This is a genomic window from Oceanococcus sp. HetDA_MAG_MS8 (genome assembly GCA_019192445.1).
In the GTDB taxonomy this organism is placed as follows: Bacteria; Pseudomonadota; Gammaproteobacteria; order Nevskiales; family Oceanococcaceae; genus MS8.
In genome coordinates, this window is the sequence record JAHCMK010000007.1 from 111,243 (window position 1) to 160,918 (window position 49,676).

Below are 49,676 nucleotides of genomic sequence, written 5' to 3' on the forward strand. Positions count from 1 at the left end.
GCTGACGAGACGGAGTGCGCTCTCCGCGACGGGTTGATTCCAAGCGAGAATCTGGTCTTCGGCCTCAAACCAGTCCAGTGTCAGTCCACTGCTGCGTAGAATTTCAAACAGCATGGGTTTGGGTATGTAAGCCATGCTCCAATGGGGGAACATGCGTTTCGCCACGGGTTCGGAGTACACCACGCGAAGATCCGAATGACGATCATCCTGAGTAATGCCGCCTAGGAGTCGCATCACCCGCATCTCGCTACCCTCTAAGGCCTGCAGAAAATAGCTAGGCCCAAACGACAGCACTCCGGTGATGGCTTCGTCGCGGTTTCGTTTCTGGGCAACATCAAGAATGTCGTGGACGTCAACTAGGCTGAGGTCTGCTCGTGGCTTGCTGACATAGACAAGCCGGATAAGCGGGTGGCCCATATGCTCCATGTCGAACTCCGCAATGCTTAGGCGACCGTGTCGGCCGCTCATTGAGAACGGTCATAGCATGTACGCTCCGAGGCTAAACCGCGCTGCGTTAAGGAAGTGTGAGCTTCAGCAGCGCCGCCAGGGTGGGATTACGGAGTGGAGCTTGACTACTGGTTTCGGTAGTAGTCCATCAGAATTTGGGCCACTTCGGGGCGTGAGAACTCTGGCGGAGGCGCAATGCCCTGGCCCAGCATTTCCCGGACCTTTGTTCCCGAAAGCAGGACGAAGTCCTCTTTGCTGTGGTCAGGAGCGTCGCGCATCATCACCACTTTATTGAGCTTCTTGGACCAAGCCGTGTGGTCGGCCCGATAAATCTCGATCGCCAGCGCGCCGGCCGGAACCTGTTGATCGAAGATAGTTTGAGCGTCGAAGGCACCGTAATAGTCGCCGACTCCGGCATGGTCGCGGCCCACGATGAGGTGAGTGCAACCGGCGTTTTGGCGGAAGACGGCATGCAGCACGGCTTCGCGCGGGCCTGCGTAGAGCATGTCAAAGCCATAGCCGGAGATCATCACCGTGTTGGCGGGAAAATAGCAGTCCACCATCTTGCGAATGCAGGCATCGCGGACTTCGGCGGGAATATCGCCGGGCTTGAGTTTGCCCAGCAGCATGTGCACCAAGATGCCGTCGGCTTTGAGGTCGGTGTGCGCCATACGGCACAGCTCTTCATGAGCTCGGTGCATGGGGTTGCGGGTTTGAAACGCCACCACGCGCTCCCAGCCGCGCTGAGCGAATTCGGCCCGAATTTCGTAGGCCGTTTGGAAGGTTTGGGGAAACTCCTCCGGGAAGTAGCTAAAGTTGAGAACGTCGATGGGACCACTGACAACAGTGGAGCCCAAGCTGCGGAAGGTGGCAACGCCAGGGTGCTCTGCGTCATCGGTATTGAAGACGGCGCGCACGATGCTTTCCCGCTCGTCCTCGCTGAGGTGTTCAACCGCAGATACTGTTTGCACCGCAATAATAGGGTGGCCTTCAACATTGGGGTCGCGCAGAGCGACGCGTTGCCCGGCCTCAAAGCTCAAGTCTTCCGTACTCAGGTTGAGTACCGGAACCGGCCAAAACAAGCCATCCGGCATGTGCATGGTTTCGCTCACGGCCAGGGCTTCGGCTTTATTCATATAGCCGCTGAGCGGGTTGAAGTAACCTGCACCCAGCATGACGGCGTTGGCCGCCGCAGCCGAATTCAGCAGTAGGCTGGGCAGAGATTCCGCCTCGGCAGCCATTGCTGCACGGTGGGCTTCATCCTGGATGTAGCGGGGCTGAAGGGTTGCAGTGCCGTGCGGTGCAATCATGGGGGCATACTTGTGATTCAAAACCGAAATAACTGTAGCGTGTTAAATGATGCGCTGCAGCGAAACTGCGACCAATGGCTGCGTCCGGTCCATCTCGCAATGACCCAGCTTGAACTTCTGGCACAGTCTTGCGGCCCATCCCGCTGTGGCTTGGCGCAGCCTGTTAAAATTCTGCGCTTTTGAGCTGACCATGGCGCGCTTTCCCGAAATCAAGCCCGCAGCGTTTTCTGCTGGGCAGTACGAGCCCGACATCCTGCAGTGGTGGGAGGAGCAGGGCATATTCCAGCGTCAGCTCCAGCTACGCGCCGACGCGCCTACCTTCAGCTTTTACGAAGGTCCGCCAACGGCGAATGGTCGTCCCGGTGTGCACCATGTTCTGGCGCGCACCATCAAGGACACCTTCTGCCGCTACAAGGCTATGTGCGGCTACCGCGTCGAGCGCAAGGCCGGCTGGGATACGCATGGCTTGCCGGTCGAGATCGAGGTGGAAAAAACCCTGGGTCTGAAGAACCGCGCCGAGATTGAGGCCTACGGCATCGAGGCCTACAACCAGGCCTGCCGCGAGAGCGTGAATAAGTACACCTCGTTGTGGAACGACCTCACCCGGCGTACCGGCTATTGGGTGGATCTGGACAACCCCTATGTCACCTACGAGAACAACTACATCGAGTCGGTGTGGTGGTTGCTCAAACGACTAGCCGACAAGGACTTGCTGTACCGCGGGCACAAGATTCACTGGTACAGCCCCGGCACCGGCACCGTACTCAGCTCGCATGAGGTCTCCCTGGGCTACAAGGAAGTGGATGACCCTTCGGTTACCGTGCGCTTCCCGCTGGCGGATGCGGAGGGCGTGTTCTTCCTGGCCTGGACCACCACGCCCTGGACGCTGCCATCCAACCTGCTGCTGGCCGTGGGCGCCAGCCTGGATTATGTGCGCGTGCAATGTGGTGAGGAGCAGCTGATTCTGGCGGCCGCCCTGGCGCCGCAGGTGCTCAAGGACCGCGACTACACCGTGCTGGCCGAGCTCAAGGGCAGTGACCTCATCGGTATGCGATACCAGCCGGTCTTCGATCACTTTGCTGATCATCCCGGCGCTTTCCGGGTGGTCGGGGCGGATTACGTCACCACCGAGGACGGTACGGGCATTGTGCATACCGCACCCGCCTTTGGTGCCGACGATTACGCCACTGCCCAGCGTGAGCAGGTGGAGATGGTCAACCCCGTGGGCCGGGATGGGCACTTCTTGCCCGAGGTGCCCTTGGTTGGCGGACTGTGGTTCAAAGAAGCCGATTCGGTGATCTGTCGCGACCTCAAAGAGCGCGGTCTGCTGTTCGCGCGTGAGCAATATCGCCACAACTACCCGCATGACTGGCGCAAGGGCACGCCGCTGATGTCCTACCCGGTGGAGAGCTGGTTTGTGCGCACCACCGCCTTTAAAGATCGGCTGGTGGAGCTCAATGCCAGCATCAACTGGCAGCCTGAGCATGTAGGCCGGGGGCGCTTCGGGGAATGGCTGTCCAACAATGTGGACTGGGCCTTGTCGCGGCATCGCTTCTGGGGCACACCGCTACCGATCTGGGTGAATGACCAAAACCCCGAAGACTATGTGGTGATTGGCTCGGTGGCCGAGCTCAAGAATAAGGTGCCCGCCGAGCAGTGGCCGGGGGAAGAGCTGGATCTGCACCGGCCTGGCGTTGACAACCTGCATTGGCCAGCGGCCGATGGTGGCACTTACCGCCGTGTGCCGGAGATCATCGACGTCTGGTTTGATTCCGGTGCCATGCCCTTCGCCCAATGGCATTACCCCTTCGAGAACAAGGCCGAGTTCGAGCGCGCATTCCCGGCCGACTTCATCGCCGAAGGTCTGGACCAAACCCGGGGCTGGTTCTACACCCTGCATGCCATTGCCACCCTGGTGATGGATTCGGTGGCGTATCGCAACGTGGTGGTCAACGGCCTGCTGCTGGACGCCAAGGGCGAGAAGATGTCCAAGTCCAAGGGCAACACCGTCGATCCCTTCGAGGCCGTGGATGAGCATGGCGCCGACGGCTTGCGCTGGTACTTGATGGCGGCCTCGCCACCCTGGGAGAACGTCAAGTACGACAATGCCGGCGTGCTAGAAACCCGGCGCAAGCTCTTCCTGACCCTGGCCAACGTCTACGGCTTCTTCGCCACCTACGCCAACATCGACGGCCTGGATCCCAGCCAGGATGCGCCGCCAATCAATGAGCGACCGGAGCTGGACCGCTGGCTGCTGTCCCGGCTGCACAGCACCATCGCGGTGTGTCGCGAAGCCCTGGATGCCTACAATCCCACCCGGGCGGCCAGAGCCATCGAAACCCTGGTGGATGATCTGTCTAATTGGTACATCCGCCGCTCGCGGCCCGTGTTCTGGGCGGGTAAAAAAGACACCGGCGTGGCCGATGGCGACAAGCGCGCCGCCTACGCCACCACCTACGAGGTGCTGCTCAGCGTCTCCCGGCTGATGGCCCCCATCGCGCCCTTCTTTGCCGACTGGTTGCATCAGGCTTTGCTGCGCTCGCAGGAGCCCGAGTCCTCCGTGCACCTGGCGGACTATCCTCAGGCCGAATCCGATCTGATCGATGCGGCTCTGGAAACGCGCATCGATCTGGCGCGTCGCGTCGTCTCCACCGCCCTGCAGCTACGCAATACGCACAAGATCAATGTGCGTCAGCCGCTGTCTCGCGTGATTGTGGTCACCGAGGCCAGCGTGCGCGAAGCCGATCTGGCTCTGGTGCGCAGCCAGATCTGCGAAGAAGTGAATGTGGATACGCTGGAAACGGTGGAGGCCGGAGCGGGCATCGTCACCCGCAGTGCCAAGGCCAACTTCCGCTTGCTGGGCAAGCGGGCTGGCAAGCAAATGAAGGCCGTCGCCGCCGCGATTGCCGCGCTGGATGACGCCCAACTGCAAAGCTACAGCGAGCAGGGCCGTCTAGAATTGACTCTGAGCGACGGCAGCGAGTTCGCGCTGGAAGAGGGCGATCTGCTGATTGAGTCTCAAGGCCTGGAGGGTTGGGCCGTGGCGCGCGAAGCCGGCGTGACCGTAGCGCTGGACACGGCCCTGACGCCCGAACTGCTGGCCCGTGGCTACGCCCGGGAGCTGATCAACCGCATTCAGAACGAGCGCAAACGGCGTGACCTAGATGTGACCGCGCGCATCAGCGTGCAGTACCGCGCCGCAGAGGCCCTGGCTGAGGCCATTCAGACGCATGCTGAACTCATCGCCAAGGAGACTCTGGCGCTGAGTCTGACTGCTACCTCTACCGACCTCGGCGAGGCCGCCATCGCAACCGACATCGGCGGCCACGACCTGCAATTCACCCTGGATATTGCCTCCGCATGAGTATCGTTACCCGCTTCCCACCCAGTCCTACGGGTTATCTGCATCTCGGCGGTGCACGCACCGCCCTGTACAACTGGCTGTACGCACGCCAGCACGGGGGCAAGTTCATCCTGCGTATCGAAGATACCGACCGTGAGCGCAGCACCCCCGAGGCCGTGCAGGCCATCCTGGATGGTATGGCCTGGTTGGGTCTGGACTATGACGAAGGGCCGTATTACCAGACCCAGCGCTTTGATCGCTACAAAGCGGTGGTTCAACAATTACTGGAGGCCGGCCAGGCCTACGTTTGCGATTGCCCGCCGGAGCGCCTAGAACAGGTGCGCGCCGAGCAGATGGAAAAAGGCGGCAAGCCCCGCTACGACGGCCACTGCCGCCACCGTGATCTGGAGCCAGGGCCGGGGCGAGTAGTGCGCTTCAAGACGCCCCTGGAAGGCGTCATCGGCTGGGAGGATTTGGTCAAAGGCCCCTTGAGCGTGGCCAACAGCGAACTCGATGATCTGATTATTGCCCGCAGTGACGGCACCCCCACCTACAACCTCTGCGTGGTGGTGGATGATCTGGATATGGGCATGACCCACATCCTGCGCGGCGATGACCATGTGAACAACACGCCCCGGCAGTTGCATATCCTGCATGCCCTGGGTGGGGAAGAGCCACGCTACGGCCATATCCCCATGATTTTGGGGCCCGATGGCAAGCGCTTGTCCAAGCGGCATGGGGCTGTATCCGTGATGCAATATCGGGACGCTGGCTATCTGCCGCAGGCCATGCGTAACTACCTGGCCCGGCTGGGCTGGTCGCATGGTGATGAAGAAATCTTCTCCGACGCGGCGCTGATTGAGGCCTTCAGTCTGGGAAATGTGCAGCGGTCTCCAGCGCGCTTCGATATGGACAAATTGGGCTGGGTGAATCAGCACTGGCTGCAGAACACCTCCCAAGAAGAGATGGATGCGGCGCTGAGCGATCTGGCCCAGCGCGAGCAGTTGCGCTGGCAGTCCGGGCCACTGGCCACAGCAGCCGTGGAGTTGCTGGGGTCGCGCTGCAAGACCTTGCGCGAATTGCTGCAACAGGCCCAGTTCCTGTTCGAGGCTCCCACCAGCTATAACGACAAGGACTGGCAGAAGCAGGTTCGCCCTGAGGTGACGCCGCGAGTGCTTGGCGCCTTCATGCAGAACCTGCGCAGTCTGGAGCAGTGGACCAGCGAGAGTCTGCAGGGTGCAGCCAAAGACACCGTGGCGCAGTGCGAAGTGGGCTTTGCCAAGTTGGGCATGCCGGCGCGCCTGGCGTTGGCTGGTCAGGCGCAAGCGCCAGCCCTGGATGGCATTTTGCTGGCTCTGGGGCTGGAGGAGTCCTGTCGTCGGCTTCAGACCCTAGTGGACCGCATTGGTGGCGAGAGTCCGGTCTGAGCCAGCCGTGGAGCGGCTTAGCAATGATTCGGGGTCAAAACACGGGTCGGGCAAGCAGCTAATTTTGAGGCCCAACAGCTCCGAATGGAGCATGCGGGGACACTCATGGTGATAGAGGAATACGGGATGAAAACGGGGCAGGAAGAGATCACTCGCAGCGCAAACCGCGGGCACCGGTCGAGCCGGATGCTGGGCCGGATTCTGGTCTTGGCTGCCATCGTTGCGGTTGCACCGGCCTGGGCGGCGCAGCAGGATCTGCGCGCCGCAGCGCTAGAGCTGCGCGGCCAATGGTGTCAAGGACATTTGCTGCGCGGACGGACCCAGGCGGGGGCCCAGGTGCAGCTCAACGGCAAAGCTCTGCGGCTGAGCCCGCAGGGAGAATTCGTGTTCGGGTTTTCCCGCGACGAGGACAGCCCGCAGAGTCTGGAAGTCCGCCTGCCCGATGGCGGGGTGTGGACGCGCGCTGGGACGCCTTGCAAGCGCGACTACGACATTCAGCGCATTGATGGCTTGCCACCCTCCAAAGTCACTCCCGACGCCAAGGCGTTGGAGCGGATTCGAGCCGAAGCCGCCGAAACTCGGGCCGCGCGCGATACCGACACCGCCATGACCGCCGTATTCAGTGACTTTATCTGGCCATCCACCGGCATTATTTCCGGCGTCTACGGTTCGCAGCGCATTCTCAACGGCCAGCCGCGCCGTCCGCATTTCGGGGTGGATGTGGCCGCGCCCACCGGCACCGAAGTTGTGGCCCCCGCCGCTGGGGTGGTGCGAATGGCCCATCCGGATATGTATTTCTCCGGGGGGACCTTGATCATCGATCACGGTCACGGCGTTACCTCGTCCTTTCTGCACCTGTCCAAGATTCATGTCGAGGTGGGGGAATCGGTGGAGCAGGGCCAGCGCATTGCCGACATCGGCGCAACCGGTCGGGTGACCGGCCCGCACCTGGACTGGAGGATGAACTGGCACAGCGTGCGCGTGGATCCACAGCCTCTGGTGGGGCCGATGCCGGACGCACCCTGACATGATGCCGGGGTTGGTCAGCGACTTAGCCGGGCGGCCATTGCAGGTCGCGCCCACCGATCAGGTGCAGGTGCAAATGGAATACCGTTTGCCCGGCACCTTCACCGTTGTTGATGACCACCCTAAACGCATCGGCGTAGCCCAGCTCGGCGGCGATCTTGGGGGCGATTTTGAGCAAGTGTCCCAGTACCGGCGTGTCGTCGTCGCTGGCTTCGGCCAACATCGGGATGGGTTTGCGGGGCACCAGCAACACATGCATCGGAGCTTGGGGGTTGATATCGCGGAAGGCCACGCAGTGATCGTCGCGATAAACGATATCTGCCGGGATCTCAGCTGCAATAATTTTTTCGAACAAGGTTTGGCTCATCAATGCACTCCTGATCAATCAGCGAGGAGCATAACGCGAGGCGCGGGAGAAGATTTGTTATGAGTCGCTTGCGCGATCTGCTGTATTGGTTTGACCAGGATGATCGGCATAAAGCCTGGCGCTTGGCAGCCTTGGCTTTGCTAGTGCTGGGCTCGGGTTTGGGTTTGCGCGACCCCTGGCCACCGGGTGAGCCTGAGCTGGCGCTGATGATGCGTGATATGGCGTTGAGCGGGGAGTGGCTGATCCCGTTTCGCGCAGGACTACCCTTTAGCGAACATCCGCCTCTGGTGATATGGCTGGGCGCCTCTATTTATTCCCTCAGCGGCAGCTTGCGCCTGGCGGTGTTGCTGCCTAGCTTGCTTGCGGCCTTCGGCATGCTGTGGCTGGTCTACGACTTAGGCCGGCGTATATGGGGCCTGCGCGTCGGGCGTTTGGCTGCGATCACACTACTGTGTACCTTCCAGTTCACCTTGCAGGCTCACCGCGGGCAAGTGGATATGGTTTATGCCTTCTTCATTTGCTTAGGCCTGTACACCTTGCTGCGTTATTTACTGCTGGAAAATAGCCCGCGCTGGCTGGTCAGTAGTGGTGCAGCGATGGGTTTTGCCACGCTCAGTAATGGTGCCGGCTACGTGGTCCTGGCGCTGTTGGTGCCTTGGTGGTGGATGCGTCGCCGGGATTGGGAAGAGCTGCCAGCACGACCGGGTACAGCTTTGCTGTGGCCCTTGCTTGGCGGTTTTGCGGGTGTGCTCCTAGCCTGGGTATTGCCAGCCCTGGCCTTTGTCAGTGGTGCTGATGATCCAGCTTTGGATCGCTTTCGTGCGGCATTGCCCATGAGCCTGTTAGGGGGGTGGGATTTATTCCTGAGTGAGCCTCCAAGACCCCTGTGGTACTTGCCCCTACAAACCTTAATGCTCTGGCTGCCGCTCAGCCTGCTGTTGCCCTGGTTAATGCCCATTTGGCGTCAGCGCTTGCGAGTGGAGGACCCGCGCACCGGCCTATTGCTGGGCTATGTCTTCGCCCTGCTGCTGTTTTATATGTTTCTACCCGGCAGGCATGGGGTGCAGGTTCTACCGGCTTTGCCGGCCATGGCACTGTTAGTCGGAGCCAATATTGGTGGGACTTGGTGGCGCCCCAGTGTGCAATGGCTGAGTCGCGGCACCCTGATAGTTGTGGGGGTGATCCTGACTGGCTTTGCCACTCAGGCGGTGCTGAACCCAGACTGGTTTGGTGTGCGTTTGCCACCAGATACCCCTCTAGGCTTGGTGGTTTTTGTCGGTGGGCTTGGTGTCTTAGCTTTGGTGCTGGCGGTGGTTTTCAACCTACGCAGTCGGCACCAAGCTTTGGCTCTGCCGGTTTTTATTGGTTTGTCGTGGATGCTGGTGGGCTGGGGTTTGTACCCCTGGTTGAACGATGTACGCACGCCCAATTCCCTGATGTTGGTCGCGGATACTCAGCTCGAGGATTGGGCAGGCAACAAGCCCGCTCGTTGGGGCATGCTGGACTGGCGGGCCCAATTTGTACTGGCCAGTCGATATCCCATACAACCCTTAACGGCCGACGCCGTGCACCAGTTTTGCGTGGCGGCTGGTGCGGAGCAACGGGCGATCCTCGGGCCCGTGGAGCTTCTACGGATGCAGCCAGGGCTACGGCCTTTGCAGGAGCTGGGCATTCGACATCGCGCGCATTGGGCTATGGCCAATTGCCCGGCGGCTGAAGGCCCTTCAGTCTGAATTGCGGTGCCGGTAATGCCGGTGTGCAGCAGTACGGACCAGAAGTAGCCGCTACCGAAGGTATTTCTTCGCGAAGAGTTCCTCGTCAGGCTGAAAAAAAGAGTTTCTTGCGTTTTAGCGGGAGGATGGATTTGGGCTGCCGACCGCAGCGCGGGAGCGTCTGCCGGCAGAGCTAAGCGCCTGTGTCCTCCGCGCCGCTGCGCGGTTCCCTCCGGGTCGCGCCGTTATGGGGGGCGTCTCGACGCAACGTCCTGTTGCGGCGAGACTCAATCCGGCGTCCTGCCGGATTGTCCCCCGGCACTCTGCGCCCCTGCGGCGCTCCCCCTCAATCAGGCGCTTAACTGTGCCGCCAGCCGCTTTCGAGCCTTGCCACGCACTGAGGGGGTGGCAGTCGATGTGGGGTTCGGGGCCGGGGCGCGTTGAGCCGTTGGGGCCGCATTCAGGAGGAGCGCCGCAGGCACCTGGAGCGACTGTGGTCAATCGGCCATGGACGGCCGATTGAGGCTTGCCGCGACAGGACGTCGCGTCAAGCTGGCCACACAAAGCGTAGGGTGCCGGAGGGAACCGCGCAGCGGCGCGGGGGACAGCGGCCCCAACGGACCGACCCGCATCGGCGGGCGCCACGGTTAACCAGACTCATTAGCAAAAAAAAACCGCAGGACCAGGCATCCTGCGGTTGTGCGGTTTGGACCCGTGCCTCAGTCAAGCATGGGCCGACGTGATTGCTTCTAGCGAGCGCGCGATAGACGGGCTAGGTTATTCGGATTGAAGTACTCGTCTTCAAAATCGGCAATCGCAATGGGTGGGTCTTCATTGCTCATATCCATGGTGAGGTAACGGCCACCTTGCAGGTCATATACTGTCCCCAGTACCGGCATCACTGCGAGAAGGTCGTAGGCCATCGCCCAATGAGCCTCTTGGAAGCGCCACAGAGAATCACGTTTGTCGTAGATATCCACCAGAGCAATCGACCAGGAGTCTTCGTCTACGTAGAACACGCGCTTTTTGTAGATATGGCTGGTCCCATCTTTGAGTTCGGCTTCCACCACCCACACCCGATGAATCTCGTAGCGCGCTAGGTTTTGGTCAATATGGCCGGGCTTGACGATGTCCTCGTATTTGAGGTCGCCAGAGTTCAGGCCATAGCTGTTGTAGGGGATAACCATCTCTTTTTGGCCGACCAGCTTGAAGGTGTAACGGTCGGTAGCGCCATTGAAGGCGTCGAGCTGGTCGTTGGTGCGCAGCCCATCAGCGCCTGTTCCAGGGTTGTCATAAGCCACATTAGGCGCACGTCGTGTACGGCGTTGCCCAGGGTTGTACAGCCAAGCCCGACGCGGCTCTTTGATTTGGTCGATGGTCTCATGCACCAACAAAATGCCACCGGCCTGGCGAGCTGGCGCTAGGGTCTTCTGTAGGAAATAGGTGGAGACATTGGCCAAGTCATCAAGGCTGATATCTGGATAGCTCCAGCCAAACTTCACGTCTTCTTTGAGCTTGAACAAAGCAAAGCTGCCGTTTTGCTGGACGGCGGCTTGGTTGTTATAGCGCACGATGGAACGCCCGCGAAAGCGCAGCTTGTGGTTCCAAATGACTTCTTTACCGGAACTGGGGATGGGGAAGGGGATGCCGGTTACGGCGCCTTCCAAGGATTCGCCATCATTCTTTAAGGACGCTTGAGCGGCGTTCTTTTTGGTGGCCGCATAAATATAGTCCGGTGCGGCGGCGCTACGGCGGGTTTTATAGACAGGAATGGTGTAAGACCCTTGTTCCAGCAATGCCTTTTGCCCGGCGCTGAGCATGTTGGCATAGTCACCCATGTTGTCTTTGCTAATGACAAATTGCGGCTTGTCAGCCGCGAAGGGATCTTTATAGCGAGTCCCCTCTGGGCGGTCTTTTTTCGCGATACCGCCATCCCAAGCGGGTATGGCACCACCATTGCCGGCCATGATTCCACCCATCGGGGTGAGCTCGGTGCCGAGCTTGCCGGGGTCGGCGGCATTGGTCGCGAAGCTAAGGCTGCTGAGCAGCGCAGCGGTCGCTAGAGTCGGAGTTAGACGTATCATTGTTTGGTCTCCAGGCGAGTGTTTACGGGGGTTTTTGCTGAATAATCGCATAGCCCTTGGCGGGCTCGCATTAGCCGTCATGGTCTCTGTAGCGTTTAAGCAGGTCGCCGTAAGCGTCAATCCGCCGATCACGGAGGAATGGCCATATACGGCGCACGGATTCTGCGCGGCGCAAATCTAAGTCTGCCATCAAGGTGCAGCTTTCATCGGTTGGGGCCTGAGCTAGCCATTCACCTTGGGGGCCGCAAATAAAACTCGATCCCCAAAACTGAGCGCCAGCGGTGTGCCCGCTAGGGTCTAATTCGTGCCCAATGCGGTTGCAACTGAGCAGCGGCAAACCGTTGGCGATGGCATGCCCGCGCTGCACCGTCAGCCAGGCTTCACGCTGACGAGCTTGCTCCTCAGCGCTGTCATCAGGGTCCCAGCCGATGGCGGTGGGGTAGATCAGAATCTCGGCGCCGGCTAAGGCCATGAGGCGCGCGGCTTCTGGGTACCACTGATCCCAACACACCAGTACACCCAGACGACCTATAGCAGTATCAATGGGTTCGAAACCCAGGTCGCCGGGGGTGAAATAGAACTTTTCGTAATAACCCGGATCATCGGGGATGTGCATTTTCCGGTATTTGCCCGCCAAACTGCCGTCCGCATCCAAGACGACGGCTGTGTTGTGCGACAAACCCGCTGCGCGACGCTCGAATAACGAGGCAACGATGACGCAGTTGCACTCTTCGGCGACGGCGCTCAGTGCCTGGGTGGAGGGGCCTGGTATGGGCTCCGCAAGATCATGTAAGTCGGGATCTTCCACCTGGCAAAAATAAGGCGTGTTGTGCAGTTCTTGCAGGACCACGAGCTGCGCACCCTGGGCCGCAGCGCTACGAATGGCCTCGATGTGAGCCTGAAGATTTTGCTCCGGGTGAGCACTGCATGCGCTTTGCACGGCAGCCACGCGAATAGTTTTGGGTTTATTCATGCGCAAGCGGGATATTCATGGTGGCGCAGTGCAGGCCGCCATATTGTTCGACCAGAGCACTGCAATCAACGCCTTCGACCCGATGCTGGGGGCACAAGTTGCGTAGCAGCTCCAGCGCAGCGGAATCCGCGGGGTCGCTATACTGCGGAACCAGCAAAAAATCATTAATAAACAGGAAGTTAGAATAACTGCTGGGCAAACCTGTCGGTGCCCGCGTATGCGCTTGCTGTGTATGCGGCAGAGCATGCAGCTCATAAGCTTGGCCGTTGGCTTGCTGCCACTGTGCTAACTCCTCGGCCATGGCCTGGAGTTCGGCAGAGTTGGGGCCTTCGCTTTCCGGTGCACCTTGGTAGACCAATACGCCGGGGGCAACAAAACGAACCAGCGTATCGATGTGGCCATCGGTGTCGTCGCCCGCTAAGCCGCCGTGTTCTAGCCAATGGAAACGCTTGATACCCAGGCTTGCGCGGAGCTTGTCTTCGATCATGGCTACGGAGAGCTCAGGGTTGCGCTTGGGGTCGAGCACACTCCGCGTGGTGGCCAGTAGCGTGCCCTGGCCATCGGTTTCCACGCCTCCACCCTCGAGTACCCAGCCTTGAGTCTCCAAATCATGAATGTGCGCAAAGTCAGCGTTGTCGACCAACCAGGGCAGTAAAGCATTGTCATTTTGACTCGGGTACTTGCCGCCCCAACCGTCGAACTCGAACTTCAGTAGGCGAACCCGCCCCTTATCGTAGACCCCTATAGGCCCATGGTCGCGTACCCACACATCGCCCACCGGAGCATGTTGGCAGTGCACCGGGTGCGGCGTAATGCCAATAGCCTGCCTGAGATTGGCGATGTCTAAAGCCGCAGCCAGGCTGATGTAGACCGGAGCTGCCTGAGCCAGTGCCTTAGCGAGGCTGATGAAAGCCTGATTGATGCGCGCAAAATCGGCGAAGTCGCCGGCGGGATCCGGCCAGGTCAGCATTACAGCGGCCTGCCGCTCCCATTCTGCCGGCCAGCGTCGTTGCTCGGTCAAACTTAGCCCTCGGTGCTAGGACTACGCAGTCCGTCCTTGCGCTGTAGCTCGGGGTGAGCGTTGCGCGGCACAGCGATGATGAGCTGTTGGTGCTCGAAGTACAGCCGGTCTTCGGGATAAACCCAGGTTGTAATCGGCGGTTCGCCTACTGGCCCGCGGATACTTTGGGGCTCGCCGCGCTCAGCGCGCACTTGGTCCATGGTCGCTCCAGGCGTCTGAGCCCAGGCCGCAGAAAGACAGCCAAGCAAAAGGGTGCAGCCTATTAGGCGCAAAAACATGCGGATTGCCATCGGTTCATAACAGCAGCTGAGTATACTGCGCCTGCAATGCAACTCCCGATCCCTCTCCGTATTGGCCTGCGCTACACCCGCGCCAAGCGCCGCAACCACTTCATCTCCTTTATTTCTGCCACCTCCATGGGCGGAATTGCGCTGGGGGTGACGGCATTGATTACCGTCATCTCGGTGATGAACGGATTCGAATCCGAACTGCGTAGCCGAATTTTGGGCATGACCCCGCACTTGCAGCTGCAGCGTTGGGATGGGCCGATGACGGAATGGCCTACCGTTCAAGAGCAACTAGCGCAGCGCCCCGAGGTGCGTAGTGTGCGGCCTTTTGTTTCCGGTGAGGGCATGGTGCGCGGGGCAGGGCAGCTGTCCGGCGCAATCTTGCGCGGCGTTGATCCAGCGCATGAAACCGGTGACCAAGGCCTGGCACCGCATGTGATTGTGGGGCAGCTGGACGACCTACAGCCAGGCAGCTTTGATGTGGTACTAGGGCGCCATCTTGCGCGTGCTCTGGGCGTGGCTCCGGGCGACAGTATCGATTTGATGATCCCGCAGGCGCAGGTGACACCACTGGGCCTCACTCCGCGGTTTCGGCGCTGCACGGTGGTCGGCTTGTTTGAAGTGGGCATGTACGAGTTCGACCGCAGCCTGGTTTTGATGCACCGGAGTGATGCGGCCAAGCTGTATCGATTGGGTGATGCGGTGCATGGCCTGAGCCTCAGCCTGCATGAGCCAATGCGCGCCCCTTGGATTGCGGCGGATGTCCGCGAAGACCTGCCGATGGCGTATCAGGTGAGTGACTGGGCGCAGCAACACCGCAATTTCTTTGCTGCGATCCGCACGGAGAAACGCGTGATGTTCATCATTTTGAGCCTCATCATTGCTGTGGCGGCGTTTAACATCGTCAGCACGCTGGTGATGGTGGTCCAAGACAAACAATCTGATATCGCCATCTTGCGCACCTTAGGTGCCTCCCGCGGCACGATTTTGGGAGCATTCATGGTGCAAGGAAGCCTGATTGGAATTATCGGCACCTTGCTGGGTTTGGTTGGTGGTGTGGCGCTGGCTCTGAATGTAGAAACCTTGGTTCCAGCTTTAGAAAACGCATTGGGCCGAGACCTGCTCGCCGACGATGTTTACTACATCAGCGATTTACCGTCGGAGCTGCACTGGGGGGATGTGGGAAAAATCGCCGTGGTGTCTTTGCTGCTGGGGTTGATCTCCACCATCTATCCGGCCTGGCGCGCCACCCGTGTGGAGCCGGCGGAGGCCTTGCGCCATGAGTGAGGTGGTGTTGCGCTGTGCCGGGCTGTCACGCGAGTTTGTGGACGCAGGACGCCGCTTAGAGGTCTTGCAAGGTGTGAATCTAGAACTGCATGCGGGCGAGTCTGTGGCCATCATTGGTCAATCTGGCTCAGGCAAGAGCACACTGCTGCAGCTACTGGCCGGCTTGGACAAACCCAGCGCCGGTCAGGTTTGGATCCAGGACCAAGAACTGAACTCTTTAGGTGATGCTGCACGCACCCGTTTGCGGAATCAGCATCTGGGCTTCGTGTACCAGTTTCACCATTTACTGCCCGAGTTTTCGGCCTTGGAGAATGCGGCAATGCCTCTGGCCCTGGGCGGTGCGCAGTGGAGCTTGGCACGTTCGACGGCGGCAGAAGTATTGACGGCGGTGGGCTTGGGGGAGCGCCTGGAGCATCGTCCGGCGGAGCTATCCGGCGGTGAACGGCAACGTGTGGCGGTGGCACGCGCTTTGGTGAATCAGCCCGCTTGTGTGTTGGCCGATGAGCCCACCGGCAACCTAGATCAGGCCACTGGCCATACCGTTTTCGAGGTTCTGCTGGATCTGCAGCGCCGATTGGCAACGGCCCTGGTGCTGGTGACCCATGATCGCGAATTGGCGGCGAGGGCAGATCGATGCCTGGAATTGCGTCAGGGACAGCTGTTTCCGGTGACTACCGGCTCTTAATCGCCGCTCTGGCCGCGCTGGGCCTCGCTCAGCTCGGCTTTTACTGGCACCCGCTGAGCTTCGCTGTTGGGGCTGTGTGTGGTCTGATCTGGGCCTTAGGGAACAAGGCCTGGCGCTGGCCTGTTTGCCTGATGTCCTTGGCCCTGATCCACGCTGCCTGGGTGTATTGGCAACAGGAGCGGTTGCGCTGGTCTAGTCCTGGGTCTAGCGTCGGTGACTATCGTGTTTTGGCCCTGTCGCCGGAGCCGGATCGGACACGCTTACTCCTACGCGATGCCCAAGGGCGGCGGCTGCGCGTGGCGGCTTATGCTGAGGCCGCGGCGGGTCTAGAACGTGTGTCCATTCACAGTTGTATCCAAGCCCACCTAAGGCTGAAGCCACCCCACGGCACAGTAAATTGGTTTGGGTTTGATTACGGCCGCTGGTTGTACTCCCAAGCCATCCATGGCCTTGGTAGCGTGCAGCGGTGGCAACCTTGTCCAGAGGCGGTACTCACATCTGCGCCAATAAGGCCTAGCTCCGGTCCAGGGATGGCGCTGTTAAAGGCCTTGGTTTTTGCGGACCGTTCAGGTTTTAGCGCCGAGATCTGGGACACCTTGGCGCGAACAGGAGTCAGCCATTTATTTGCCATATCGGGTTTACATCTGGGCTTGTTGGGTGCCTGGGGCTGGGCCATTGGCCGGCTGCTCTGGGCGCTAAGGCCCTCATGGCAGCATGGGTTAAGACGCCGGCAATGTGCGGCGATAAGCTCGGCACTGTGGATGAGCGGATATATGGTGCTGGCGCATGGCCAGGTCTCGGCCTGGCGGGCTTGGGCCATGGGCATCTTGGTTCTAGGGGTGTTGAGCGCTGGGCGCTATGCTGCGCCCCTAGCGGGCTGGTCCTTAGCCTTAATCGGGGTGCTGACGATAGCGCCGCTACACAGCTTAAACGCTTCTTTGTGGCTGTCCTTCGCGGCCGTACTGCTCATAATAACGGCCTGGCCCTGGCTGAAACCCTACTCCTGGCTGCGGCGTTTGATCGCCCTGCAAGCGCTGCTGGGAGTGGGGCTGGCGCCCCTATGCTGGGCATGGTTCGGCCAATGGAGCCTGGTCGGGCTGGGGCTCAATGTGGTGTTGGTTCCGGCCATGGTCTTGTTGCTGCCGCTGTGTTTGGGTGCAGTGCTCCTTGACGGCATTGGCTTATGGTCCCAGCCACAACTGTGGTTAACCCAGGCTTTGGATGGCCTCTACGCGGCATTAGCGTGGTGGGCGGCAAAACCTTGGGTGGTATGGCCTGCGCAGAGCCTCAACTTGCTGGAGGCGGCCTTGTTATTGTCGGCTTTGGCGCTGGCTCTCGTTGTGGGCTTGCAGCGGCGTGACTGGCTGATCGGCGCCTGCGTCTTATGGTGTTGTGCGCTTTGGGCTGGGTTGCGCCCCGTACCTGCGCCCGCGATGGATCGTGCAGATATTTGGGTGCTGGATGTAGGGCAGGGCTCGGCTGCTATCGTGCGTACAGCTGAGCATGTGGTTGTGATTGATAGCGGTCCGCGCAGCCGTAGCGGCCGCTTTGACGCGGGTGCCATGATCGTGAGGCCACAGCTCGAAGCCCTCGGGCTCAGCCAGGTCGACTTGCTAATCACGACGCATGAAGACCGCGATCATGCTGGCGGGCGGCGCGCGCTCACTCAAGCGTTTAGTGTCAAAGAGCAATGGGGAGCCGCTGGCAGCAATTGCCGTGAAGCATTGCAATGGTCGGCAGACGGAGTGCGAATAAGCAGCCTAGCTTTAGATCGACCAGCGCATTGGTCCAAGAATGACTTGTCCTGTGTGGTGCTGGTTCAAGTGGGCCAGCGACGCATGTTGTTTCCTGGCGATGTTGAGCTACGGGCGGAGAATGCCATGCTGCGGCATCCTCAATTGCAAGCCGGTGTGGACGTGGTGATGGTGCCGCACCATGGCAGCCAAACTTCCTCTACAGCCGAGTGGGTCGCCATGCTCCATCCCGATCTGGCGATTGTACCGGCAGGGGTGTACAACCGCTGGGGTTTCCCGCGCACTGCTGTGGTACAGCGTTGGCGGGATATCGGCAGTGAGGTGCGCAGCACATCCGCGGGTGGTGCGCTGCGCCTAAATCTGCCCGATATGACGATTCAGCGGCCAGGAGCGCGCCCCTGGCGGCTGGAAGCACTATGATGCGCGCATGATCACTGCTGCCCCCAGCGCGCAGAGCGCTCGCCAGATTTACCTCCGCCTGTTGCAATACGCCCGCCCGCACTGGCGGTTCTTCTTGCTGGGCGTCATCGGCATGATTGGTTTTGCGGTAGCCGATGTGGGTTTTATTGCGCTTATGCGACCGCTGCTAGATGAATCTTTTGTGCAGCGCGACGCAGCCACCATCGCGCGCATGCCCTGGTTGATATTGCTGTTATTCCTTTTGCGGGGAGCGGCAGCTTATACCTCGGCTTACGGTATGGCTGCCGTGGGCCGCCAGGTCATCAAAACCTTGCGCGCGCAGTTGTTTGAGCACTATTTACGTCTGCCGGTGTCGTTCTTTGATCGCTCCAGCCCCGGTAACTTACTCACCCGGCTGACTTACCACGCCGAGCAGGTAGCCGAAAGCGCCTCCAATGTGGTCACGGCCATGATTAAAGACGGGCTCACCGTGATTGGTTTAGTGGGTCTGATGCTGTACTTGGAGTGGCGTTTGGCAGTGTTCGTATTGGCCATCGGGCCGGTGATTGCGCTGCTCGTGAGTGTGGTGGCCCGCCGCTTTCGCAAGATTTCACGGCGTATCCAAGACTCTATGGGAGACGTGTCTCATGTGGCCGAAGAAGTCGTGACAGCGCAGCGGGTGGTGAAACTGTTTGGCGGCCAAAGCTATGAGCGCGCGCAATTCGGTGTCGCCAATGAGAAGAACCGCCGGCTGAACCTGCGCTTGGTTGCAACCCGTGCCGGCTCCACGGCCAGCGTACAGTTCATTGCTGCCTGGGCAGTGTCTGCGGTGGTGTATATCGCCACATCGCCAACGCTGCTGGAAACCATGACGGCAGGCACATTCGTGGCTTTCATCGGCGCCATGTTGAGTCTGTTGGGCCCCATTAAAAATCTCACCAACCTGAATGAGAAACTGCAAAAAGGTATTGCCGCCGCCGCTGATATTTTTGGGCTGATGGCAACGCCTCCAGAGCCTGTGGGAGGGGAGTCATTGTCCCGTCCGGTGCGCGGAGCGCTGAGCATTGAAGGGTTATGTTTTGCGTATCCCGGCACGCAAAAAGCAGTGCTGGACCAGATTGATTTGCAGATTCAGCCGGGTGAAACCGTGGCTTTTGTTGGTCGCTCTGGCAGTGGTAAGAGCACTTTATTGAGCTTGATCCCGCGCTTTTATGATCCGGATGCGGGGCGCATCCTGCTCGATGGTCAGGACCTGCGCAACATCGACCCTCAGGACCTGCGTCGGCACATCGCTTTGGTGGACCAAAACGTAACCCTGTTCAACGATACCGTAGAGCGCAACATCGCTTATGGGGAGTTGGCCAATGCCTCCAGGGCGGATATTCAGGCGGCCGCCGAAGCCGCCCATGCCTGGGAGTTCATTCGTCGCTTACCACAGGGCTTGGATACGCCGGTGGGTCCGAATGGTGTGATGCTGTCTGGAGGTCAACGGCAACGCCTGGCCATTGCCAGGGCGCTGCTCAAGCCAGCGCCGCTGCTCATATTAGATGAAGCCACTTCGGCCCTGGATAGCGAGTCGGAGCGCGTAGTGCAGGATGCTCTGCTGAGTTTGATGGAGGGCCGCACCACCTTGGTCATCGCCCATCGGCTATCCACCATTTTGCATGCGGATCGTATTGTGGTTGTTGATCAGGGCCGCATTGTGGAGGTGGGGCAGCATCAGGAGCTACTCCAAGCCGATGGCGCCTACGCCCGTTTGTACGCCATGCAGTTTGGTACCGAGGACGCGTCGGCGCTGTCCTAAGCCTGTGAGTCTGCGTTCATTTATCGAGAGTCAAATTAACCAGCGCTGGTATGCGCGGCAACCAGGGTGGCTGTGGTTGTTTTGGCCCTTGGAGTGGATCTATGCCGCTGTGGTGGTGTTGCGGCGCAAGGCCTACCAGCAAGGGTGGTTGAACTCGAAACGCTGCGAGGTACCGGTTGTCGTTGTGGGCAATATCGTCGCTGGGGGAGCAGGAAAGACGCCGGTGATTATTGCGCTAGCAAAGGCTTTGCGCGACAGAGGCTGGAATGTAGGCGTCGTCAGCCGAGGTTATGGGCGGCGTACTCGAGGCCTGCTTTGGGTGGGGGCCCAGTCCACGGCGGCGGAGGTAGGCGACGAGCCCTTGCTCATCGCCCAGCAGACCGCCTGTAGCGTTGTTGTGGCTGAGGAGCGCTACGCGGCCGCTCAGGAGCTGGAAAAAGCCGGCTGCAATTTGATTTTGGCGGACGACGGACTGCAGCACTATGCGCTGGCCAGAGATGTAGAGATTGTGGTCACCCCCGCTGCGCGCGGTGACGGTAATGGACATTTATTGCCGGTGGGGCCATTGCGTGAGCCGGCGTGGCGACGGGAGCAGGCCCACTTGCAGCTCAGTGTGGGTGATCAACCCGCCCAAACTGGATCCATGTGGACATTGCAGCCCAAGCCTGGGGATCTCATTCGGCTTGGTGACGCACGCCGGGTGCCACTCGCTACTTTTCAGGGCCAAGACGTATTTGCGGTAGCCGCCATTGGCCATCCGCAAGGCTTTTTTTCTGCGCTGGACCATGCGGGCCTGAAGGGGCCGCGCAAGGCCTTTGCTGATCATCACCAATTCACGGTGGAGGATTTCTCCGCCGCCGCCAATCGACCCATACTCATGACCGCCAAAGATGCGGTCAAATGCCGGTTTTTGCATGGTCGTGAGGCTTACAGTCTGGAATACTTTGTCACCCTGCCTGCGGGGCTGCTCACAGCCCTGGAGCAATGCTTACCGGCCCAGCCGGTCTGAGGACTTGTGCGATGTTGGATCAATCTTTACTCGATATTTTGGTGTGCCCAGTGAGCAAGGCTCCGCTGGAATATGACGCCAAGACCGATGAACTTAAATGCCGAGCCTCTGGTCTGGCTTATCCCGTGCGCGATGGTATTCCGGTGATGCTGGAGTCAGAAGCACGTCGCATGGATGCGGACGAATTGGAATGAGCCAAACTCGGGTCGTTATTCCTGCTCGCTTGGGCTCCAGTCGGCTGCCGGGGAAGGTCTTAGCTCCCATTGGCGATAAGCCGGTTTTGGCGCATGTGATTGCTCAGGCTCAAGCCAGCCAATTGGGAGAGGTGTGGGTAGCGACAGATGCTGAGGATGTGCTGCAAGTCGCGCAAAAGGCCGGGGCGGCCGCCGCCTTAACGCGCAGCGACCATGCCAGTGGAAGCGACCGTATTAACGAATTAGCGCAGACACAGGGTTGGTCTGCGGATGATGTGGTTGTGAACCTGCAAGGAGATGAGCCGTTTATGCCGGCCGACTTGCTCCGCCAGGTGGCCACCGGTTTAGAGGATGACCCCCAAGCGGCTTGGTCGACCTTAGCCTGCCCCCTGGTGGACCCGGAAGAATGGCAAAACCCGGCCTGCGTCAAAGTGGTCTGCGATCAACGTGGTTATGCGCTGTACTTCAGTCGGGCACCCATCCCGCATGTGCGCGACGCTAGCGATTCCACCCAGCCCGCCCCTGGAGCACTGCGCCACCTGGGTTTGTACGCCTATAGGGTCGGCGCTCTTGCTGAGTACTGCGCGCAACCGAGCGGACGTTTGGAAGGTTTGGAGTGTTTGGAGCAGCTCCGAGCCCTAGAGATGGGCTTTGGGATTCGGGTGTTGAAGGCGGCTCAAGCACCGCCAGTCGGAATTGATACGGCAGAAGATTTGCGAGCGGCCCAACAATATTGGGCGGAACACAGCCAATAAGACTTGGGCGTAGAGCCCCGTCCGGTGTTCTCTTTGATCGCGAAGAACTCCGTGGCGATGTATTCAATCGCGAGACGCCAAAAAGCTCACGTTCAGAGTGAGTTGGTCGCGTCCGGGGCACACCAAGAATCCTTGAGGCCCTTATCAACTGAGGCAAAGGTGACGCGAGATCGAATCAGCATGTGCGGCGTAGGCGATAGATCGTGCGCATGGCTACGAAAGTCACCGGCCCGAGCGAACGCTGTTCTACAAGCTTTTGGGCATTGAACTATCCCTAGAAATCCTCTAGGTTTTTCGAACACGAATCGACAAGCCCACCAGAGGCTTGCTGTGTTGGAGCGGAGAACATCATGAACACACCACGTTATTTGCGGGCGGCGATTGGCGCGCTCGTTACGGTCCTGTCGGCCTGCGCGCCAGGCGACGACACTACGCCGTTGTCTGCGGATGCTCGGAGCAGTACCGCTGTTGAAGCGGCCACGCGCGACTTGTCGACATCGGTCCTGGAACTGCGCGTCAGCGCCGGAGAATGGGTCGCCGTCCATTCCTCGGATCTTGCTCCTGATTCCCTCATCATCGCCAGCGTGCCGGAGCCGGGCGCGCAGCCGTACTTCGGCTTGGGTCGGGGGCCGGACTCTGCCCAATTCTCCTTTGTCGCGCACCCCTCGGATCGACCATGGATCACGCCAGCCGTCGGCTTCTACCGCGGACCTGGTGCTGAGTCAGTGTTGCTGGTGGGCAGCAATGTGGCCGCGACGACCTTCCTGATTGGGGAGCTGGCGCTGGAGCTCGAGACGTCGGCTGGTCTGCTATTGGGTGGGGGCGGCTCACTTGATGGGGACTATTCGAGCGACATTGAGACTCTGCAATCTCGCCCCCGCATCACGGTCCCAACCCAGCGCGGCCAAGAAGGCTTTGCCGCAAGCGTAGTCCGGTTTCGCCAGAACGACGGCACGCTGTTGAGTTATGAAGGCGGCAATGTCGACTTTCAGCCAACGGCAATTGTGGAGCAGGACGGCACCGTTGTTGGTGGGGAGTACATCATGCGCGTGCAGCAAGCCGCATCGCGCCCCGGCGTGGGTGGCGTGGTTTCGGTGGCGCTGCTGCAGGCAGGGGTGACCCAGTACGAGATTGGCAAGGTGCTCCCGCCCTATGCTACGCAGCATTTCGGCGGCGGTGCAGTGCTGTCGGGCTTTGTCCCCCAATACGGGATTGGCAACACGGCGCCGTCCACCGGTGTCGACACGCCGAGCGTCAGCACAGGCGGCACGCTGTTGGATATTTTCTGGAGTGCCACCGAGCCGGGGACCTTGTCCTACGACCTGCGCTACAACTTTAGCGGTCGGCAGGCGGCGAATCTGGCGGGGGAGGGCACAGCGCCCGAAGGCGAGGTTCGCGCCCTCGCATTGGATGTCTTCCTGGCCCACTTCGGCTTTGCCGCCATTGATGTCGAGCAGCTTTACGGCTGGACGGTGGCGGAAAACTCCGGGCTCTAGGCCACAGCCCGGCCGCTGTAGCGCGCGTGGGTTTGTCGCCGGGACTCGATTGGTTCAGGGTCGAGAGGCGGCGCGCGAGCCGCTATCGTTGGCCGCTCTGACGCTCCTGACCGTGAGTGGTCATCTGCCTCAACTTTTGCCTAGCCCGGCTCTAGGCACATTTGGCTGGTTCGGCCAGATTGACCGGGCGGCCGGTTTGTTCTGTAACCGGGCTAACGGAGCTTCCCGATGGTTGTCTCTTGAGCGTGCATGGCCGCGCCCCGTTTAGGTTGTAGTCCATGACTATCCAACTTTAACTCCGGAAAGAAAAGAAATGGGGGCTAAGCCCCCATTTCGTTAACGCCAATGAGCTTCGGTTGATACAGCCGAAGTGCCCGGTTAGTAGCTAGCTCTTCTTCGTTTCTACCATCACCAATTCGGGCTCATCTTTGGGTTTGGTAATAGCCTGCGTCACCGGAGCTTTGGGGCTTGGTGCATCACCATTGGATGGCTTCTTGTCTTCGGGTTTTTTGGCCGGGGTAGTAGCGGGCTGCTCCGCCTGAGCGGCTTTGCTGACTTTGCTCGGGTCCGTAGACACCTGTACTAGCTCGGGCTGAGCCTGATCATCTGAGCGGCTTGGAGCCTTCGCGCTCTTGGCCTCGGCCTTGGCAACACCTTCTGTCGCAGCTGCGGCCTTGGCGGGCGATGCTGGCGCGGTCGGGGTGGCGTCGGTAGCCGCTGTATCCGCGGCAGCTTCAGTGTTGTCAGCAGCAGGCTTGGGCTGTGCACTTTTACGCGGGCGACGGCTACGACTGCGCTTGGGCTTGTCAGCGGCGTCTTCCGCTGCACCCGCCTTAGCATCGCTCGCGTCTGGCTTAGCTGGTGCCTCTTGCACAGTTGCCGTTGCCGCCTGCTCGCTCGCCGTTTCATCTAATGCAGCGGGTTTAGTTTCGGGTGCGGCCTTAGGTTTCGCCTCAGGTTTAGGCTGCTCCGAGCTCTTGCTCTGCGAAGGTTTTGCCTCATCCGCCTCTTGTGGCTTTGATTGTGTCGGCATTGCAGCCTCAGCCGAGGCAGGTTGCGGCGTGGTCTGCTTGGCAGCTTCAGATTCAGGCTGGGCTGCATCACTGCTGTTGCCCACATCCGTCTTGCTCTGAGCTTGGGGTTTGGCTGGTTTTTGTGCGCGAGCTGTGGCCTGATCCGCGGTCTCTACAGGCGTACTGGGTTCGGAGTTTTCCGGTTTCGCAGTCTTGCCAGACTCTTGGGACATTTCTGCATTCTTGCTGTCCTGCGGAGGGGTGTCTTGGCGGTCTGCGCGAGGCGCGGAGCCATCTTGGCTTTGCTCGGTAGAGCTGCTTTGTGTGGCTTCTGCTCCATCGGCACCGTTGCCGCGAGCGCCACGCCGCCGCCGGCCTCCACGCCGACCGCGCCGCCGTGATTTCGGTGCATTGCTGCCGTCGTCACCCTCGGCGGTAGGCCCATGGTTAGCTTTGCCAGCGTTGTCTGCTTGACTCTCAGGGGCGCGAGTCGTATCCGGGGCGGCGCCTTCCTGCGCTGCCTTCGCTGCGTTGTTCTGGGCGCCGCTTTGCTCGTTAGCCGCGTTATTGTCGTTACCCGAGCGCCGCCGCCGACGCCGCTTGCGACCCCCGTTGTCTGCAGCGTCTTGGGGCTTGTCGGCATTGGTTTCGGCTTTGGTCCCGCTACTGGCGCTAGGCGCCTGCCGATTTGTCGTGATGTCGTCTCGGTCTCGGCGGTTATCGCGCCGCGTGTTGCTGCGCCGGTTGCGCTGATTGCCGCCGCTTCCAGACTTACGATCTCCGCCACGTCCCTGCCCACGCCCGCGCTGACCTGAACCTTGGTTAGACCGGTTTGGCTGTCGAGGCTGTTGCTCTTCGCTTTGGCCGCCCATGCCGGTGAGCTGCAGCAGAGCTGCCCACAAGCGTGCCAACAAGGATACCGAGGCAGTGGCTTGCTGAGGGCGGGATTTGGCGTGCTGGGGGGCTCTACGCTGACGTGGCTCCGGTTCTGCCCGAGTAGGGGCCGGAGTCGAGGGTAGAACAGCAGCTACGGCGGGAACCTGCCCGGCCTTTTTGCCCACGGTTTGGTCGGCATGCGGCAAATCTGCTGGGTTCGGTGCTGGCAGGTGAATCAAGCTGTGGCTGGGGCCGCCATTATTTTCTTCTTGGAGCTGATCTTCGCGAATCCGGCTGATGTCGAATTGCGGAGATTCGAGGTTGGGATTCGCGACCAGGGTCAGGTCGACCTCGGTGCGAGCCTCAATTGCGCCAAGAATGGAGCGTTTTTCGTTCAACAGGTAGGTGGCAACAGAGGCGGGTAGCTGCGCGATCACCCGCCCAGTCTTTTCCTTCAGTGCCTCTTCCTCCAGCAGCCTGAGTACCAATAAGCCGGTGGACTCGATGGTGCGAATCATGCCCTGGCCATCACACCGTGGACACACCAGGTGAGTGTGTTCGCGCAGGGATGGGCGCAGGCGTTGGCGTGACATCTCGAGTAAGCCAAAGCGGGATATGCGCCCCAGCTGAATACGCGCACGGTCCATACCGCAGGCATCCCGCAACCGGTTCTCCACCTCCCGTTGGTTCTTGGAGGTGTTCATGTCGATGAAATCGATAACGACGAGGCCGCCGAGGTCGCGTAGCCGCAACTGACGGGCAATTTCATCGGCCGCTTCCAAGTTGGTGTGCAGCGCAGTCTCTTCGATACTCCCGCCGCGGGTCGAGCGTGCGGAGTTAATATCGATGGCCGTGAGCGCTTCGGTGGAGTCGATGACGATGGACCCACCCGATGGCAGCCGAACCTCACGCACATGCGCGCTTTCGATCTGCGATTCGATTTGGTAACGCGAGAACAGAGGTGTGGGGTCGGCGTAGTACTTCAGCTTGTTTTGCTGGCCCGGCATGACCATGCGCATGAACTCACTGGCATGCGCATAAATCCGTTCTTCGTCGACCACAATTTCGCCGATATCTGGCTTTAAGTAATCACGCAGCGCGCGGATGATGATGTTGCTTTCCTGGTAAATCAGGAACGGAGCTTTGCGCTCATGGGTGGCGCCGAGCAGGCTTTGCCAGAGGTCTAGCAAATAGTTCAGGTCCCACTGCAGCTCCTCGGCGGTGCGGCCTACGCCAGCGGTGCGCGCAATGGCGCCCATTCCGGCTGGTAGTTCCAGGCTGCTCATGGCCTCGCGCAGATCGGCGCGATCTTCGCCGTCGATGCGCCGGGATACCCCACCAGCTTTAGGGTTGTTTGGCATGAGCACCAGATAGCGCCCGGCCAGGGAGATGTAGGTGGTCAGGGCCGCGCCCTTGGTGCCGCGCTCTTCTTTATCCACCTGCACGATGATCTCGCGGCCCTCTTTAATGAGCTCGCGCATGTTGGATTTGTCGCCGCTGGCGGCAGGTTTCTCGAAGTACTCTGGAGAAATTTCGCGCAGGGACAAAAAGCCTTGACGGTCTTCACCGTAGTCTACGAAACAGGCTTCTAAGGAGGGCTCGACGCGGGTGATACGCCCCTTGTAAACATTGCCCTTGCGCTGTTCTCGGGCTTGGGATTCGATATCGAGGTCGAGCAGACGTTGTCCGTCTACGATCGCCAAGCGCAGCTCTTCCGGCTGCGTGGCATTGATCAAAATGCGTTTCATTGTGTTGTTCAGTCTCAGGCTCAACCGCGGTGCATAGCGGGAGCCAGCAAATATTTCTAAAGACCCTGCGCCTCAAGGGCCCAGGGAGTACCATTCTTGCGGGAGTCCAATGCCGTTTATTCGGCGCCGGATGCCACCGCATCCGTCCTCAGTTCAACGCAGCGACGGGCCTTGCTCTCATCCCTTTCGCGCGTTAATCCTTTTTTCAGGACGCTTTATTGTGCCACAGGACAGGCAAGCTCGGAATTTTGGTGTCAGGCGCGTGCAGGTGAGTGCCGATAAGGACGGACAACGCTTGGATAATTTCCTGTTACGCGAGTTGGGCCTGCCGCGTACCCGGATATATCGCTTGATCCGTAAAGGCGAGGTTCGCGTCAATAAGGGGCGTGCCAAACCATTGACTCGACTGGCCGAGGGAGACGAGGTGCGCATACCCCCCATCACCGAATCGGTGAACACAACCGCGGCGCAGCCACCAGAGGGAATGTTGGCGCAGCTGCGACAAGCACTAGTCGCAGAGAGCGTTGGCCTGAAGATCGTAAACAAGCCCAGTGGTTGGGCGAGTCAGCCGGGTACCGGTGTGCGCTGGAGCTTGGTGGAATTGGCGCACGCTGTCTGGGGTAAATCCTGGCAACCTGCGCATCGCTTGGATCGAGCGACCAGTGGCTGCTTGGCTGTGGTGGAGGGGCGTGCAGGCATGCAGGCCTTCACTGAAGCAGATTGGACCAAGACCTACCGCGCTTTGGTTCATGGCAGCTGGCAGGGGCCCAAAACACAGCTATGGGAGGATCACCTCGAGCGTGGTGCCGGCGGCCGCGTTGAATGCGTGCCGCCGGGGCAGGGGAAACTCGCGCGGCTGCAGGCGCGATTACGGGTTCAGCACGCTGGTTGGGCCGAAATCGAGCTGCAGCTGGAGACAGGGCGTATGCACCAAATTCGGGTCCAAGCCGCATCTCGGGGCCTGCCTTTGATCGGTGATGATCGCTACGGCAGTCGCAGTTCTGATCGGCGCTTGCAAGCTCAGGGGCGCCCGCGACTAGCGCTACACGCCTGGCGCCTGCAGGGGGTTTGGCAGGGTCAGGAGCTCCACGCCACGGCGTCACTTCCGGCAGAATGGGGCGACTTCCCCCTTTTTGAATAAGGTAGAACCATGCGCAGCCCTGAGGTCATCGTCTTCGACTGGGATGGAACTTTGGTGGATTCAGCGGCGGATATCGTGGCCTCTATGCGCCAAGCCAGTCAGAGTTTGGGGGTGCCCTTGCCATCCGAGCAAACCATGCGGCGGGCCATTGGTTTGGGTTTGGCTGAAGCTTTTGCGCAAATATTCCCGGAGCTCAGTACGGCGGATCTTCAGACCCTGATGGCCCGTTACCGCGAGCATCACCGCGGACGGCCGATGCGGGTATTCGGACAGCCCTTCGCTGGCGTAGACCAAGTTTTGGCGAATTTGCATGAGTCCGGTCATGTGCTCGCCGTCGCAACCGGGAAATCTCGCGCAGGGCTGGACCGGGCTTTGGCCAACGTGCCCTGGGGACGCTTGTTTAAAGACACGCGAACGGCGGATGAGTCGGCGAGTAAACCCAACCCCCTCATGTTGGAACAACTAAGTTTGCGGCTATGTGTCGAGCCCGATCAGATATTGATGGTGGGTGACACCACCTACGATATGCAGATGGCGGCGCAGTTCGGCTGTGCGGCTGTAGGCGTGAGTTGGGGCGTGCATGAAGCGCAAGAGCTACATGACCATGGCGCTTTGAGTGTGCTCGATGACTTGTCCGGGCTACCCCAAGCCATCGATCAGCATTTTCAATAAGGCCCCAGCGGGAGGCGAAGCTCTGAGTAGGGCTCGGGCGAACTAAGCCGCCGCGAACCGCGTCCAGAGCTGCGGCAAATATTGTCGAATGAGCTGGCCGCAGGCAATCAGTGGTAAGCCGACTAGTGCCGTAGGGTCATCGCTGCGTATCCAGTCGAATAATCTAATTCCCAGGCCTTCAACCTTAAACCCGCCAGCGCAATCAGCTGCCGGCTCGCGCTCCACATAAGCGGTAATCTCCGCGGTAGCTAAGGAGCGCATGCGCGCCAGAGTGAGCACCTCCCGCGCTTCCAATTCGCCCTGCGGGCCGCACAGAGCGACAGCAGTGTGAAAACTCACCTCTTTGCCGGCCAAATGCTGCAGATGCTGTTGCTGCTTGCTGAGGCTGCCAGGTTTGCGCAGGATTTGGCCTGCACAACTACACACTTGATCTGAGCCTAAAATCCAGGCCTGTGGATGATCTTGGCGCAGGCTTTGAGCTTTCTCTTGTGAGAGACGTAGGGCGCGATCATGCGGGGTTTCACCGGGCCGTAGATCCTCCTTCGTTTTCGGCGAGTGCGCCACAAAGCTCAGGCCGAGCTGCGCTAGCTGCCGCTGTCTATAGATCGAGCTGGATGCGAGAATGAGCGACGAATCAGCCATGAATAAGGACGAGGTGATGTCTGCCAAGCGCCACATATTGCCCCAATGGGTCGCTGAATCCCATCTGCATGAGGGTTGGGCTTTTTCTGGGGAGTTTCCTATTGGCTCTGAGATTCAGGCTTGGGTGCCCGGTGCGCAGTGGCCTCAGAGCCTGCCGCTAGAACTCACAGTGCAGAAGGCCCCGCGAGGGCGCTGGCTGCTTGATGTGGCGCTGCAGGCTGAGGCGCAACTGCCGTGTCAGCGTTGTGGCGAGCTGGTTAACTGGAGCGCCGAGTTGGACCAACACGTGCTCATCACCCCGGAAGAGGACCCTAAAGACCCTCAAGCTCAGTGGGAAATTGCTGATGAAAAGGTGCAATTGCGTGCCTTGGTGACAACCGAGCTGAGCTTGGCCTTACCGGATTTCCCACGACATACGCAATGCGATTTGCAAGAGCCTGAGTGAACGCCCTAAAATACCGGGTTTACCAACGCCCATGGCACGCGGTCTGCGTGCCCTGCCAGCACCAACATCACCGCAGAACAATTGCAGAGTTAAACCATGGCTGTTCAACAAAACCGCAAGACTCGCTCCAAGCGTGACATGCGTCGTTCACACGACGCCCTGACCGGCGCCACCTTGTCGGTAGATCAAACCACCGGCGAAACCCACCGTCGTCACCATGTCACCAAAGACGGCTTCTACCGTGGTCGGCAGGTCATCGTGCCGCCACAGGTTGCAGATTTCAGCGACGACGAGGCCTAAGCTTCGTCCGACAGTCGCGGCCACGGCTAACGATATCGTAGGTACGGATTAGACAAGTAGTCTTAGCGCCACTTGTCTTTAGGGCACAGTGCCACCTGCCTGGCAGGCCCTAGCCGCTGCTCAGCGTTGTACATGTCGCTACACGACCATAACGCCGGCCTTTGAGCCGGCGTTTTTGAAGGAGGGGTCTATGCCGATCGTCGCAGTGGACGCAATGGGGGGAGACAACGGTGCTCCAACCGTAGTCCAGGCCTGCAAACTGGCCTTGGCGCACGACCCCGATCTGCGCTTGCTGTTGGTCGGCAAGACGGCTTTGCTAGAGCCGCTGCTTTCTTCCGCGGGTATGGCCCATATGTCGCAGCTTGAGCTGGTAGAAGCCAGCGAAGTGGTGGCGATGGATGAAGAGCCAGCGCAGGCCCTGCGCAGTAAAAAAGACTCTTCAATGCGAGTGGCTCTGAACTGCGTCAAGGAGGGCCGCGCGGGGGCCGCAGTGAGCGCGGGCAACACCGGTGCCTGGATGGCAACGGCGCGTTTCGTGCTTAAGATGATTCCAGGCATAGATCGGCCTGCCATCATGGCCGCCTTGCCCTCGGCGCGGGATCGTACCTACTTGCTAGATCTGGGGGCGAATGCGGAAACATCCGCGGAGCAACTCTTGCAGTTTGCTCGCATGGGCAGCGCAGCCTGCGTGGCGCTCAGCGGTTTGCCTCATCCTCGTATTGGCCTGTTGAACATCGGCAGTGAGGCCGTCAAAGGCAATAGTGTGGTCAAGGCTGCCGATCAACTTATCCGCGCAGATTCGGCGTTGAACTACGCCGGTTTTGTCGAGGGTGACGATATTTACGCAGGCTCGGTCGATGTCGTGGTTTGTGATGGCTTCACCGGCAATGTGATGCTCAAGTCCAGCGAGGGGCTTGCAAGACTACTCGGCCAGCGGATTCGTACGGCGTTCATGCGCAGCTGGTATGGACGGCTGAGTGCGGCGCTAAGTGCGCCTGTACTGCGGAGTCTGCGGCGCGATATGGACCCCGGTCGTTACAACGGAGCCAGCCTGGTTGGCCTGCGCGGTGTGGTGATTAAATCCCATGGTGGTGCAGACGCTAAGGCCTTTGCGAATTCTATTCATATGGCGGCCAGAGCCGTTGGCGATGATTTGCCCCAACGTATTGCCGCCATGCTGGGTGAGGAAGAGGGCCTGCACCAGCGATAACGCGACCGCGCTAATGTGCGCGCCTCGCGGACTTTCTAGCGGACAAGCTGATTCATATCGAAGATTGGCAGCATGATGGCCAGTACGATGGTCAACACAATGCCTGCCATACCCATAATCAGCAGTGGGCCCAATACTCCCATGACGGCATTGATAAGGGTGTCCACCTCGAGCTCTTGGTTATGCGCAGCGCGTTCTAGCATCTCATCGAGCTCGCCAGAGGACTCACCGTTGGCGATCAGATTGAGAGTGATTGGCGGGAAGAGCTTGGACTCACCCAAAGAACGAGCAATGCCAGCACCTTCGCGCACTTTCCCGGCAGCCGTTTCCACGGCATCACGCATTGGTAAGTTAGAGACAACGCGCGCACATATCTGCATTGCTTCAAGCACTGGAACACCGCTATTGACGAGCATGCTGAAGGTACGGGTAAAGCGTCCGGCGTTCACGCCGCGTTCCAATTTGCCAATCATGGGAATGCGTAGTTTGGCCCGATGCCAGCGGTTCTTGAGATGGGGGCGGCGCATCGCCATTGACCAGCCCACCACGAAAAGCGCGACAAGGCTCACCAGCACAACCCAGTTTTCACGCAAGCCGTCTGAGGCTGCGATCATGGCTTTGGTCAGTGGCGGGAGTTCAGCATCAAGGCTGGCGAATACTCCCACAACCTGAGGCACCACGCTGGCCAGCAGGAAAGACACAATCGCAATAGAGGCGAAGACCAAAATAACCGGGTAGGACAGTGCCGCGAAGATTTTCTTTTGTAGCTCCTGACGCCGCTCTACATATTCGGCCAGCCGCTCAAGGACCATGTCCAGTCGCCCTGAAGACTCCCCAGATTCCACGGTGGCGCAGTACATCTCGTTGAAGATGTGTTTGTAGTCGCGAAGCGCCGAGGCCAGGGTGTGGCCTTCAGTAACGCGTGCGCGAATCCCCATCACAACGGCTTGTACCCGTCGGCCTTCCATTTGTTCCGCAGCGGTGGACAAGGCCTCTTCCAGGGGGAGGCCGGAGCGAACTAAGGTGGCAAGCTGACGAGTGAATAAGGCCACAGTCGTCGCCGGTAGACCGCGCTCGAAGCGAAATCCGCCGCCACTGCGTCCTTGTTCGGCCTTGGCGACCTCAGTGACTTCTAGCGGTGTGAGCCCCTTATCCCGAAGTTGGCCGCGAACTGCCTTAGCGGTGTCGCCCTCCAACAAACCCTTTTTCTTGCGCCCCCGGCTATCAAGGGCGGAATAACTGAAGGCGGCCATGGGAACTTAGTCTTCGCGGGTCACGCGTAGAACTTCTTCTAGCGTGGTCATGCCGGCCAAGACCTTGCGCCGACCTTCAGCGCGAATGCCCGGCCCTTGCGTGCGCGCATATTTTTCTAGGGCCTGCTCTGAGGCTCCTTCATGAATCATAGTGCGCATTTGTTCGTCCACGGCAATCACCTCGTGGATGCCAATTCGTCCCACATAGCCGTTATGGCGGCACTTATCACAGCCCGCGGGCTGATAAATATGCCCATCGAAATCATCCGGAAGATCGAGTAGCTTGCGCTCGGTTTCATCCGGGCTATGGGGTGTGCGGCAATGCGGGCAAAGCGTGCGCACCAGGCGCTGAGCAATAAGGCCGATGAGGCTGGAGGCCATGAGGAAGGGCTCCACTCCCATATCACGCAAGCGGGCAACCGCGCCGACGGCAGTGTTGGTGTGCAGGGTAGACAACACCAAGTGGCCGGTCAGCGAGGCTTGTACCGCAATATCTGCGGTTTCCAGGTCGCGAATCTCACCGACCATCACCACGTCTGGGTCTTGGCGCAGAATTGCTCGGAGGCCTCGGGCAAAGGTCATATCGACCTTGGTGTTGACCTGGGTTTGGCCAATGCCGTCCAGGTAATATTCGATGGGGTCCTCGACGGTGAGGATATTGCGACTGTTGTCGTTCAGGCTGGTGAGGCCGGCATACAAGGTCGTGGTTTTTCCCGAGCCCGTGGGCCCGGTGACCAAAATAATTCCGTGAGGCTTCTTGATGAGCTCCTGCATGGTGGCAAGTTGCTGCTCGCCCATGCCGAGGTGGCCTAAGTCCAAGCGACCGGCTTGCTTATCCAGTAATCGCAATACAACGCGCTCGCCGTGTCCGGACGGAATCGTGGAGACACGAACGTCGACAGGCCGGCCGGCGATCTTGATGGAAATGCGGCCGTCCTGAGGGATGCGCTTTTCAGCAATGTCGAGCTTGGCCATCACCTTAATGCGCGAAATAATCAAAGGGATCAAGGCGCGCTGCGGGGCGAGGACCTGGCGCAGTACGCCATCGACCCGAAAGCGAATAACCAGCCGGTTCTCAAAAGGCTCTATATGGATGTCTGAGGCGTTTTCTTTCACAGCCTCAGAGAGCATGGCGTTGATCAGGCGAATGATGGGGGCATCATCATCCGACTCCAGCAGATCCTGTGGCTCAGCTAAGGCTTCAGCCGCGGAGCTAAGGTCGGCATCATCATCCAAGCCTTGCATCGCCTGCATGGTTTGGCTGGAGTCATTTTCGAAGCGCCGTTGTAGTTCGCGATCAAACTCCTCCGCACTCACCTCCCGCATGGGCGGCAAATGGCCGTCCAACAAGCGTTGGATTTCCAATAAGCTGGCCAGCGCTGGCTGCGGGCGGTGCAAAATTCTGAGTGGCTGGTCTTCTTCAGCAGGCAGTACCAACACACCATGCCGTTTAGAAAAGGCAAAGTTCGGCAACCGGAGCGGAGTCTCTGGTGCGTCCTCTACGGGCATCTCTACGGCTTCATTGTTCATTAGCGGAGGTGGCCTCGGCCCATCTTCTTACGTTCTGCGGGGGCTTCTGCGTCGACGCGGCCGGCCGGTTCATCGAGTACTGGCTCGGTGCTCAGAACGCGCTTGTCGCTACGCAGTTGAGTATCCAACTGCAGGGCTTGGTTCGCGGGCTTGGCCTGAGGCTGGGTCACAGGTGAGGTGTCTTGTTGACTGCTCTCACCATTGGCTCCAGGGAGGGTCTCCAACACTTTGGGGCGGATCATCTCTTCCAAAGGATTGAGCTGCGGACCATTATCGTTCCAGAACAAGCGCGTGCCTTCTTCATTGGCCTGGCGCTGCACATTGCGCATGTAGCGATACTTGCGGTTGGTGTGGAAGCTGGCTGTAGCGCGGTCACGCAGTATCGTGGGGCGAATGAAGATCATCAGATTCTGCTTGTCCCTGTTCACCGAGGTGGATCGGAACAGGGCTCCGATCAGCGGTATATCTCCGAGAATGGGGATTTTTTGCTCGGTTTGGTTGACGTTGTCATTAATCAGGCCACCCAACACCAAAATATCTCCGTCGTCGACCATCACAGTGGTGTTGAGGGTGCGCTTGTTGGTGACCAAGTCAACGGCGCCGCCGCCGCCACCCGCGACCACATCAGAGGATTCCTGGCGGATCTCCAGCTGGATGTTATCGCCGGCGTTGATTTGCGGCGTAATAGCGAGGGTGAGGCCGACATCACGCCGTTCAATGGTTTGGAAGGGGTTGACCGCCCCCACCTGACCGCCGGCATTGGAAAAGGAGCCAGTTAGGAAGGGGACTTCCTGTCCTACGGAAATCTCGGCCTCTTCGTTATCCATGGTGACGACGGAGGGCGTGCTCAGCACGTTGGTGTCGCCGTCGGAGCTTAAGGCCCGCAGCAATACGCCAAAAGTCGTCCCGTTGCTGTTTTCGCGCCCGCCGGCAATATTGAGGCCTTGGCGTACGAGGCTGAGAGCTGCCGCTGAGCCTCCCTGGCCGCCCAAAGCGCCTCCGAGGCCGCCGATGACGGATTGATCCAATATGCCGGCTGCAGCCACTTGTTCATCGTTGAACACCGCCCAGTCCACGCCTAGCTGACGGGCTTTGTTGACGGATATTTCGGCGAGAATAGCTTCCACCAGCACCTGAGAGCGACGAATGTCCAACTGGGCGATGACGGACTTAAGGCCACGCATGATTTTGGGCGGCGCCGTGATGACCAGAGCGTTGATATCGGGCTCAGCAACGATGCGCGTGCCGGGCATGCGACTGCCGCCGCGGTTACCTGCAGCTGCCTGTCCGCCCTGACCGCCGGCCTGGCCTTGTTGCTGGGACTCGACATAACCCTCGAGAATGGGAGCCAGCGTTTCTGAGTTGGCGAAGGACAGGTAAATCACTTGGGTGTCGCCATCTTCATCCAGCGGGATATCTAAGTGGGCGACTAAGGCACGGATGGCGACGCGTTGGGAGGGGTCGCCGGACACCAAAATAGAGTTCGTGCGCTCATCGGCCAAGACCACCACAGGATCTTGACCTGCGGCCTGAGCAGCCGCTTTATTGCCTTGATATAGGCCTTGTACCAGGCGCTCCACATCCGTAGCGGAGGCATATTCCAGACGAATGACTTCCAGCTCGGAGTTGCTGCTGCGGTCAATGCGCTCGATGATTTGGGTGAGGCGCGCAACGTTGGCGGCCCGGTCCGAAATGATCAGCATGTTGGAGGGAGAGTAGGCTGCCAAGTGCCCATATTGCGGGACCAAGGGCCGCAAGATAGGTACCAGCTGCGCTGCCGGCACATTCGCAATCTCCACCACACGGGTCACGATCTCGTCTTCGGCTAGGCCGTCAAACTCGAAGTAACTGCCGCCGTCTTGTTTGGCGCCCACTTCCGGCACGATTTTCGTCACCGGGCCGGCCGGCACCGCAGCAAAGCCATGCACCTGGAGTACGGCCAGGAAAACGCTGTACAGCTCCTCCGGAGACATCGGCGCCGAGGACAGCACCGTCACCTTGCCTTTCACCCTCGGGTCGACAATGAAATTGGTGCCCGTAAGGTCACTCACCGTTGTGATCAAAGAGGCGATGTCTGCGTCTTTGAGGTTCAAAGTAGTACCGCCGCTATTTTGGGCGGCGACTTGCAGCGGGATGCTCAAAGCCAGCGCCCAGCACAGCCGGCGCAAGGTGGTCGACAAGATCATGGATTCAGCGTTACCGAGTAGTTTTGTAAGTTGCCTGCGCGCTCGACAGTCAGGTCAATGTTGTTGGCCTGAGACAGATCACCCAGCAGCTGCAGACTGCGGCTGGGGTTGTTCAGTTCCACACCATTGACACTGGTGATGATGTCGCCAGGGCGCAGGCCCACTTCGCGAAAGAGTTCCCGATTGCGTCCGGGGTAAATGCGATAGCCCACTAGCTGCCCATTGCGTCTGGCGGGTTGCATGCGCATGTACTGCGATGCCTTGGTGGGGTCTTGTAGGAGCTCGCTGCGGATATTGCTGAGCTTCTGCGCAGTTTCGTAATCCAACACGTTGGCGGCGCTGCCGCGCGAGGTCGGTGGCAGGGCGACTACCGCATTGGGATCGCGAGGTTCATCTTTTTCCAGGCGCAGAGTTTCTAGCCGCCCGGCGCGGCGCAGTAGCACACGATCGGGGTAGATGGCATGCAGAGTTGCGCCGCCAGGTATGGCCATACCGATGGAGTAGGGCTCTAAATCGTTCGGATTAGACTCAATGAGTGCGCGAGAGTCCTGTGCGGTCTCCGCCGCGACTATGCCGCGTAGGGTCAACCTTAGCTTGGTATCCGGAGCGTCTTCGGGGTCGAGCTCGGCGGCCTCCGGTTGGGCCTGTGGCCGATAGGGGCCGAAGAGTTCAGCGGCAAGCAGCTCGTCCAAAGAGAATCCAGCCTGAGCCGCAGGCTGGGCTGCCGTGGAGCTCGGGGTGGGTGGTGTCCACGCCGGGCCTTCAGGCAGGAGTAGCCAGGTCACGCGCGCTAACTCCAGACCTATAAGTCCGAGCAGCGCGAGACTGAACACACGCGGGGCAAGGTTCAATCCCCGCAAAACCAGAGGCGGTAGGTGACTAGACACGACAATTCGTTCGCAGTTAGGCCCTTAGTTTCTCATGTTTAGGCCTGGGGCGGCAGCGACTGGGCGCGCCGTATTGCATCCACGCCATGCTGCGTCGACGTAAAAATTGACTGAGCAGCACTGGCATTGCCTGCCCACCATTGAGTTGCGCAATACATTTGAACGTGTCCTGTGCGATCGTGGTCGTAGGTTGTCGCAACGCGATGGATTTCGTGCCTAGAATAGGATCATGACCGACCCCCGACAAAACCAACCGGATGATGGCGCTGTTGTTGAAAAAGAACGGCGCAAGGTTCAACCCCCACCGCTGTATCAGGTGGTGCTGCTTAACGACGATTACACGCCGATGGAATTCGTCGTGCATGTACTGCAAAAGTTCTTTCGTCTGCCACATGAGTCGGCAGTGCAGTTGATGATGGAAGTGCATACCAATGGCCGGGCCACCGCTGGGACTTACACGGCGGAAATCGCCGAAACCAAAGTGAGCCAGGTCAATAAGTATGCACGCGATCACCAGCACCCTTTGATGAGCACTATGGAGCGCGCCTGATGTTAAGCCAAGAATTACAGAAAGCCCTAGATGCGGCCTTCGTGCAGGCCCGGCGCAGCGGTCACGAGCTGCTGACGGTCGAGCATCTGCTGCTAGCGTTGCTGGACGACGCTGAAGTGACCGGCGTGTTGCGTGCCGTTGGTGCGAACCTAGACCGGCTGGGCAAGGATCTCGAGCAATTCCTGCTCACGAATGTGCCCACCGCGGAAAAGAATGAAGATGGTGAGTACGAAGTACAGCCCACTGTCGGTTTTCAGCGTGTACTGCAGCGCGCGGTGTATCACGTGCAAGCGGCGGGCAAGAAAGATGTGCGTCCCCTGAATGTGCTGGTTGCTTTGTTCGCCGAACGCGACAGTCACGCCGTGTATCTGCTTGCCGAGCAGGGAATAGCGCGGTTAGACGTGGTCAATTACATATCCCATGGCATCTCCAAAGATGATGACGCGGATAGTTCAGAAGCCCCAGAGAGTGAAGAAGCCAGCGGCTCAGAAGAAGCCGCACCATCGGCTTTGGCGCAGTACGCTGTCAATCTCAACAAACGCGCCGCTGAGGGGCTGATTGATCCTCTGATTGGGCGCGACCAAGAATTGACACGGGTGATCCAAACCTTGTGCCGGCGACGCAAAAACAATCCCTTGTTGGTGGGTGAGGCCGGCGTTGGTAAGACCGCCATCGCCGAAGGATTGGCGCGACGGATTATTGACGGACAAGTGCCGGAACTGCTGGAAAATGCAGTGGTATACGCCTTGGATCTGGGAGGCTTAGTCGCTGGCACCAAATATCGCGGGGATTTCGAGAAGCGTCTGAAGGGCGTTCTGAAGGAGCTGGAAGCACAGCCATGGGCGGTGTTATTCATTGACGAGATCCACACCATTATTGGCGCCGGGTCTGCCTCCGGCGGCGTGATGGACGCCTCGAACCTGCTCAAGCCGGCATTGTCCGATGGCAAGCTGAAGTGCATGGGCTCTACCACCTACGCAGAGTTCCGCGGAATTTTCGAAAAGGATCACGCCCTGGCGCGTCGTTTCCAAAAAATCGATGTAACGGAGCCCAGCGTGGCGGATACCGTCGCCATTTTGGAAGGTCTCAAGACCCGGTACGAAGAACATCACCAGGTGAAGTACACGCGCGCCTCCTTGGAAAGCGCTGCCGAATTGGCTGATCGCCACATCAACGATCGTCAGTTACCGGACAAGGCCATCGATGTGATGGATGAAGTGGGTGCAGCGTTGCGCTTGCTGCCAGCGAACAAACGGCGTAAGACGGTGCAAGCCAAAGATATCGAAGATATCGTGGCGCGCATTGCCCGCATTCCGCCACGGAGTGTGTCTATCGACGACAAGGCCGCTCTGCGGACCTTGGAGCGTGATCTGAAACTCCAGATCTTTGGTCAGGATGAGGCCATCGGTATGTTGGCTGCGGCCATTAAACTGTCCCGCAGTGGCTTGGGTAACCCTGAGCGGCCTATTGCCAACTTCCTCTTCGCTGGCCCCACCGGTGTGGGCAAAACGGAAGTGACGCGCCAGCTCGCTAATCTTCTGGGCGTGGAGTTACTGCGCTTTGATATGAGCGAGTACATGGAGCGCCACGCAGTGTCGCGGTTAATTGGCGCGCCTCCCGGCTATGTGGGCTACGACCAGGGTGGCCTCTTGACTGAAGCAGTGAATAAGCACCCGCACGCCGTGCTCTTGCTAGACGAAATCGAGAAGGCTCATCCAGAAATCTTCAACTTGCTATTGCAAGTCATGGATCACGGCACGCTTACCGATAACAACGGCCGTAAGTCGGACTTCCGCAACATCATTTTGGTGATGACGACCAATGCGGGCGCGGCTGAAATGGATCGGCCGTCTATCGGGTTTACCACCCAAGACCACACCACCGACGGTATGGAAGCGGTGAAGAAGATGTTTACACCGGAGTTCCGCAACCGTCTGGATTCGATCGTGCCATTTTCTCACCTGGATCATGCGGTTGTACGCTCCATCGTGGACAAGCTGTTGATGCAGCTTGAAGTCACCTTGGAAGCCAAACGCGTGATGCTCGATGTAGACGATGAAGCCCGAGACTGGTTGGCCAAAGAGGGTTATGACCCAGCCTTAGGCGCACGTCCCATGGCCAGACTTATCCAAGAGCGGGTGAAGCGGCCGCTGGCTGATGAGTTGCTGTTCGGCAAGTTAGCCCAAGGCGGCCGAGTACAGGCGCGCGTGAAAGATAACCAATTGTCATTGGAAATCGTTGAGCCAGAAGAGGCGAGCACCGTCGGTTAACTGGCCATGGGGCTCCCGGCAGCATGAATCGAGGCCATGTTGCCGGGTGATCACCCCGCCCCTATGAGTCGCAGAAGGCGCACAAGGACGGTAGGCGCTGCAGGAGAAGAGGGACGATAGGGCCGTCCCCAGAGACCCCACCAACGCAGGTGCTGGGTGCACCTGACTCGGGCCGCCAAACGCTCAGCTCCGCTTCTGAAGAATGTGGTGAAAATACTCGCTAACGACTCAAAGCCGTTCCCCACTGATGCGGAGTGGAAACAGCATGTAAGCGTCAACCGAGTTGGTAGAGCAACACCGACCCATCACGTCGCTATCACGGCGTCCTAGCCAAGGTCTTTAGAAATCGTTAGTGGCCGTATCGTGAAGCCGTCAAAGGGTCACCAACACGGCGATGATCACCGCAAAAGCGGCTCAATGTCTGGAGACTAGTTGTGAAGGCTACGGTGCGCGAGTCAGCGCTGCCTTCAACGTCCGCGGTAGGTGATGCGGCCTTTGCTCAGGTCGTATGGTGTGAGCTGAACAGTGACGGTATCACCCGTGAGAATGCGGATGTAATGCTTGCGCATACGTCCTGAAATGTGAGCAGTCACGGTGTGACCGTTTTCCAATTCGACACGGAATGTAGTGTTAGGCAGGGTGTCAATCACCTTACCTTCCATCTCGATCAGATCTTCCTTAGGCATGCACGTTAAATATTGAAGTTAGCAACAAATTATCGGCTTTAGGGGCTGCAAAATCAAATGCCTATTGACGTCCACGGGTGGTTTGTAAGCCATGGTCGTTGGGAAGATGGTCCACGTTTCCGGCCAACCAGCGTCGGCGGATGCCAGCTGCGGGCTCGCGCACACGCGCGGTGGTGAGGCGCGAACGGAGCGCACTCAGGAATCGCCCGCGGGCCCAACTTTCGAACCCCATCCTGGCTAAATGTGCAGATGGGATTTGTGCGTCAATGAGGTTTACGCCCAGACTCAGCAGCACATCTTCGAGTGCGCAAAGCGCCAACTTAGAGCCATCGCTGCGCAAGGAAACCATCGATTCGGCGAAGAAAACCGGGCCGCGCCGAACTCCATAAACGGCGCCCGCCAGCGTTTGGTCAATCCAAATTTCCACACTGTGGGCATGGCCTAAACGGTGCAGTTCGGTGTAAGCCTGCTGCATTTGCGGACCCAGCCATATGCCCTGGTCGGGATCATTGGCTCTGGAGCAGTGGCGCAGTACCTCGGTAAATGCCAAGTTCCATGTGGCGGCGAAACGCTCTTGTCGGAGCTTACGCTGGAGTTTTTGACTGCGGTGGAGTTGCCCACAAGGCAATACAGCGCGAGGGTCAGGAGACCACCACAGTATAGGCTCGCCAGGCGAGAACCACGGGAATATTCCTTGCTCGTAGGCGGCCAACAGCCAAGCTGGGCTCAGGTTGCCGCCGGCCGCGAGTAGGCCATTGGGTTCGCGCATTGCCAGCTGTGGGTCGGGGAAATGCGGGCGCGTCTGGCTTTGATCGAGCCAAACAAAATGCGAGCGGGCATCCATCAGCCCCGGCGCTCTCCGTCAGTGCTGCACGGAGCGCGCGCCGGACGCTGCCACAGTACGCCCCCCGGCTGTATCAAGGCTTTAGTGGCAATTGCGAATTTCTTGTTTGCGGAACAGACCATCCAGGGCGAGCTCAACAGCAGTGTCATGTTCAAAGCGACTGATACCGTCGCGTTCGCCCATGGCAATGCCAGCTTCTTTCAGGTGGCCTTGATCATCAAAGTGAACCAGGGCGCCGGCGGTGCGTACTTGTACGTCGGCGTCTTTATCCTGTTGGTCAACGATGACCTGCAGGTAGCGCAGGCGATGCGCAGAATACTCTGGCAATGGACGCTCGCCAGAGGCGACATCTGCGGCGATATCGGTGGGAACTTCTTCGATTCCGCCTTGCGGCGTAAATAAAAAGTGTGAGACGTGCAGCATGTTCTGCGTTCCTTTAAAACCAGTGCAACAACGGTTGCCTCTGTTGGTTATGGGGTTAGAAGCGATGCCATTCAAGTGCGGCATGGGCCCGCGCTCACCTACCGGTATACTTCAATATCATGTGGCCTGATGCAAGTTTTTGGCCAAGAAAACACAAGATGATGGGATTGAGGCGATGACAAACACCAGCGCAGCGCCAGCCGTAGGGCGGTGGTGGCAACGCGGGCTGAGAGAAGCCATGCTGCTGCTGTGCGCGGGCGTGGCGGTGATTTTGTTGGTGGCTTTGCTGAGCTACCAGCGCAGTGATCCCGGTTTTGCGCAGAGTGAAGGCTGGCATCGCCCTGACAACCTTATGGGTTGGGCGGGAGCCTGGTTGGCCGATTTGTTACTCAGTGCCCTGGGCTGGGTGGCCTATGTGGTGCCTTGGTGCATTTTGGGTGCAGGTATCCAGCTCTACAGGCAGGATGGCGCCGTGTTGCGCTGGCCTTGGCTGCGTTGGTGCGCGGCCGTAGTTTTGCTGCTTGGGGCCTGTGCTCTGGCCAGTTTGCATACGCGAATAGGCGCGCAGCTGCTGCCACAGGGGCCGGGAGGCATTCTGGGTGCTGCTTTGGCGGAAGTATTCACGCTCATTCTCAACCCCATGGGCGCCACCGTGATGCTGTTGGCTCTGCTTGTCGCTTGTGCACCCCTGGCATTGCACTTCAGTTGGCTGCGACTCATCGACGCTACTGGCCACCGAGTGCTAATGGTCTACGCTGCTGCGCAAGGTCTGCAGCGACGCTGGCAGCAGGCTAGGGAGGCCAGAGCAAAGGCGAAGTCGCGGCGCCCTGCGGTGGTGAGCACAGCCATCACCCCTGCCAATCCTAAGAAGACGCCGAGCAAGTTGGCACCCGTGCTCGATGTGCTGCCGGGAGCTGGGGCGGCCAAAGCGGACAAGCCAAGCAAGAGCAGGCCTAAGAGCAAGGCCAAATCCAAATCGGCGGAGGCTCAGGGGCAGCTCAGTCTGCCTATTGCCAGCGGTGGTGGAGCAGAGGTCCCAGCCTTCACCGGTGATCCACTGCCTCCCATGGAGATTCTGGATCTCGCTAGCGGGCCGGTGGACACCTGGAGTCGGTCTGAACTAGAGCAGATGTCTGAGGACATTGAGCAGCATTTGGCCGACTACGGTGTACAAGCCAAGGTGGTGCACGTTGAACCGGGGCCGGTGATTACGCGTTTTGAGTTACAGCCCGCGCCAGGGGTGAAAGCTAGCCGGATTTCCGGGCTGGCTATGGATCTTGCCCGCGCACTATCGATGGTGAGTATCCGCGTTGTTGAGGTGATCCCTGGCAAATCCGTAGTGGGTCTGGAAATACCCAACAAACAGCGTGAGGTGGTTTCGCTGCGCGCGATTCTGGAGTCCAACTCTTACCAAAACGCAAAGTCCGCTCTTACGCTGGCGCTGGGTAAAGACATTGCTGGTGGCGCGGTGACCGCTGACTTGGCAAGAATGCCTCACCTGTTGGTGGCCGGGACCACAGGTTCCGGGAAGTCAGTGGCCATCAATGCCATGATTCTGAGCATCTTGTATCGGGCCACGGCTGAAGATGTGCGCCTCCTGATGATCGATCCCAAAATGTTGGAGTTGTCGGTCTACGAGGGGATACCGCATTTGCTGGCACCGGTTGTTACCGATATGAAGGATGCTGCCAATGCACTTCGTTGGTGTGTGGCTGAAATGGAGCGCCGTTATCGATTGATGTCGGCTCTGGGCGTGCGCAACATTGTTGGCTTGAACCGCAAGATTAAAGAAGCGCGGGATGCTGGCGAGCCGCTCAAAGACCCTTTGTATAAGCCCAACGAAGAGCTGGACGACCAGGCACCGCCGCCAGAGCTCGAGAACATGCCCTATATCGTGGTCATCGTGGATGAGCTGGCCGATCTCATGATGGTCGTGGGCAAGAAGGTCGAAGAATTGATTGCCAGGCTGGCGCAAAAAGCCCGTGCGGCTGGTATGCACCTCATTCTGGCAACCCAGCGCCCATCTACCGATGTGCTGACCGGTTTGATCAAAGCCAATATCCCCACCCGGATTGGTATGCGGGTCGCTTCAAAGCTAGATAGCCGCGTGATTATGGATACAAATGGGGCCGAGGCTTTGCTGGGTCACGGCGATATGCTCATGACCTCGGGAACCCCGGTGGCCAAACGGGTTCATGGTTGTTTCGTGGATGATCACGAAGTGCACAAGGCCGTTGAGTACCTTAAGCAGGTGGCTCCTGCCGAGTACATTGATGAGATTCTCGACGGGGCAGCTGTGAGCTTGCCTGGAGAACCCAGCGGCGGAGACGGTGAGAGCGACAGCGAAATGGACCCGCTGTATGACGAGGCGGTGAAGATTGTCACCGAAACTCGCAAAGCCTCCATTTCCTGGGTGCAGCGCAAACTTAAAGTTGGTTATAACCGCGCTGCACGCATGATCGAGGACATGGAAAGCGCTGGTGTGGTCAGTGCAGTGAACGATCGGGGGCAGCGTGAGGTCTTGGCTCCACCCCCACCGGAAATGTGAGTAAGGATATGTACAAGATCCTCATGTTTTGCTTGGCCCTCAGCACCAGTACGACGGTGAGTGCAGCCGACAGTTTGGCGAGGTTGCAGGCTTTTCGTGCGATTGATGAGCCGTTCAGCCTAGCGTTTGAGCAAAGCCTACTCACCGAGGATGGCCAAGCCGTAGAGACCCAGTCCGGGCGGCTACAAATTCTGCCGCCAAATCGTTTTGTTTGGCGCTACCAGCAGCCTTTTGTTGCCGAGTTCGGGAGTAATGGCGTGTTGGTCTGGCACTGGGACCCTGAACTGGCTCAGGTGACTGTTCGTGATGCCGACCAGGTCGTCGCGGATACCCCATTAGGCATATTGCTGGACGACAATGTCGATTGGCCGGTCCAGGCTGAGGGCGAACAGTGGTTACGCTGGGAGCCTCAGGGCGAGCAAAGCATGTTCACCCAGCTGCGTGTGCGGATGGGAGCGCAAGTTCCCGCTGAAATCGAATTGGTGGATGCTCTAGGGCAAACCACGCGGGTGCGCCTTACAGATCTTCAGATCCCGGATGCGAAGGTGGACCCCCGCTTTCCCCAAGTTGGCCCCGAGACCACGGTGGTCGACCAACGCGCAGCGCCTTGATTCTGCGCTGGTGGCTGCCCGGCTTGGCAAGCCTCTCGCTCGCCTGGCTGATGTTGGCGCCAATGCCTGAGACCATCGTCAGCCCTTGGCCCTGGATGGACAAGCTTGAGCATTTGCTGGCCTACGCCGCTTTGACCCAGCTTTGGCTGGCGCGTCGCCCCGTGTCCACTTCATTGGCCATGGGCATTGTGCTGTATTCCGTGTTGCTTGAAGGGGCGCAGGGATTCACCAGCTACCGTGCAGTTGATGCCATGGATGTGCTGGCGAATGCTATGGGAGTTGGATTGAGCCTGGGCTTCACCTGGTTGTGGCGTTCGCAGCAACACACCCGGCAGGATCTTGTATGAACTGGTGGGGTGTGGCTTTGGGGGGCGCCGGCGGCACTTTGCTACGCGCGATGATGTTGCGCTGGCTGGGGCCAATGATGGGCCCCTATGCCACCCTCGGCATTAACGCCCTAGGCAGCCTGGCTATAGGGTTGCTGTGGGGGTATTTGCTAAGCCGCCAACACAGCTCTATGTTGCTTTGGAATGCTCTGGGCGTAGGCCTGCTTGGCGGCTTCACGACTTACTCCAGCCATAGTCTAGATGTGCTGCGCCTGCTGCAGGCGGGCAAGTTCAGCAGTGCCCTGCTGTATGCCCTGGGGACGTTGGTTTTATCCTTGGCTGCCTGTGCTTTGGGTCTGTGGTGGACGCGCTCCACCTGAAAGCACCCGCCGTCAGGGCTACAATCAGCCGCCCTGAATGACTGACAACCGCAACTCATGCTCGATCCGCAAATTCTGCGCCGTGACCCCCAAGCCGTTGCCAAGGCCCTGGCTCGACGTGGTGTCCAATTTGATTTGGACGCTTGGTCCCAACTGGAGCAACAGCGCAAGCAGGCGCAGGTAAAGGCTGAAGAGCTTCAGGCCGAGCGCAACCGCCTTAGCAAGAGTATTGGCCAAGCTAAGGCCAAGGGCGAAGATGTAGCGCCGATATTGGCCCAGGTAGGGCGTTTGGGCGAGGCATTAGAAGCTGCCAAGCAGGCCTTTGAAAGCGTCTCCACGCAAATGCAGGACTTCAGCGCCGGGCTGCCGAACCTCCCCGATGCCAGCGTGCCCGACGGCCTGTCTGAAGACGATAACGTTGAAGTGCGTCACTGGGGTGAGCCAAAGGCCATCGCGGACCCACGGGACCACGTTGATCTGGGGGCGGCTCTCGGTGGTATGGATTTCGAGGCGGCAGCGAAGATCACTGGAGCCCGCTTTAGCGTTCTGCGCGGCTCTTTGGCGCGTCTGCACCGGGCGCTCACTCAGTTCATGCTGGATATGCATACCAGCCAGCACGGCTACGAAGAGGTTTACGTTCCCTATATTGTGAATGCGGATAGCTTGCGCGGGACAGGACAGTTGCCGAAGTTTTCCGAAGACCTGTTCCAATTGGCCGATACTGAGTGGTATTTGGCCCCGACTGCCGAAGTGCCCGTGACCAATCTGTTTCGGGATAGCATTTTGGCGGCAGATAGCCTGCCCCGAAAGATGGTGTGTCACACACCCTGTTTTCGTTCCGAGGCCGGGTCCCATGGGCGTGACACCCGAGGGATGATTCGCCAGCATCAGTTCGAAAAAGTTGAGCTGGTCCAGGTGGTGCCAGCGGCTGACTCATGGCAGGCGTTAGAAGCGCTGACCGGGCATGCCGAAGCCGTGTTGCAGGCTCTGGAGCTGCCCTACAGGGTCATGGCTCTGGCCGCGGGCGACCTGGGCTTTGCTAGCGCAAAAACCTACGATTTGGAGGTTTGGCTGCCCTCGCAAAACACCTACCGAGAGATTAGTTCCTGTTCGAACTTTTTGGACTTTCAGGCTCGGCGCATGCAAGCCCGCAGCCGGGATACGGCTGGAGCCAAACCAAGCTTGGTGCACACTTTGAATGGCTCAGGTTTGGCCGTGGGCCGTACCTTGGTGGCGATATTGGAAAACGGACAGCAGCCCGATGGCAGCGTGAATTTGCCCGCCGCCTTGGTGCCCTACATGGGGGGAGCAACCCAGCTGGTGCCCAGCGCAGCTTAAGACAGCTTAGGCCTGCCATTCTGCCTCGCGACGGAGGCAGAGTGGCAGAACTCCTCAGCTCGGAGCTGCGTCGGCGCTCGAGTTTGGGGGGTGTTTAAGCAGCGCCGCCGCGCGCGAATGTACGCCGCTGCTTTAAGCCTTGATCGTCGAAGCTAGGTTGCGCTGCGACCTTGAAGGCGGCCAGGCATTGCAAGGCCGTATCCAAGGACTGCCCCGCAGCCAATGCAAAGCTGTCGAAGCCGCAACGGCGCATGTAGAGCAATTGGTCGGCAAGTACGTCCCCCGTGGCTCGAATGCCTAGGCGAACACCGCGCTCACGCAGCTTGCGCGCCTGGGAATAAGCGCGGCCGTCGCTAAACGCGGGAAATTCCAGTTCAATGCCGGCGGCAGTGTCGAGCACGGATTGAGGAATGCTGGCCGCATCCAGGTCATGGGCCAGGCGCAAAACCGTTGGTCCGTTCAGCTCGGCCCAGTCATCCAAGCTCTGACGCTCAAATTCCGCCCAAGGGTCCGGATCAAGGAGTTGACCTTGGGCATTGATGACATCAGACATACACCGCCTCCTTGAAGGCTGCAATCCCAACCCGGCGGTAGGTGTCCAAGAAGGTTTCGTCGCCGCTGCGCAGCTCTCGGTAACGCTCAAGCAGGCGGCCAATAGCCGGAACAATATCTGCGCGAGATAGAGCAGCGCCCAGTCGGTCGCCCAGTGAGGCATCGTTCTTGGAGCTGCCACCCAGCGAAATTTGGTACCACTCTTCGCCTTTTTTATCCACGCCCAGAATGCCGATATGGCCTACGCTGTGATGGCCGCAACCGTTCATGCAGCCACTCATGTTCAGACGCAGTTCGCCTAGGCCTTCCAGTTCGTCTTGGTCGTCCAGCAACTCATTGAGCTCTCTGGCTACGCTGATGGATGAGGCATTGGCTAAGGAGCAAAAATCTAAGCCTGGGCAGCAGATCACATCGGTCGCCAGCCCAGCATTCGCTGTTGCTAAGCCCGCCTGCTGGAGTGCGGCATACACAGCCGGAACATCAACGGCGCGAATATCTGGAAGGATTAAGTTCTGCTCGTGACTAACCCGAATTTCACCAAAACCGTAACGCTCCGCGAGTAGCGCCACAGTGCGCATTTGCTCGGCGCTGGCATCACCCGGCGGTTCATCAGGAGCCTTTAAGCTGACCACAACGCTACGCCAGCCTTTTTGCTGATGGGCCTTGACGTTCTGGCTGATCCAGCTGGTCGGTGGGGCTGCGGCTTCGGTTACCGGCGCGGCCTCGGCGGTGGCGTAGTCCGGGCGCGGGAAAAAGCTGCTGTAATGCGCGATTTCCGCATCGCTAATCTGCAGCTCGCCGCCCTGCAGATTCTTGAACTCGGCCTCCACCAGCTCGCTGAAGATAGCGGCGCCCGTTTCTTTGACGAGGATTTTGATCCGCGCTTTGTACTTGTTGTCACGCCGGCCAAGGCGGTTATACACACGCAAGATGGCTTCGCAATAGGCGCGCAGGTCGTAAGGTTCCAAGGCCTCTCGGATGACAGTGCCCAGAACTGGTGTGCGGCCCAAGCCGCCACCGACGATCACCCGAAAACGAGGTGCGCCATCGACTGCATGAATTTGTAAGCCGATGTCATGGACATAGGTCGCCGCGCGATCCTGTGTCGCCGCGCTCACCGCAATCTTGAATTTCCTAGGCAGGTAGGCGAATTCTGGGTGTAGCGTGCTCCACTGGCGCAACAACTCACACCAAGGGCGCGGGTCCATCCATTCATCCGGGGCGACGCCAGCATACACATCGGAGCTAATGTTCCGAATACAGTTGCCACTGGTTTGGATGGCGTGCATCTCCACCGTCGATAAACGGTCCAAAATCGCAGGAACGTCCTCTAGCCGCGGCCAGTTGAACTGGATGTTCTGCCGGGTGGTGAAGTGCCCATAGCCCTTGTCGAAGTCTTCCGCGATTTGCGCCAACTCCCGCAATTGCTCGCTAGACAAGGTGCCATAGGGAATGGCCACCCGCAGCATGGGTGCAAAGCGCTGTTTGTACAGTCCATTTTGCAGGCGCAGCGGACGGTACTGCTCTTCACTGAGTTCACCAGCGAGAAAGCGGCGGGTTTGATCGGCAAACTGACGAACTCGGCTCTGCACCAGTTCGTGGTCTAGCGCGTCGTACTGATACATGCGATCGGCACTCGTAGTATTTCGGTCGGCAGAACCGCAATTCTACGCTTTCTTATTCCTGGGTGTTATTGAAAAAAGCAAATAGAAGAACAAAATTGCAGAAAGTTCTACCGGTGACCGAAGCCTTGGCACAGCAATGTGACGGCACTCCACCTTGCTTCGCTCGCGGATTTCTTCAGCATCTTCCTAGTGTCCCTTAACAGAAGTTCGTTGCATATATGAGCCCCTCAAATCGTCTGA

Annotated in this window: 42 protein-coding genes (1 of these 42 only partly in view); 24 read left to right on the forward strand and 18 right to left on the reverse strand. The window is 59.3% G+C overall.

Features of this window, described 5'->3' with window-relative positions:
- Both KI787_12655 and sat read right to left on the reverse strand, forming a co-directional pair.
- Positions 1 to 468, reverse strand: the 5' portion of a protein-coding gene (locus KI787_12655; GenBank protein ID MBV6630803.1) for a BLUF domain-containing protein. 45 nt of this gene lie to the left of the window's left edge; the window shows 468 of its 513 coding nt (coding positions 1-468); the start codon lies at positions 466 to 468; its stop codon lies off the left edge, out of view.
- A gap of 104 nt (positions 469 to 572) precedes the next feature.
- Positions 573 to 1,757 (reverse strand): sulfate adenylyltransferase, encoded by a 1,185-nt coding sequence (gene sat, locus KI787_12660; protein MBV6630804.1) that lies wholly within the window; start codon positions 1,755 to 1,757, stop codon positions 573 to 575.
- Between the two features lie 190 nt (positions 1,758 to 1,947).
- Here sat and ileS point away from each other — a divergent pair, with 190 nt between their 5' ends.
- The 3 genes from ileS (at position 1,948) to KI787_12675 (ending at position 7,553) form a co-directional block, all read left to right on the forward strand.
- The gene (gene ileS / locus KI787_12665) at positions 1,948 to 5,121 is read left to right on the forward strand and encodes an isoleucine--tRNA ligase (GenBank protein MBV6630805.1); all 3,174 of its coding nucleotides are present in this window, start codon (positions 1,948 to 1,950) and stop codon (positions 5,119 to 5,121) included.
- Positions 5,118 to 6,527, forward strand: a complete 1,410-nt coding sequence (gltX, locus tag KI787_12670; GenBank protein ID MBV6630806.1) for a glutamate--tRNA ligase — start codon at positions 5,118 to 5,120, stop codon at positions 6,525 to 6,527. The genes ileS and gltX overlap by 4 nt, the downstream gene beginning before the upstream one ends.
- Before the next feature lie 186 nt (positions 6,528 to 6,713).
- Positions 6,714 to 7,553, forward strand: coding sequence for a M23 family metallopeptidase (locus tag KI787_12675; GenBank protein ID MBV6630807.1), 840 nt, complete (start codon positions 6,714 to 6,716; stop codon positions 7,551 to 7,553).
- Between the two features lie 25 nt (positions 7,554 to 7,578).
- Here the strand turns inward: KI787_12675 and KI787_12680 are convergent, their stop codons facing one another.
- On the reverse strand, positions 7,579 to 7,920 hold the full coding sequence (locus KI787_12680; GenBank protein ID MBV6630808.1) for a histidine triad nucleotide-binding protein: 342 nt from the start codon (positions 7,918 to 7,920) through the stop codon (positions 7,579 to 7,581).
- Between the two features lie 59 nt (positions 7,921 to 7,979).
- Here KI787_12680 and KI787_12685 point away from each other — a divergent pair, with 59 nt between their 5' ends.
- Complete coding sequence (locus KI787_12685) at positions 7,980 to 9,653, forward strand: glycosyltransferase family 39 protein (GenBank protein ID MBV6630809.1); 1,674 nt, start codon at positions 7,980 to 7,982, stop codon at positions 9,651 to 9,653.
- 728 nt (positions 9,654 to 10,381) lie between these two features.
- On the opposite strand, the gene KI787_12690 is transcribed toward KI787_12685, so the two are convergent.
- The 4 genes from KI787_12690 to KI787_12705 all read right to left on the reverse strand — a co-directional run bounded on the left by KI787_12690 (position 10,382) and on the right by KI787_12705 (position 13,910).
- On the reverse strand, positions 10,382 to 11,716 hold the full coding sequence (locus tag KI787_12690; protein MBV6630810.1) for a DUF1329 domain-containing protein: 1,335 nt from the start codon (positions 11,714 to 11,716) through the stop codon (positions 10,382 to 10,384).
- 70 nt (positions 11,717 to 11,786) lie between these two features.
- Entirely contained in the window at positions 11,787 to 12,671 is an 885-nt protein-coding gene (locus KI787_12695; GenBank protein ID MBV6630811.1) for a carbon-nitrogen hydrolase, read from the reverse strand.
- A gap of 10 nt (positions 12,672 to 12,681) precedes the next feature.
- On the reverse strand, positions 12,682 to 13,659 hold the full coding sequence (locus tag KI787_12700) for an agmatine deiminase family protein (GenBank protein ID MBV6630812.1): 978 nt from the start codon (positions 13,657 to 13,659) through the stop codon (positions 12,682 to 12,684).
- A gap of 53 nt (positions 13,660 to 13,712) precedes the next feature.
- Positions 13,713 to 13,910: a hypothetical protein gene (locus KI787_12705; GenBank protein MBV6630813.1), complete on the reverse strand. Its 198-nt coding sequence runs from the start codon at positions 13,908 to 13,910 to the stop codon at positions 13,713 to 13,715.
- Between the two features lie 126 nt (positions 13,911 to 14,036).
- Between KI787_12705 and KI787_12710 the strand changes: the two genes are divergently transcribed.
- The 8 genes from KI787_12710 (at position 14,037) to KI787_12745 (ending at position 23,380) form a co-directional block, all read left to right on the forward strand.
- Complete coding sequence (locus tag KI787_12710) at positions 14,037 to 15,284, forward strand: lipoprotein-releasing ABC transporter permease subunit (protein MBV6630814.1); 1,248 nt, start codon at positions 14,037 to 14,039, stop codon at positions 15,282 to 15,284.
- Entirely contained in the window at positions 15,277 to 15,969 is a 693-nt protein-coding gene (locus tag KI787_12715; GenBank protein MBV6630815.1) for an ATP-binding cassette domain-containing protein, read from the forward strand. Before KI787_12710 ends, KI787_12715 begins: the two co-directional genes overlap by 8 nt.
- On the forward strand, positions 15,918 to 18,143 hold the full coding sequence (locus KI787_12720) for a DNA internalization-related competence protein ComEC/Rec2 (GenBank protein MBV6630816.1): 2,226 nt from the start codon (positions 15,918 to 15,920) through the stop codon (positions 18,141 to 18,143). The genes KI787_12715 and KI787_12720 overlap by 52 nt, the downstream gene beginning before the upstream one ends.
- Positions 18,144 to 18,150: 7 nt before the next feature.
- A complete protein-coding gene (gene msbA / locus KI787_12725) occupies positions 18,151 to 19,926 on the forward strand; it encodes a lipid A export permease/ATP-binding protein MsbA (GenBank protein MBV6630817.1) in 1,776 nt (591 codons plus the stop codon).
- Positions 19,927 to 19,930: 4 nt separating this feature from the next.
- Positions 19,931 to 20,935: a tetraacyldisaccharide 4'-kinase gene (locus tag KI787_12730; GenBank protein ID MBV6630818.1), complete on the forward strand. Its 1,005-nt coding sequence runs from the start codon at positions 19,931 to 19,933 to the stop codon at positions 20,933 to 20,935.
- Positions 20,936 to 20,949: 14 nt separating this feature from the next.
- On the forward strand, positions 20,950 to 21,129 hold the full coding sequence (locus KI787_12735) for a Trm112 family protein (GenBank protein MBV6630819.1): 180 nt from the start codon (positions 20,950 to 20,952) through the stop codon (positions 21,127 to 21,129).
- Entirely contained in the window at positions 21,126 to 21,884 is a 759-nt protein-coding gene (gene kdsB, locus KI787_12740; protein ID MBV6630820.1) for a 3-deoxy-manno-octulosonate cytidylyltransferase, read from the forward strand. The genes KI787_12735 and kdsB overlap by 4 nt, the downstream gene beginning before the upstream one ends.
- A gap of 350 nt (positions 21,885 to 22,234) precedes the next feature.
- Positions 22,235 to 23,380 (forward strand): hypothetical protein, encoded by a 1,146-nt coding sequence (locus KI787_12745; GenBank protein ID MBV6630821.1) that lies wholly within the window; start codon positions 22,235 to 22,237, stop codon positions 23,378 to 23,380.
- Positions 23,381 to 23,765: 385 nt separating this feature from the next.
- Here the strand turns inward: KI787_12745 and KI787_12750 are convergent, their stop codons facing one another.
- Positions 23,766 to 27,017 (reverse strand): Rne/Rng family ribonuclease, encoded by a 3,252-nt coding sequence (locus KI787_12750; GenBank protein MBV6630822.1) that lies wholly within the window; start codon positions 27,015 to 27,017, stop codon positions 23,766 to 23,768.
- Positions 27,018 to 27,285: 268 nt separating this feature from the next.
- Between KI787_12750 and KI787_12755 the strand changes: the two genes are divergently transcribed.
- On the forward strand, positions 27,286 to 28,158 hold the full coding sequence (locus KI787_12755) for an RluA family pseudouridine synthase (protein MBV6630823.1): 873 nt from the start codon (positions 27,286 to 27,288) through the stop codon (positions 28,156 to 28,158).
- Positions 28,159 to 28,167: 9 nt separating this feature from the next.
- A complete protein-coding gene (locus KI787_12760) occupies positions 28,168 to 28,830 on the forward strand; it encodes an HAD-IA family hydrolase (GenBank protein MBV6630824.1) in 663 nt (220 codons plus the stop codon).
- A 42-nt stretch (positions 28,831 to 28,872) separates the two neighbouring features.
- Here the strand turns inward: KI787_12760 and maf are convergent, their stop codons facing one another.
- Entirely contained in the window at positions 28,873 to 29,472 is a 600-nt protein-coding gene (maf, locus tag KI787_12765) for a septum formation protein Maf (protein ID MBV6630825.1), read from the reverse strand.
- On the opposite strand from maf, the gene KI787_12770 reads away from it, so the two are divergent.
- From KI787_12770 to plsX, 3 genes are all read left to right on the forward strand, one after another.
- On the forward strand, positions 29,453 to 29,917 hold the full coding sequence (locus KI787_12770) for a hypothetical protein (GenBank protein ID MBV6630826.1): 465 nt from the start codon (positions 29,453 to 29,455) through the stop codon (positions 29,915 to 29,917). The genes maf and KI787_12770 overlap by 20 nt on opposite strands.
- A 96-nt stretch (positions 29,918 to 30,013) precedes the next feature.
- Positions 30,014 to 30,217, forward strand: coding sequence for a 50S ribosomal protein L32 (rpmF, locus tag KI787_12775; GenBank protein ID MBV6630827.1), 204 nt, complete (start codon positions 30,014 to 30,016; stop codon positions 30,215 to 30,217).
- Between the two features lie 190 nt (positions 30,218 to 30,407).
- The gene (gene plsX, locus KI787_12780) at positions 30,408 to 31,427 is read left to right on the forward strand and encodes a phosphate acyltransferase PlsX (protein ID MBV6630828.1); all 1,020 of its coding nucleotides are present in this window, start codon (positions 30,408 to 30,410) and stop codon (positions 31,425 to 31,427) included.
- Between the two features lie 35 nt (positions 31,428 to 31,462).
- Here plsX and gspF read toward each other — a convergent pair whose 3' ends face one another.
- Genes gspF through gspC form a run of 4 tightly spaced genes read right to left on the reverse strand, consistent with a single transcriptional unit; the run spans position 31,463 to position 37,181 of the window.
- Positions 31,463 to 32,680: a type II secretion system inner membrane protein GspF gene (gspF, locus tag KI787_12785; protein MBV6630829.1), complete on the reverse strand. Its 1,218-nt coding sequence runs from the start codon at positions 32,678 to 32,680 to the stop codon at positions 31,463 to 31,465.
- 6 nt (positions 32,681 to 32,686) lie between these two features.
- Positions 32,687 to 34,189 carry a type II secretion system ATPase GspE gene (gene gspE / locus KI787_12790; protein MBV6630830.1) on the reverse strand — a complete coding sequence of 501 codons (1,503 nt, stop codon included), beginning with the start codon at positions 34,187 to 34,189 and terminating at the stop codon, positions 32,687 to 32,689.
- Between the two features lie 20 nt (positions 34,190 to 34,209).
- Entirely contained in the window at positions 34,210 to 36,396 is a 2,187-nt protein-coding gene (gene gspD, locus KI787_12795) for a type II secretion system secretin GspD (protein ID MBV6630831.1), read from the reverse strand.
- On the reverse strand, positions 36,393 to 37,181 hold the full coding sequence (gene gspC / locus KI787_12800) for a type II secretion system protein GspC (protein ID MBV6630832.1): 789 nt from the start codon (positions 37,179 to 37,181) through the stop codon (positions 36,393 to 36,395). Before gspC ends, gspD begins: the two co-directional genes overlap by 4 nt.
- A gap of 331 nt (positions 37,182 to 37,512) precedes the next feature.
- Here gspC and clpS point away from each other — a divergent pair, with 331 nt between their 5' ends.
- Both clpS and clpA read left to right on the forward strand, forming a co-directional pair.
- The gene (gene clpS / locus KI787_12805; GenBank protein ID MBV6630833.1) at positions 37,513 to 37,833 is read left to right on the forward strand and encodes an ATP-dependent Clp protease adapter ClpS; all 321 of its coding nucleotides are present in this window, start codon (positions 37,513 to 37,515) and stop codon (positions 37,831 to 37,833) included.
- Complete coding sequence (gene clpA, locus KI787_12810; protein MBV6630834.1) at positions 37,833 to 40,103, forward strand: ATP-dependent Clp protease ATP-binding subunit ClpA; 2,271 nt, start codon at positions 37,833 to 37,835, stop codon at positions 40,101 to 40,103. Before clpS ends, clpA begins: the two co-directional genes overlap by 1 nt.
- Positions 40,104 to 40,570: 467 nt before the next feature.
- On the opposite strand, the gene infA is transcribed toward clpA, so the two are convergent.
- The 3 genes from infA to KI787_12825 form a co-directional block, all read right to left on the reverse strand.
- Complete coding sequence (infA, locus tag KI787_12815; GenBank protein MBV6630835.1) at positions 40,571 to 40,789, reverse strand: translation initiation factor IF-1; 219 nt, start codon at positions 40,787 to 40,789, stop codon at positions 40,571 to 40,573.
- A gap of 61 nt (positions 40,790 to 40,850) precedes the next feature.
- Positions 40,851 to 41,633 (reverse strand): leucyl/phenylalanyl-tRNA--protein transferase, encoded by a 783-nt coding sequence (gene aat / locus KI787_12820; protein ID MBV6630836.1) that lies wholly within the window; start codon positions 41,631 to 41,633, stop codon positions 40,851 to 40,853.
- Positions 41,634 to 41,714: 81 nt separating this feature from the next.
- Positions 41,715 to 42,056, reverse strand: a complete 342-nt coding sequence (locus KI787_12825) for a hypothetical protein (GenBank protein ID MBV6630837.1) — start codon at positions 42,054 to 42,056, stop codon at positions 41,715 to 41,717.
- Positions 42,057 to 42,231: 175 nt separating this feature from the next.
- Between KI787_12825 and KI787_12830 the strand changes: the two genes are divergently transcribed.
- The 5 genes from KI787_12830 (at position 42,232) to serS (ending at position 47,259) form a co-directional block, all read left to right on the forward strand.
- Positions 42,232 to 44,604 (forward strand): DNA translocase FtsK 4TM domain-containing protein, encoded by a 2,373-nt coding sequence (locus tag KI787_12830; protein ID MBV6630838.1) that lies wholly within the window; start codon positions 42,232 to 42,234, stop codon positions 44,602 to 44,604.
- Between the two features lie 8 nt (positions 44,605 to 44,612).
- On the forward strand, positions 44,613 to 45,215 hold the full coding sequence (locus KI787_12835) for an outer-membrane lipoprotein carrier protein LolA (GenBank protein MBV6630839.1): 603 nt from the start codon (positions 44,613 to 44,615) through the stop codon (positions 45,213 to 45,215).
- 62 nt (positions 45,216 to 45,277) lie between these two features.
- Positions 45,278 to 45,562 carry a VanZ family protein gene (locus KI787_12840; protein MBV6630840.1) on the forward strand — a complete coding sequence of 95 codons (285 nt, stop codon included), beginning with the start codon at positions 45,278 to 45,280 and terminating at the stop codon, positions 45,560 to 45,562.
- Positions 45,559 to 45,921, forward strand: a complete 363-nt coding sequence (locus KI787_12845) for a CrcB family protein (protein ID MBV6630841.1) — start codon at positions 45,559 to 45,561, stop codon at positions 45,919 to 45,921. The genes KI787_12840 and KI787_12845 overlap by 4 nt, the downstream gene beginning before the upstream one ends.
- A gap of 57 nt (positions 45,922 to 45,978) precedes the next feature.
- Positions 45,979 to 47,259: a serine--tRNA ligase gene (serS, locus tag KI787_12850; GenBank protein ID MBV6630842.1), complete on the forward strand. Its 1,281-nt coding sequence runs from the start codon at positions 45,979 to 45,981 to the stop codon at positions 47,257 to 47,259.
- Between the two features lie 94 nt (positions 47,260 to 47,353).
- On the opposite strand, the gene KI787_12855 is transcribed toward serS, so the two are convergent.
- Entirely contained in the window at positions 47,354 to 47,812 is a 459-nt protein-coding gene (locus KI787_12855) for a DUF934 domain-containing protein (protein MBV6630843.1), read from the reverse strand.
- A complete protein-coding gene (locus KI787_12860; protein ID MBV6630844.1) occupies positions 47,805 to 49,436 on the reverse strand; it encodes a nitrite/sulfite reductase in 1,632 nt (543 codons plus the stop codon). Before KI787_12860 ends, KI787_12855 begins: the two co-directional genes overlap by 8 nt.
- Between the last annotated feature and the right edge of the window lie 240 nt (positions 49,437 to 49,676).

What these genes read in the sequence shown, in the direction of transcription:
- KI787_12750 (MBV6630822.1), bottom strand. Translation starts at nt 27,017, where the DNA reads ATGAAACGCATTTTGATCAATGCCACGCAGCCGGAAGAGCTGCGCTTG.
- gspE (MBV6630830.1), bottom strand. Translation starts at nt 34,189, where the DNA reads ATGCCCGTAGAGGACGCACCAGAGACTCCGCTCCGGTTGCCGAACTTT.
- clpS (MBV6630833.1), top strand. Translation starts at nt 37,513, where the DNA reads ATGACCGACCCCCGACAAAACCAACCGGATGATGGCGCTGTTGTTGAA.
- infA (MBV6630835.1), bottom strand. Translation starts at nt 40,789, where the DNA reads ATGCCTAAGGAAGATCTGATCGAGATGGAAGGTAAGGTGATTGACACC.
- aat (MBV6630836.1), bottom strand. Translation starts at nt 41,633, where the DNA reads ATGGATGCCCGCTCGCATTTTGTTTGGCTCGATCAAAGCCAGACGCGC.
- KI787_12705 (MBV6630813.1), bottom strand. Translation starts at nt 13,910, where the DNA reads ATGGACCAAGTGCGCGCTGAGCGCGGCGAGCCCCAAAGTATCCGCGGG.
- KI787_12715 (MBV6630815.1), top strand. Translation starts at nt 15,277, where the DNA reads ATGAGTGAGGTGGTGTTGCGCTGTGCCGGGCTGTCACGCGAGTTTGTG.
- KI787_12760 (MBV6630824.1), top strand. Translation starts at nt 28,168, where the DNA reads ATGCGCAGCCCTGAGGTCATCGTCTTCGACTGGGATGGAACTTTGGTG.
- KI787_12830 (MBV6630838.1), top strand. Translation starts at nt 42,232, where the DNA reads ATGACAAACACCAGCGCAGCGCCAGCCGTAGGGCGGTGGTGGCAACGC.
- rpmF (MBV6630827.1), top strand. Translation starts at nt 30,014, where the DNA reads ATGGCTGTTCAACAAAACCGCAAGACTCGCTCCAAGCGTGACATGCGT.
- ileS (MBV6630805.1), top strand. Translation starts at nt 1,948, where the DNA reads ATGGCGCGCTTTCCCGAAATCAAGCCCGCAGCGTTTTCTGCTGGGCAG.
- KI787_12770 (MBV6630826.1), top strand. Translation starts at nt 29,453, where the DNA reads ATGAGCGACGAATCAGCCATGAATAAGGACGAGGTGATGTCTGCCAAG.
- KI787_12825 (MBV6630837.1), bottom strand. Translation starts at nt 42,056, where the DNA reads ATGCTGCACGTCTCACACTTTTTATTTACGCCGCAAGGCGGAATCGAA.
- clpA (MBV6630834.1), top strand. Translation starts at nt 37,833, where the DNA reads ATGTTAAGCCAAGAATTACAGAAAGCCCTAGATGCGGCCTTCGTGCAG.
- KI787_12745 (MBV6630821.1), top strand. Translation starts at nt 22,235, where the DNA reads ATGAACACACCACGTTATTTGCGGGCGGCGATTGGCGCGCTCGTTACG.
- KI787_12685 (MBV6630809.1), top strand. Translation starts at nt 7,980, where the DNA reads ATGAGTCGCTTGCGCGATCTGCTGTATTGGTTTGACCAGGATGATCGG.
- sat (MBV6630804.1), bottom strand. Translation starts at nt 1,757, where the DNA reads ATGATTGCACCGCACGGCACTGCAACCCTTCAGCCCCGCTACATCCAG.
- KI787_12835 (MBV6630839.1), top strand. Translation starts at nt 44,613, where the DNA reads ATGTACAAGATCCTCATGTTTTGCTTGGCCCTCAGCACCAGTACGACG.
- kdsB (MBV6630820.1), top strand. Translation starts at nt 21,126, where the DNA reads ATGAGCCAAACTCGGGTCGTTATTCCTGCTCGCTTGGGCTCCAGTCGG.
- gltX (MBV6630806.1), top strand. Translation starts at nt 5,118, where the DNA reads ATGAGTATCGTTACCCGCTTCCCACCCAGTCCTACGGGTTATCTGCAT.
- KI787_12860 (MBV6630844.1), bottom strand. Translation starts at nt 49,436, where the DNA reads ATGTATCAGTACGACGCGCTAGACCACGAACTGGTGCAGAGCCGAGTT.
- KI787_12700 (MBV6630812.1), bottom strand. Translation starts at nt 13,659, where the DNA reads ATGCTGACCTGGCCGGATCCCGCCGGCGACTTCGCCGATTTTGCGCGC.
- plsX (MBV6630828.1), top strand. Translation starts at nt 30,408, where the DNA reads ATGCCGATCGTCGCAGTGGACGCAATGGGGGGAGACAACGGTGCTCCA.
- KI787_12720 (MBV6630816.1), top strand. Translation starts at nt 15,918, where the DNA reads ATGCCTGGAATTGCGTCAGGGACAGCTGTTTCCGGTGACTACCGGCTC.
- KI787_12710 (MBV6630814.1), top strand. Translation starts at nt 14,037, where the DNA reads ATGCAACTCCCGATCCCTCTCCGTATTGGCCTGCGCTACACCCGCGCC.
- KI787_12855 (MBV6630843.1), bottom strand. Translation starts at nt 47,812, where the DNA reads ATGTCTGATGTCATCAATGCCCAAGGTCAACTCCTTGATCCGGACCCT.
- msbA (MBV6630817.1), top strand. Translation starts at nt 18,151, where the DNA reads ATGATCACTGCTGCCCCCAGCGCGCAGAGCGCTCGCCAGATTTACCTC.
- KI787_12680 (MBV6630808.1), bottom strand. Translation starts at nt 7,920, where the DNA reads ATGAGCCAAACCTTGTTCGAAAAAATTATTGCAGCTGAGATCCCGGCA.
- KI787_12675 (MBV6630807.1), top strand. Translation starts at nt 6,714, where the DNA reads ATGCTGGGCCGGATTCTGGTCTTGGCTGCCATCGTTGCGGTTGCACCG.
- serS (MBV6630842.1), top strand. Translation starts at nt 45,979, where the DNA reads ATGCTCGATCCGCAAATTCTGCGCCGTGACCCCCAAGCCGTTGCCAAG.
- KI787_12690 (MBV6630810.1), bottom strand. Translation starts at nt 11,716, where the DNA reads ATGATACGTCTAACTCCGACTCTAGCGACCGCTGCGCTGCTCAGCAGC.
- maf (MBV6630825.1), bottom strand. Translation starts at nt 29,472, where the DNA reads ATGGCTGATTCGTCGCTCATTCTCGCATCCAGCTCGATCTATAGACAG.
- KI787_12840 (MBV6630840.1), top strand. Translation starts at nt 45,278, where the DNA reads ATGCCTGAGACCATCGTCAGCCCTTGGCCCTGGATGGACAAGCTTGAG.
- gspD (MBV6630831.1), bottom strand. Translation starts at nt 36,396, where the DNA reads ATGATCTTGTCGACCACCTTGCGCCGGCTGTGCTGGGCGCTGGCTTTG.
- gspF (MBV6630829.1), bottom strand. Translation starts at nt 32,680, where the DNA reads ATGGCCGCCTTCAGTTATTCCGCCCTTGATAGCCGGGGGCGCAAGAAA.
- KI787_12845 (MBV6630841.1), top strand. Translation starts at nt 45,559, where the DNA reads ATGAACTGGTGGGGTGTGGCTTTGGGGGGCGCCGGCGGCACTTTGCTA.